The organism is Pseudarthrobacter sp. WHRI 8279 (assembly GCF_040224115.2).
GTDB lineage: Bacteria > Actinomycetota > Actinomycetes > Actinomycetales > Micrococcaceae > Arthrobacter.
The window spans coordinates 2,001,883-2,056,449 of record NZ_CP168162.1; the positions used below are offsets into that span (position 1 = coordinate 2,001,883).

A 54,567-nucleotide genomic window follows, 5' to 3' on the forward strand; every position below is an offset into this window, starting at 1 on the left:
GCGGCCAGGGTTCCGCCTTCCACCGCGTCCCGGTCCTCGGATCCGCCCAGGCGTTGCAGCAGCGAGGCCAGTTCTCCGGCGTGGGGTGTGAGGACCACGTGCGGGCCAAGGATTTCGGGAAGCGCGGGAAGGGCACCGGCGTCCGCCACGACGGGCAGGCCGGAGTCCACGGCGTCATGGGCGCGCTGAAGCTGGTCATGGTGTTCGGGACCCATGCCGGAGCCCACCAGCCAGGCCTGCACACGGTTGTCCGCGACGGCGCCGGTGCTGCAAACAACCTCAGGGCACGCCTGCCTCACCAGGTCCGCGACTTCGGGCGGGCCGAGGTAGCGGACCATCCCCACGCCCGCGGCCAGGGCACCGCGGCAGGCCAGAACGGCTGCGCCCGGATAGTCCACGGAGCCAGCAACAACTCCGAGTACTCCGCGGGAGTACTTGTGGGCGCGCCGGGCAGGGTGCGGCAGCAGCCGCGCCAGGTCCCCGTCCTCGAGCCGGCGGAGCGAAGGCTGCGGCAGGTGCTCCTCGATGCCGATGGGCACCACCAGCACCTGGCCGGCGTAGTCGGCGCCGGGGTCAACCAGCAATCCGCTTTTGGCACCGCCGAAGGTGACGGTCAGGTGCGCCGGGAGCACCGGCCGGAAAACCTCGCCGGTATCAGCGTCAAGGCCGCTGGGAAGGTCGCAGGCAACCATCAAGGCATGTCCGTCCCGGCCTGCCGTCAGCTCGGCGACGGCTTCAACCAGCGCGGCAGCACTCCCCCGCAGCCCGCCGTTGGCGCCTGTGCCCAGCACGGCATCGATGACGACGTCGGCGCTTGCCGCTTCTTTGGCGAGTTCGGCGGGTGCCGCCCCGGCAAGACGGCGCACCCGGCCGCCGGTGCGCTCAAAAGCAGCCAGCGCCTGGGGGTGGGCGGTGTCTCCGGTGAGCACCGCCGTCGTGCGCATTCCCCGCGCGGCAAGGAAGGACGCGGCGTACAGGCCGTCCCCGCCATTGTTGCCCTTGCCCGTGAGGACGCAGACGCTGGCGCCGTAGATGGACAGGCCGCGGGACCGGCGTTCCCTGATGACGGCGTTGGCCAGGCCGTAGGCGGCACGCTGCATGAGGACGTCGCCCAGTCCGGAGGAGAGGAGCGGTTCCTCAGCCTGCCGGACCTGAGTTCCGGTGTAGGCGCTGATCACGGTGCCAGTTCCTGCGGGGGCCTGAGCGCGGTCAGCCTTCGGCCAGGACGGTGGCCGTGGCGATCCCGCCGTCGTGGCTCATGGAGAGGTGCCAGCGCTTGACGCCCTTGGCCTCGGCAACAGCCAGCACGGTGCCCTTGACCTGCACGGTGGGTCCGTTCTGGTCCAGGCCGATCCAGCAGTCCTGCCAGTTCATGCCGGCAGGCGCACCGAGGACTTTGGCAACAGCTTCCTTGGCGGCAAACCGGGCAGCCAGTGACCGGGTGTTCAACTCGCGCTCGGCGGGAACGAACAGCCGGTCCCGGAGGCCCGGGGTGCGTTCAAGCTGGCGGCCGAACCGCTCGATGTCTACAACGTCTACGCCAATGCCAACAATCATGGCACTACTCTACGTGGACGGCCTTGGCCCGCCGAGCGCAGCGCGCCTGACCACGCTCCGGATACGAAGGAAGCCCCAGGCTCTGCGCCCGGGGCTTCCCTGTTGAATCAGTACCGGAATCCGGCCCGACGCTACTCGACGGTGACGCTCTTGGCGAGGTTGCGGGGCTGGTCCACGTCGTAGCCCTTGGCCTGGGCCAGTTCCGCGGCGAAGATCTGCAGCGGAACGGTGGTCAGCAGGGGCATAAGCAGGGTGGGGGTTTCGGGGACGTAGAAGACGTACTCGGCGTAGGCCTTCACGGCCTCGTCGCCTTCCTCGGCGATGACCAGGGTGCGCGCGCCGCGGGCACGGACTTCCTGGATGTTGGAGACCACCTTGGCGTGCAGGGAATCGCGGCCGCGCGGGGACGGGACCACCACGAACACCGGCTGGCCTTCATCGATCAGGGCGATCGGCCCGTGCTTGAGCTCGCCGGCGGCGAAGCCCTCGGCGTGGATGTAGGCGATTTCCTTCAGCTTCAGCGCACCCTCAAGCGCCACCGGGTAACCGACGTGGCGGCCCAGGAAGAGCACCGACTTCTCATTCGCCATGCTGCGGGCCAGTTCACGCAAGGGCCCGGCGTTGTCCAGGATCTTCTGGATCTTCGCCGGGATCTTGTTCAGGTCCGCCAGGACGTCCTTGATCTGGCCTGAGAAGATGTTTCCGCGCAGCTGTGCCAAATACAGGCCCAGCAGGTACGCGGCGGTGATCTGGGCAAGGAACGCCTTGGTGGAGGCCACCGCGATCTCCGGACCCGCGTGCGTGTACAGCACGGCGTCGGACTCACGCGGGATGGTGGAGCCATTGGTGTTGCAGATGGAAATGGTCTTCGCGCCCTGCTCCCGGGCATAGCGCACGGCCATCAGCGTGTCCATGGTCTCCCCGGACTGGCTGATGGACACCACCAGGGTGTTCGCGTCCAGGATCGGGTCCCGGTAGCGGAACTCGTGCGCGAGCTCCACCTCGGTGGGGATCCGGCACCAGTTCTCGATCGCGTACTTCGCCACCATGCCCGCGTACGCGGCGGTCCCGCAGGCCAGCACAATAATCTTGTTCACCTGCTTCAGCAGCTCCGGATCGATCCGGAGCTCATCCAGGGTCAGCTTGCCGTTGATGTCCGAGCGGCCCAGCAGGGTCTGCGCCACGGCGTCGGGCTGGTCATGGATTTCCTTCTCCATGAACGAGCTGAAGCCGCCCTTTTCGGCCGAGGCCGGGTCCCAGTCCACATGGTATTCCTTGCCCGCGGCCGGGTTGCCGAAGAAATCGGTGATCTCCACGGTGTCCGCGGTGATGGTGACGATCTGATCCTGCCCCAGCTCCACGGCCCGTCGGGTGTAGTCGATGAACCCGGACACGTCCGAGCCCAGGAAGTTCTCGCCCTCGCCCAGGCCCACCACCAGGGGTGAGTTGCGGCGGGCGGCCACCACGACGTCGGGCTGGTCGGCATGGACAGCCAGGAGCGTGAAAGCGCCCTCCAGCCGCTGGCAGGCCAGTTCCATGGCGCGGGTCAGGCGCCCCTCGGCGGTGTCCCCGGCGAGCTTGTTCCGGTAAATATCGGCCAGCAGGGCCGCGGCAACCTCGGTATCCGTCTCGGACAGGAAGGTCACGCCCTTGTCCAGCAGCTCGAGCTTGAGCTCAGCGAAGTTTTCAATGATGCCGTTATGGATCACGGCGAGCTTGCCGCCGTCGGCCAGGTGCGGGTGCGCGTTACGGTCCGTCGGCCCGCCATGCGTAGCCCACCGGGTATGCCCGATCCCCGTTACCGTCTCCGGCAAAGGATTAGCCTCCAGCTCGGCAATCAGGTTGCTCAGCTTCCCCGACTTCTTCCGCGACTCGATCGCGCCCTGGGACACCACGGCCACCCCGGCGGAGTCGTAGCCCCGGTACTCCAGGCGGCGCAGTCCCTCAAGAACAACATCCAGCGCGCTGTGACCGGCAATTCCGCCGTCAACTGAACGGCCCACATATCCCACGATTCCACACATAGGCTCAAGACTATCGGCAGGGGCGCCCCAGATCTAAACCGGCTGCCGTTCCTTGCAGAGGCGGAATGTTGCGGTTGCCGCCGCGCGCAGGCCGGGCCGCATTTCGCTATGTGCCGGGCGAGGGGCAGAATCTCTAACGTGACTTTGCAACGCAACGAGGCGAACGGGGAGGGTGTCTCCCCGTTCGTCGAGCTGGACCGGCAGACCTGGTCCCGGCTCGCAGACGAGATGGAACAGCCTCTTAACCAAGAGGACATCGTCCGTCTCCGTGGCCTCGGGGACCCCCTGGACATGAAGGAGATCCGCGAGGTCTACCTTCCGCTCTCCAGGCTCCTGCACCTGTATGTGGAGGCCGCCGGGCAGCTGCACGCCGCCACCACCACCTTCCTGGGTGAGCACACCCAGCGCACGCCGTTTGTGATCGGCGTGGCGGGGTCCGTAGCGGTGGGCAAGTCCACCATTGCCCGGGTGCTCCGTGAAATGCTCAGGCGCTGGCCCGGCACCCCCAACGTGGAACTGATCACCACGGACGGCTTCCTCTATCCTTTGGCTGAGCTCAAGCGGCGCCAGCTGCTGGAACGCAAGGGCTTCCCGGAGTCCTATGACCGCCGGGCGCTGCTCCGTTTTGTGAGCGAAATCAAAAGCGGAGCGGAGGAAGTGCGCGCGCCCTGGTACTCGCATGTCACGTACGACATCGTTCCGGGCAAGGAAGTGGTGGTCCGCCGGCCCGACGTTTTGATCGTCGAGGGGCTGAACGTGCTGGCTCCGGCGCGTCCGAGGCACGACGGCCGGCAGGGCCTGGCGCTGAGTGACTTTTTCGACTTCTCCATCTACGTGGATGCCAAGACGTCCTACATCGAGGAATGGTACGTGGACCGCTTCCGCAAGCTGCGCAGCACCGCGTTCGCGCAGCCGGAATCCTACTTCCACCGGTACGCCACCTTGTCCGACGACGAGGCGGAGACCACGGCGCGGGACATCTGGAAGCGCATCAACGAGCCCAACCTGGAGGAGAACGTCCTTCCCACCCGGGGGCGGGCGCAGCTGGTTCTGACCAAGGACGCGGACCACTCGATCCGCCGCATGCTCCTCCGCAAGGTTTAACACACGTGTGCCACGACTGCTCCCCCTCCTCCGGGCAGGCGGCGAGCCGGCGCAGCTTTACGCGCTTCCTCGCGGCGGGCGCCGGACTCACTGTGCTGGCAGCCTGCACACCGCAGGCACCCAGCGCCGTGCCGCCGTCGTCGGCTTCTCCTGCCCCTTCCCCATCTGCTTCCCCTGTTGCGGAAAGCGCGACGGCGGCGCCCGCCACCGAAGTTGCCGCGCCTGCTCCCCCGGTCCCCACGCCGTCGCCCTCGGCCGCGCTGCCGCGCCAGTTTTCCCTCACGGACCCGGCAAGTCCCTGGCTGATCGTGAACAAGCACCGACCGGTGGTACCGGCGGAGTTCGTCCCGGCTGACCTCGTGCGTCCCGCCGTCGCCATGACCGCTTCCGGCGAGGCGGCGCTGCTGAACAGGACGACGGCGGCTGCTGCGGAGGCGATGTTCGCGGCGGCCGCGCTGGAGGGCGTGTCGATGGTCCTGGCCAGCGGCTACCGCTCTTACAACACGCAAGTGGCCACCTACAACGGCTATGTGGCCGCCCGTGGCCAGGCCGATGCGGACACGGCCAGCGCCAGGCCCGGCTATTCGGAGCACCAGACGGGCTGGGCTTTCGACATTGCCGACGGCAACGGCGTGTGCGGGTTCCAGCCGTGCTTTGCGGACCAGCCCTCGGCCGTCTGGGCCAAGGCGAACGGGCACCGGTTCGGGTTCGTGGTGCGCTACCCGTGGATGTTCCACCCCATCACGGGGTACTACTACGAACCGTGGCACCTGCGGTACATCGGCGTGGAGGCAGCCACGGACATGGCTGCGCGCGGGATTTTCACGCTGGAGGAGTACTTCGGCGTGGAGGCGGCTCCGGCGTATCCCTAGGGATGTGAGCTAGTTTGGTTCCTATGCTTACTGGATTCAAGAATTTCATTATGAAGGGCAACGTCGTTGACCTTGCCGTCGCCGTGGTGATCGGTACCGCCTTCGGAGCGGTGGTGACAGCGATGGTGAACAAGGTGCTTATGCCGTTCATTGCGGGCCTGGTGGGGTCACCCAACTTCGACAGCTTCGGCAAGGTGGACTTCAACGGCAACGCCATCGAATTTGGTGTTCTGTTGACCGCGATCGTCAATTTCCTGTTGATCTCCGCGGCCATTTACTTCGTGGTGGTGATGCCCATGAACCTCATGATCGAACGCCGGAACCGCAGGCTGGGGATCGGCCAGGACGTGAAGGAGGAGTCCGCTGAGGACCCGCAGATCGCCCTTTTGACCGAGATCCGGGACGCGCTGAAGAGCCGGGCTTCCTAGCTTCCTCTCCCAATAAAGAGAGGCCCGTTTCCTTCCGGAAACGGGCCTCTCTTTATTGCGTCGGACGTGCCACACATTGACATCTATGCCACCTACGCAAAATGATGACCCAATGGGGGAATCAACGACTGCTCAGGGTGTCCAAACACGTCGAAGAGAATGGGATCTTCCTCTACCTGTTGTCCTGAGTGCTGTCATCATGGCTGCAACAGCGCGATTGGCGCTCATGCCATACATCAGCGAGGACTCGACGTATTTCCTAATCCCGTGGATGCAGGAGTTTCGCGAGCACGGCGCAGCTGCTCTGAGCGGAGAGTTCTCCAACTACAACTTTCCTTATTTGTTCTTGATGTTCCTTGCAGGCCTTTTGCCGGTTGAGCCACTGATCGCGATCAAGGTTGCCTCCCTCCTTGGGGACGGCTTGCTCGCAGTGTCTGTTTACGCACTTGCAGCGAACTATCGAACTATCGGAGTTTCGCCCAAGCTGGCAGCACTGATTGCACTCTTCTTACCCACTGTCCTGGTCAACGCAAGTATGTGGGGACAGTGCGACGCAATCTATACGGCATTCTTGGTGCTCTCGCTTAGGAGCCTTCTCAGAAACGACGGACGCAGTGCATGGCTTCTCTGGGGCGTTGCTTTTGCGTTCAAGCTTCAGTCTGTTTTCTTTCTGCCGGCTTTGCTACTCATCTCCCTGCGCAACAGATACACCCTGACGTTTCCCCTTATGGCCTTTGGAGTCTGGGCAATGCTGAGCCTGCCACCTGTCTTTTTTGGCCGGTCCCTGGCGAGCACGTTCAGCGTCTATATCAATCAGACCCAGGAATACCGACTGGTTGCGGGAGCAGCAAACATTTACGCCTGGTTCCCTACGGCAACTGCCGAACAGGGAAGAATTCCTGCCCTAGTAGTCTGCGGAACTGCTCTCCTGTTGACCGCGGCTGCTTACTGGCGCGGGCCGGATACCACTGAACGACGCGTCCTTTTTACAATTACAGTTCTCGCCGTCTGTCCGCTTCTACTGCCTCAAATGCACGACAGATACTTCTTTGCAGCGGAGGTAATGGCACTTCTTCTTCTGCGACACAAGAAACTGTTCCTCACGCCTTGGCTCCTTGCTACGACGGGAGTCTTTGTCTACATTCTCTACTTTGTCAGCAACCAGTACGCACTACCTCTGATGCTGGGGTCTGTCGTTCAATGTCTTACAGTCTGGCTCCTCTTTCGTGCATTATGGCGGAGACATAACTGGGCACCAGGAACTGAGTCTGACTATTAACATCAGTCGGTAACCAATTCCAGGGCGAGCTCGGCACGGACCACCTGGGCCAGATGCTCGGCGATGGAATGGGCAGTTTCTTCGTCCGCGGCCTCCACCATGACGCGCACCACGGGTTCCGTACCGGAGGGACGGAGCAGGACACGGCCGGTTTCGCCCAGCGCGGCTTCCGCTGCCGCCACGGCCTGGGCGAGGACGTCGTTGCTGCCCACCCTGGTGCGGTCCACGCCCTTGACGTTGATGAGGACCTGGGGAAGCTTGGTCATCACCGTGGCGAGTTCCTTGAGCGGCTTCCCTGTCATGGCGATCTGGGCCGCGAGCTGCAGACCGGTGAGGACGCCGTCGCCGGTGGTGGCGTAGTCTGCGAAGATCACGTGCCCGGACTGTTCCCCGCCAAGGTTGAAGCCGCCGTCGCGCATTTCTTCCAGGACGTAGCGGTCCCCCACTGCCGTTTCGCGGATGCTGATGCCGGCCTGGCGGAGGGCGATCTTCAGGCCGAGGTTGCTCATGACCGTGGCCACCAGGACGTCGTCCTTGAGCTTCCCGGCCTCTTTGAGCGCCACGGCGAGGATGGCCATGATCTGGTCGCCGTCCACCTCGGTGCCCTCGTGGTCCACGGCGAGGCAGCGGTCGGCGTCGCCGTCGTGGGCAATTCCCAGGTTGGCGCCGTACTTCAGCACCGCTTCTTTGAGCGGGCCGAGGTGGGTGGAGCCGACGCCGTCGTTGATGTTGTGGCCGTCCGGGTCCGCGCCGATGACGATCACATCCGCGCCGGCGTCCTTGAACACCTGGGGCGAGCAGCCGCTGGCGGCGCCGTGGGCGCAGTCCAGGACCACCCTGATGCCCTCCAGGTTGTGCGGGAGAGTGCCCAGGAGGTGGACGATGTATCGGTCCTCGGCGTCGGAGAAGCGCTGGATGCGGCCCACGTCCGCGCCGACCGGGCGCACTGCCTCCTTGGACATCTGGGCTTCGATGGCGTCCTCGACGTCGTCCGGGAGCTTCTGGCCGCCCCGGGCGAAGAACTTGATGCCGTTGTCCGGCGCAGGGTTATGGGAGGCGGAGATCATCACGCCGAAGTCCGCGTCCAGGTCAGCAACCAGGTAGGCGGCCGCGGGCGTGGGGAGGACGCCAGCGTCGTAGACGTCCACGCCTGAGCTGGAGAGCCCGGCCTCCACCGCGGCCGCGATGAACTCTCCGCTGGCGCGCGGGTCGCGGGCCACCACGGCGCGCGGCCGCGTCCCGTTCGAGTTGCGGTCGTGGCCGAGTACGACGGCGGCCGCCTGGGCCAGCTGCATCGCCAGCTCCGCAGTCAACAGACCGTTCGCCAGGCCCCGGACACCATCAGTTCCAAATAATCTAGACACCGGTCAAGTCTAGAGGATGGGCAGCGTGGCTCCTGCGTAGCCCGCATGTCCCCGCCGCTTCTACTTGTTCAGTACCTGCGTTCCAGCGAGGGCGATTACTGGGACTACTTGGTTCTTTTCATTCTTACCTGTCTTTCTCCAAAAGCCTCGCCACGGCTATTTGGGCGCCCCTACGATCCATGCATGACACCTAGCTATGGGGGCTTGGCGCTCGAAATTGTTGTACCGGTCTTTAATGAGGAAGCGGTACTCGAAAACAGCATCACAAGGCTCGCCCAATACTTGACGCACGAAATGCCGTCGACGTGGAAAATAACCATCGCCGATAATGCAAGCACCGATCGGACTCCGGTGATTGCCGCTCGACTCAGCGAGCACATGCCGAATGTTGAGTATCGCCGCCTTGACGTCAAAGGACGGGGATACGCCCTGAGGGATGCCTGGGGCGCTTCGCATGCGAAGGTCCTTGCTTATCTGGACGTGGACCTTTCCACGGATCTGGCTGCGCTGCTGCCTTTGGTCGCTCCATTGTTGTCCGGCCATTCCGACATCTCCATTGGCACCCGTCTCGGCCAAAGTTCACGTGTCAGCAGGGGGCCCAAACGCGAATTCATTTCAAGGGCCTACAACTTCCTGCTCCGGCGGACGATGCAGGTGCGTTTTTCGGACGCCCAGTGCGGTTTCAAAGCCATTCGCGCTGACGTTGCGAAGCGCCTGCTCCCCCATGTGGAGGACAACGGGTGGTTTTTCGACACGGAGCTCCTGATTATCGCTGAGCGATCTGGACTGCGTATTCACGAGATTCCCGTCGATTGGGTGGATGATCCGGACAGCCGGGTCGACATCAAGCAGACTGCTCTCGACGACCTGCGGGGCATGGTCCGCGTGGCCGGTTCTCTGGTGAAAGGGGTAATTCCTGTAGCGGCGATATATGCAGAGTTGGGACGTCGGCCCATCGTCCCGTCGGGCCGGCCCAGCTTCTTTGGCCAGGTTCTCCGCTTTGGACTGGTCGGGGCCGTCTCCACGCTTGCCTTCGCCCTGCTTTACCTCATTTTCCAAGGCCCATTCGGGGCGCAGGAGGCCAACTTCCTGGCCCTCCTTCTGACGGCTGTCGGCAATACTGCCGCTAACCGCAGGTTCACCTTCGGGATCAGTGGCCCGGCGAAATTATTCACACACCAGTTCCAAGGTTTGGTTGTATTTCTGCTGGCTTGGACCATAACGTCCTCGTCGTTGCTGATCCTGCACACAGCCAGCCCTGACGCGGCCCCAAACCTGGAGCTCCTGACGCTGACAGCGGCTAATATCTTTGCCACTTTGATGCGGTTTGTCCTCCTCCGGCTCTGGGTGTTCCGGATTAGGCGCAGCGATAAGCGGGCTGCCGTCCTGACCGCTCTTGCTCCGAGCGGACGCGCCCTGTGAGCCGCTTCATTGACGCTCGAGAATTCCGGCGAAAGATTCGGGTGGCTAGTCGATGATGAGCTCTTCGCTGTCAACAGAATCCGGAAACGGTGTCCCTAGTCAAAAGGACCGGCTTTGGGGGGGCACCCATCTTCTCAAGAAGCTATGGCGCGGACGTCCTGAAGATCCGAGCTGGGAACGACCTTCTTTACTAACAATTTTGGCCGCAAATGCAATGCTCTACAGCTGGAATTTAGGCATCAACGGCTGGGCAAACTACTTCTACAGCGCCGCTGTTCAAGCCGGCACGATGGATTGGAAGGCGTTTTTTTTCGGTTCATCAGACTGGGGGAATTCAATCACTGTCGACAAGCCGCCTTTGAGCTTGTGGATCATGGGACTGTCTGTCAGGCTATTCGGCCTCAGTCCCGTGGCCATGCTGCTTCCCCAAGTAGTCATGGGAGTAGGGACCACCCTCCTGGTATACCTAATTTTGAGGCGCTGCGTCTCGAGCACGGCCGCTCTATTTGGAGCCTCTGTGTTTTTCACGACCCCAATAATCACGCTCATGTCCCGCTACAACAATCCAGATCCTCTGATGCTGCTGCTGATGGTAGGTGCTGCGTATCTTGTTCTGCTCAGCATTGAAACGGGCCGGGGACGTCCGTTCATCGTTGCTGGCGCCCTATTGGGCTTGGCGTTCATGACCAAACAGTTACAGGGGCTCGTTAGCGTGCCCGCACTCGGTCTTGTTTTTGTAATGTTTAGTCCGCTGCAATGGCTGAGGCGGCTGACCACTGTGGCTGCCGGCGTGATCGCTATGTCGATCACGGGTGGGCTATGGATGGCGCTCGTAGACTTGATTCCCAGCGATCAGAGGCCTTACGTTGGCGGCTCACCGTCCAACAGCGTCCTAGAACTGACATTTGCTTACAACGGTGTTGATCGAATTATCAGCAGCGACGCGATGCCGGCGGCTACGCAGGTCCCGGCCCAATTCCGCCCCGTGGACAGCGACGCAGGGCTCCTAAGGCTGCTGAACGCAAACTACAATCAGGAGGCATCTTGGCTCTTAATTAGCGCACTACTCGCCGTTGGCCTACTGGCGATTCATTGGAAGTACCTCTCCCGAAACGTGCCTGTTCGTCCCCTGGTACTGCTCTCGGGGGTTTGGCTTTACACAGCCTTTCTCCTGCTGAGTTTCATGGGGGATCAAATCCACACCTACTACACAGCTATGTTGGGGCCACCGCTAGCATTGGTGCTGGGGCTTACTCTGGACACCCTCATTGCCCACCGGGATTCGTTGGCAACCCGTGTTGGAGGGGCTGCCATCGCTATGGTTGCCCTTCTAACTGCATGGCTCGTGCTGGGAAGCGCAGAGTGGCCAAACTGGCTGCCATCACTTGTTCTCGGCCTCGGAATCGCTGCACTCACGGGTCTGGTCATCAGACCGCCCTCACTCTTCATGGAGCGCGGCGCGACCGCACTGCTTGGCGCTGCGCTGTTAGTTGGCCCCATTACTACGTCAGTTACCAACGTAACCGTCGGATTCAATGGGTCCAATCCACTGTCGGGCGTTCTCTCCAAGAATCCCGCAAGCATCAGCCATCTGATGAAGTCTCTACGCGAAGGAGAACTCCCATGGGCCCACGACATCGCTTTCGGCCGCGTTCCAGAAGGGATCGTCGTTGAGAGGTTAGCAGGCGCCCGCGGCTGCAGATGGGTTGCAGCGAGTTACGCCAGCCAAACGGCAGCCAGACTTCAACTGGAGTCCGGTCGCCCCGTCATGCCCCTGGGCGGGTTTTCCGGGAGTGACCCCTCCCCCACCTTGGAAAATTTCAAAGAGAAGGTGGATGCCGGCGAGATCTGTTATTTCGTTCAGCAGGAGGCTTTCCTCGCCGTACAAGAACCCGATAAGGAGTCCACAGCCATCTCACGCTGGGTACAGGAAACCTTTTCATCAGAGCTCATGGGCAACACAACGGTGTATCGGCTAACAAAATACTGATTTGAGCCAGACGTGAGAAGCCCGCCCCGCCAGTGGCGGGACGGGCTTCTGCGCAAGCGGATTTAGCGCTTGGAGTACTGCTGGGCCTTGCGGGCCTTCTTGAGACCGGCCTTCTTACGCTCGATGACGCGGGCGTCGCGAGACAGGTAACCGGCCTTCTTCAGGGTGGCGCGGTTGTTCTCGACGTCGATCTCGTTCAGCGAACGGGCGATGCCGAGGCGCAGTGCGCCGGCCTGGCCGGAGATGCCGCCGCCGTGGATGCGGGCGATGACGTCGTAGGCGCCTTCGAGATCAAGGATCTTGAAGGGCTCGTTGACGTCCTGCTGGTGCAACTTGTTCGGGAAGTAGTTGTCCAGCGCGCGGCCGTTGATGGTCCACTTGCCGGAGCCGGGGACAACGCGAACGCGTGCAACGGCTTCCTTGCGGCGGCCAACAGCTGCGCCGGCAACGGTCAGGGCCGGGCGCTCCTTCTTCGGCGCAGCCGCGTCAGCAGCTGAGCTTTCAGAGGTGTAGCTGGTCAGGGTTTCCTCAGCCTCAACGGCTTCGGTGGTCTCTTCGTTCTGAGCCACGATTCTCCTTGTATAGATAAGTTGTTTGGTGGCCAGGACTACTGGGCGACCTGGGTGATTTCGAAAGTCTTGGGCTGCTGGGCGGCGTGCGGGTGCTCAGCACCGCGGTAGACCTTCAGCTTGCCCAGCTGCTGGGCAGCGAGGGAGTTCTTGGGGAGCATGCCCTTGATGGCCTTCTCCACGGCGCGGACCGGGTTGGATTCCAGGAGCTCCGCGTAGTTGACGGAGGTCAGGCCGCCCGGGTAACCGGAGTGGCGGTATGCGCGCTTCTGCTCCAGCTTGGCGCCGGTGAGGGCAACCTTTTCAGCGTTGATGATGATGACGAAGTCGCCCATGTCCATGTGGGACGCAAAGGTGGCCTTGTGCTTGCCGCGCAGCAGGATTGCGGTCTGGCTCGCGAGACGACCAAGGACAACGTCTGTGGCGTCAATGACGTGCCACTGGCGGTTGATATCGCCGGGCTTCGGGGTGTACGTACGCACGGTGTTTGCCTCGTTCTTGTTCTGGCGTTCTTGTTTAGGTGTCACTAGCTCGTGCACCTACTATCTGCGCGCTACCGGAACAGAGGTGAGGGCTCTATGTAACCAGTCATCCTGTGGTTCCGAATGTGCACGTTGAGTAGTTATCCTGCAACCGGATTCTCAAGCGGGCACGCACCATCGGAATAGGACACGCACAACGACTCCCAAGATTAGCGCGTTAAGGGGTTCAGGGTCAAAATGGGGTAGCCGGAGGTTGCCCAAGGACCTGCCGGCCTGACGGACGCAGGGGGTCGCGTGGTTGCATCGGGTACAGATGGTTCCTTCGTGTGGCTGCTGGTGACCGCAGCCGCCCTCTTAGGGATAGTCCTCTCCCCCCTCGCCGAGACCCTCATTGCCAAGCGCCTTCCCCGCATGGGCGGCCTTCCTGCTGTCCCTGTCAGAATTACGACGGCGGCTATTACCGCCGTTCTTTGCGTCGCCTTTAGTTTGCGGTTCGGCTTGGGATTGGCCCTGCCGGCTTTCCTGTTCCTGGCAATTCTCGGCGTGCAGCTGTCCCGGATCGACATCGCCCTGCATTTGCTGCCCAACCCGCTCGTGCTCTTACTGCTTGCCGGCGGATTCCTGCTATTGCTAATGCCAGGATTTCTTAATATGCAGGCCGGTGATCTGCTTCGCGCGGCACTCGGAGCCTTGATTCTCTTCGCTGGCTACCTCAGCTTGGGCCTTATTTCCCCGGGCGCCATCGGAATGGGCGATGTAAAGCTCGCCGCACCTGTCGGTCTCTACCTCGGGTACCTAGGTTGGAGCCAACTGCTGTACGGCGGCCTCCTGGGCTTCATCCTCAACGGCGTTGTCACAGTAATGATTCTTAGCAGAAAAGACCGGAGCAAAGCCTCAGAAGTGGCTCATGGGCCGTCCATGCTCGGTGCTCTCGCAGGGGCCAGCCTCTTCATTCTGTAGTCCTATTTCTAGCGCGAGTCCAGGCGCTCCCTATGCCTGGGCGCCTCCTTCCAAGTAGCGGGCCACTGTACTCGCCTGCCTACCTGAGTACCGCCCCCATCTTTCGAGTACGTACTTTTGACACCCCTTCAAAAAGTCGAGTACCACTACGCATTGTTGCCCCCACCGCCCAAATGACAATCTCTTCTTAGCGAAGTCCAGCCGCTAAGGATTTATGGGGGCAGCTGGAAATTCGTTGAAATCACATAAACCCATTTCACCGAATTAAAGGAAACTACAATGACTTCTCTCATGGTCTCAATGACTGCTTTCATCGCTGGCATCAAGGAGCGCTTCGAGTCGGAAAAGGGAGCAACAGCGACAGAGTACTCCCTGCTTGTCGGGCTGATCGCTCTGGTCCTCGTAGTAGGTGTCGGCGCTTTTGGCGGAGCACTTAACACCTGGTTCAGCACCTTGGGTACCACAGTCACTGGCTGGTAGCACAGTCTCATTCGGTGTGCCGCGCCGCCAGCGCGGCACACCGAACCAATTTCTCACGCTGCAACCGTCCAGGGGGACACGTTGAAACGCAGTCAAAAAAACGCGCAGCACAACGAGCGTGGCGCAGTTGCGGTCGAGTTCGCCCTAGTCGCCCCGATTCTGGTCGCGATCATTATCGCAATCATCGAGTTTTCAAACGCCTACAACGTTCAGGTCTCTGTCACTCAGGCCTCGCGGGAAGCAGCCAGGACCATGGCCATCACAAAGGACGTGGCGAAGGCGACTGCCGCGGGTCAAGCGGGGGCACCCTCAATCAATCCAGCCTTACTTGCTTTCGACTATTCGGCAGCAACGTGTCCCGCAGCGACGCCGGCATCGACCGCCCTTGTGACCGTCACCTACAACGGATCGACGCTCACGGGCTTCTTCGGCTCGGGTCTTTCACTAACGGGCAAAGGAGCCATGCAATGCGGCGGCTAAACAGAAAAGCACGAGCTGTAGCTTCAAATGAACGCGGCGCAGCCGGCGTCACCGTCGCCGTGATGATGCTGGTCCTCATTGGGGCAGGCGCGATGGCCGTAGACGTAGGGCAGATATACGCCGAGCGGGCACAGCTTCAAAACGGCGCCGACGCAGGAGCGATGGCCGTAGCCCTCAGCTGCAAAAATGGCCCCTGCACTACAGCCCTGGCAGACGGGCTTGCCAATACCAATTCCAACGACACCGCCAGCAAAGCCGTGGTTGATCTCAGCGTCCCCGGACAGGTCACGGTCACGACGTCAACAATCAACGGTTCGTCCAGTTTTCTGACGAACCTTTTTGCAAATGCACTGAATGCAGGCTCGGTGACAGTCGGTGCACAGGCAACTGCCGGCATTCAACCTCCGGGGGGTGGCTCGGGATTTCCTCTGGTGCTGTCGGAGGACTGCTACAACCTGACTTCCGCAAGCCCCACCGCAGGAGTCCAGAAAATTTCGTACAAGCCCGGTGCCACATGCACTGGTCCGTCAGGGACAGAAATTCCTGGCGGTTGGGGGTGGGTCGATGAGTCTTCGCCGTGCAACGCCGTTACCACAGTTGGAACAACAGGCATGGCCTCAGACCCGGGTAACAATCCGCCTAGCGGCTGTTCCGCAATCCTCACTGGCTGGAAGGACACGATTTTGGCCGGCGGGGAGGTCAAGGTCCAATTCCCGGTTTTTGATACATCATCAGGCACCGGCAACACGGGAAGCTTCAACATCATTGGCTACGCAACGTTCAAGATCTGGGGCTGGAAGTTCGGCAACAACCACGAATACGAGTTCCGCAACACTGCCAGTGATCCTGGAATGACCAGTGCCCTCGCCTGTAGTGCAGGGCAAGACCGCTGCATCATCGGTCAGTTCATCGAATACATCACCATCGGCTCCGGTAGCAGCGTTCCCGGCGGGACGGACCTGGGCACGTCGGAAATACGACTTATCAAGTAGTTCCACCAAAGGGGAAAGTAATGAAAGCACGCCTACTGGGAGGCATTGCCGCATTGGTTGTCGCAATCATAGGCACCGTCCTACTCTTCAACTATGTGCAGGGCGCGGATCGCAGGGCCCTCGCAAACACGGAAACGGAAGACGTCCTTGTGGTCAAGCAGGAGGTTGCCGCGGGGACGCCGGCCAGCCAACTGAGCCAATATGTCACCACGAAGACGGTTCCTCGAATAGCAGTGGCCGAAGGAGTCGTCGACGACCTTGAATCCCTCGGTTCGAAGGTAACGGCCGTCGGACTAAAGCCTGGAGAGCAATTGCTCACCAGCCGCCTGGTTGACGCGAATGCGTTTCTGGGTCCCGCGAGGGTCGAGGTTCCCGAAGGTCTCCAGGAAATCACCGTACGTCTCAGCATCGACCGCGTTGTCGGCGGCAAGATAGAGGCCGGAGATACGGTGGGCGTATTCATTTCACTCGGCGATGGCGCTTCTTCGGCCGACGATGAGGGTGGCAGCGGGACACAGCTGACTTTCCACAAAGTCCTCGTGACAGCGGTCCAGTTCAGCTCAGGCCAGGCAGCGCAGACGCAGGGCGAGGCAACCCAGGCCAGTTCGCAGGGTGCCCTCAATGCAAACAACCAGGACAAGCAGACGTCCAGCGACTCCTACCTCATCACATTCGCCAGGAACGCCGTTGATGCCGAGAAGCTGGTGTACGCAGCAGAATTCGGGAAGATCTATCTCTCGAAGGAGCCTGCGAGCGCCACCGAGGGCACCAGCGGAGTCGTCAACCAGACAAAGGTATTCCGATGAGCCGCTTCATTCTGATCTCACCCTCCGTAGATTATGAACGCAAAGTACGGGCATCCGTAGCCCCCTTGAGCGGATCGCTCCAGTACTTCCAGGCGGCATACCTGCCCGAATCTCCGGAGGACATCCTTCGGCAGCAAGCCGGCGAACCGCCCGAGGTCCTGATCCTTGGCCCCGGCCTGCCCCAGGATGAGGCACTAAAGTTCGCAGCCATCATGGACCTGCAGTACCCCGAGATCAGCATTGTTTTGGCTGGGGACGACGACGGCGAGCTGGCACTGAACGCCATGCGTTCAGGCATCCGGGATCTCCTTCCGCCCTCGGCCGACATGGACCAGGTGCGGGCTTTGGTGGAACGCGCAAGCCTTGCTGCGGCGGGACGTCGACGCGGACTGGGTCCCAACACGGCGGAACGCCCCACTACCGAGGGAGGCCGGGTAATCGCCGTCATGTCGCCCAAGGGTGGCGTTGGCAAAACAACGATTGCCAGCAACCTCGCCATCGGTCTGGGACAAATCGCTCCGATGAGCGTTGTTGTGGTGGATCTGGATCTCCAGTTCGGTGACATCGGCAGCGGTCTTATGCTGGAGCCCGACTTCACCATCACGGACGCAGTTGTTGGTGCGGCGAGCCAGGATGCCATGGTCCTCAAGACGTACTTGACACTGCACGCCGGCAACATCTACGTCCTCTGTGCCCCCCGCAACCCTATTGATATGGACAGGATTAGCGGCGAACACATCAGCCACCTCTTGCGCCAGCTCCGCACCGAATTCCAATACGTAGTGGTGGATACGGCTCCTGGGCTTGGTGAACACGTCCTCGCAACCCTGGAACAAGCCACAGATGCTGTTTGGGTTTGCGGCATGGACATCCCGAGCATTCGGGGTTTGCGAACCGGGTTCCAGATTCTTTCGGAGCTTGACCTGCTCCCAGATCATCGACACGTGGTCCTCAACATGGCCGACCGCAAGACCGGCCTCACGGTTCAGGACGTAGAAGCGACGATCGGTGCTCCGGTAGACATAGTCCTTCCCCGTTCCAGGAATGTCCCCTTCTCGACTAATAAAGGCGTTCCCCTACTGCAAGACGGGAGTAGGGACCCGGCAGCGAAAGGCCTCAGGCAGCTGGTGGAGCGCTTCAAACCCAACTGGGAGGCTCCACGCAAGAAGCTGCACAGAAGGGCGGTAGTCCAGTGACTCTCTCACACCGATTCGCGAAGTTGCGCGGCGACGAAGTCAGCGGCCTTGAGGTGCCGGCGTCTTCCACCTCACAGCAACAGCCAGCTACCCTAGGCGCCATCCAGCAGGCCCAGGCGACGCAACAAGCTCAGGCCCCCGCTGCGATGGAGGTGACCACCGGAAACGCAAGCGAAGCCTTGTCGGGTCTGAAAGAGCGCGCCAGCCAGGCCCTTTATGAGCGTCTTGGTTCTCGGATTACAGATTCCTCCTTGGAGGAATCTGAGCTACATCAGTTCGTCAAGGACGAGCTCAAGGCGGTCGTCGATGAAGAACAGGTCCCCCTGTCACAGGGAGAGCGCCAGCGGCTAACCCGGGAAATAATCGACGATGTATTGGGCCATGGGCCGATGCAGCGCTACTTGGACGACCCTACGGTCACTGAAATCATGGTCAATCGGGCTGACCAGATCTATGTGGAGCGTAACGGCCACCTGTTCCTCACGGATACTAAGTTCAGCTCAGAAGAGGCGCTTCGCCGAGTGATTGAGCGCATCGTGACGCGCATCGGCCGGAGGATCGACGAGTCTTCACCCCTCGTGGATGCCCGCCTGCCAGATGGTTCACGTGTGAACGCCATCATTCCCCCGCTCGCCGTCAATGGGGCGTCCCTGACCATCCGAAAGTTCGGCAGGGAGGCCCTTACGGTTCAGAAGCTCATCGGCTTTGGAAGCCTCTCCCCCGAGATGGCCGAGCTCCTCCAGGCATGCGTTCTCGCCAAGATGAACATCATCGTCTCCGGCGGTACCGGCACCGGAAAGACGACCATGCTGAATGTTCTGTCGTCGTTCATCCCAGCCACGGACCGCATCGTGACTATTGAGGACGCGGTCGAGCTGCAACTCCAGCAAGACCACGTGGTGAGGCTGGAAAGCCGACCTGCCAATATCGAGGGTAAGGGTGAAGTTTCAATCCGCGACCTGGTGCGAAACTCGCTTCGCATGAGGCCAGACCGGATTGTTGTTGGTGAAGTCCGCGGGGGTGAGTCCCTAGACATGCTCCAGGCAATGAACACGGGGCACGACGGCTCGATCTCAACGGTCCACGCAAACTCCCCCAGGGATGCAGTCGCCCGTCTTGAGACCCTGGTCCTCATGGCCGGGATGGATCTACCGCTTAGAGCTATCCGAGAGCAGATCGCTTCAGCCGTAAACCTCATTGTGCATATTTCACGGCTTCGTGACGGATCCCGGCGGGTAACGCACATTACGGAGGTCCAGGGAATGGAAGGAGACATCGTCACGCTTCAGGACGCCTTTGTCTTCGACTACTCGGCAGGCATAGATGCCAACGGGCGTTTCCTGGGGAAGCCGATTCCCACAGGGGTACGGCCACGCTTCACAGACCGTTTCGAGGAGCTGGGCATCAAGATCTCTCCAGTCGTATTCGGCGCGCAAGCGGTCAGGGGACGGTGATGGAGACTCCAGAAGCCCCAATGCTGATGTTGGTGGCGGGCGTGCTAATGATCTTCACTGCGATGATCGTTCTGTTCGTCGTCGTCCTCAAGCCCGGAAGCGCGATCCCCCTCTCGCGGCGACGGCCGGATGTCGCCTCTGCTAGCTCAAGGCTGACAGTCTTGACCGATTCGGCGGTGGGGGCTATTAACAAGCAGCTGAAGGGAAAGAACGACTTCCTGGTCAGCCGGGAGAAACTCGAACGGGCAGGCCTAAAAACACAACCCGCCGACTTCCTGCTCATGATGGGCGCAGGCACAGTCGCTGGCACCGTCTTCGGATTCCTCTTGGGCGGGCTGTTCTTCGCGATTCTTATGCTCGCCGTCGTACCCGCCGGCATGATGGCTTACCTTTCCCTGTTGACCTCGCGCCGCAAGAGCAAGTTCGACGAGCAGCTCCCGGACACACTGCAAATGCTGACGGGGAGCATGCGGGCAGGGCACAGCCTGATGCGCGCAATTGATGCTTCTGCTCGGGAGACGGATGCTCCAATGTCCGAGGAGCTGAGCCGAATCGTCAATGAAACCAGGATTGGCCGGGACCTTGGGGAGTCCATGATCGACGTCTCCGCACGCACCGGCAGTGAAGACTTTGCGTGGATCTCGCAGGCCATCGATATACACCGGGAAGTCGGCGGCGACCTTGCTGAGGTGCTTGACCACGTGGGTGAGACCATCCGAGATAGGAATCAGATCAGACGCCAGGTCAAGGCCCTCAGTGCAGAAGGAAAGATGTCAGCGGCGGTTCTCATGGGACTCCCGGTGGTGCTTTTCTTTGCTTTGATCCTGATCAACGCGCAGTACGCCAAGACGTTCACCAGCACTGTTCCAGGATTCCTCATGCTTGGGGCCGCAGCTGTAATGCTCACAGCCGGCGGCTTCTGGCTCAGCCGCTTGATCAAACCGAAGTACTAGGAGGGTCGACATGTCACCCATGGCATTTGGGGCAATACTGGCCATAATTCTGCCCATCACGTACTTGGTATGGTCCGTCGCGGCGACGGACAGGGTTGCCTTAAGGAACATCCAAGCCAATCTTGGTCAGCGCGCAAGGATTGCGGCGCCGCAGAACCTCGCGGCAGAGTTCGGCGACATTGCACTCAAAGTCACGCCAGGAGGCTACGTTGCCTGGCTGGACAAGCAACTGGCGGCCGTGGGCCGACCGAAAGAATGGCCCCTGGAGCGGCTACTGATCGTAAAGCCGATGCTGGCGCTCGGCGCGGGCGTCCTTGGGCTTTTCAACTTCCTCGCCTCGCCGGCTCCCGCACGCTTTGCCATTCTTGTCGCAGCACTGGCATTCGGGTACTTCGCACCGGACCTACTGGTACGCACCAATGCTGAGAAGCGGAGGGCCAAAATCCGCCAGGAGCTGCCTAGCACCTTGGACCAGATGCTGATCTCGGTGCAGGCTGGCCTGGGATTCGAAGCCGCGATGGCCCGTACTGCGCAAAATGGCAGCGGACCGCTGGCAGATGAGATGACCCGCACTCTGCAGGATATGCAGGTGGGACGCTCTCGCAAGGAGGCCTACCTGGCAATGTCTGACCGCGTCGACGTACCCGACCTCCGCTCATTCATTCGGGCCATTGTCCAAGCCGATGCGTACGGCATTGCCATCGCAAAGGTACTGAAGGTTCAGGCCCATGAGATGCGGCTCAAGCGCCGCCAGCGGGCGGAGGAACACGCGATGAAGATTCCAGTGAAGATCCTCTTTCCTCTCATCTTCTTTATTTTTCCGACCCTCTTCATCATCCTGCTGGGGCCGGCCCTCATGAACATCGTCGCCGCCTTTTCCTAGGATGAATTATGAATCGACTGACTAGGATCGTGCACTACGTAGCCGCGTTCTTCACCGGCCTGGGCGACCAAGAACGCGGCGCCACCGCCACGGAGTACAGCATCCTCACTGGGTTCATAGCCATGGTGATTGTCGCCGGTGTGGGCCTGTTCGGGACCTCACTCAATTTGTTTTTCGGTTTCCTCACCACTGGCGTGAAGACTGCTCTAGGAATCCCGTAGTCTCCCCGCTACAGCGCCGCCAGGCGCCCCATATACCGGACCCCCTCGGCACCCAGAACCGAGGGGGTCCGCTTGTGTGCCCACTGCCTTGCGAAATCCAGCGTTAGCGCAGCGAGAACCCAGCAAAAGCGCAGGAGAAATACACCGCGTAAAGCCTTTGCGCAGGATGCTCCAAGATCCGGGATTGGAGGCAAATCTGCTTGCTACCTTCGTTTTAGTGCTGGTGCAGGGCCAGCCATCCGTCTCGCTCAGGAGTACAAATGCTTTCTCTCATCGCTACACTTCAGACCCTCGGCTTCAACCTCAAGAACCGACTCAACGAAGAGAAGGGTGCTACCGCCGTTGAATACGGCATCATGGTGGGCCTCATCGCCGTCGTCATCATCGTTGCTGTCAACACCCTGGGCGGCACCCTCGACGGATTCTTCGACTCCGTCAACAACGAGCTCGCGCCCACCACCCCTTAGTCAGCTCGGTTCCGGCCCCCCATATCGGAACCGCACCGCCTCAAAGAAGCAGGCACAGAACACGAGTCATCCAAGAGGAGGTGCAGCAGGTGTCACACGATTCGGAACGCGGTGCAGCCGCCGTCGAGTTCGCGATCCTGCTGCCCCTCCTCTTGATGCTTGTCCTCGGAACCATCGAGTTCGGCCGCGCCTACAACGCCCAGATCACCCTCACCAACGCAGCCCGCGACGGCGTCCGGGTAATGGCCATCGGCAACGATCCCGCCGGTGCAAAGACAGCAGCCCAGAACGCCGCAGCATCCGTCAGCACCAGCATCCCCGCCACGGACATCACGCTCAGCACCAACGCGTGCAGCACAGGCGCCCAAGTGACCCTCACCATCAAGTACAACCTGTCCACCATCACCGGCATTGCCGGACCCTTCCCGATGACCGGCAAGGGGGTCATGCTGTGCGGCGGCTGACCGAGGACAAAGCACAAAACGAACGCGGTGCCATCAGCGTCATCGTGGCCATCCTCCTGGTGACCCTCCTCGGGTTCGTGGCGATCTCCGTTGACGTCGGGGTGATCTACTCGGAACGCGCACAGCTGCAGAACGGCGCCGACGCCTCCGCCATTGCCCTGGCGCAGAAGTGCGCACGGGACGATGCGGATCCGGTGTGTTCCACGACGTCCACCCTCGCGGCGAGCCTCGCCAACCAGAACGCCCTGGACGGCATGAGCAAGGTGCACACCATCGAGCTCGACAAAACCGCCCGGAAAGTCAGTGTCACCACCTCCGCGAAAGAGGCCGGCGGCACGGACAATTCCGTCTCCCTCTTCTTCGCGGACGTCCTCGGCGTTCCCACCAAAGAGGTGGGTGCCCGGGGATCGGCCGTCTGGGGCAGCCCCCGGGCCGGCCTCACCGCATTCCCCCTGGCGTTCTCCATCTGCCAGGTCAAGGACAAGATCGGCACGGGGCTCCAGCTCCTCCAGGAACACGGAAAGAACGCCAACGCCGACTGCAACTACGGCCCGTCCGGAGCGGCAGTGCAGGGCGGCTTCGGCTGGCTGGTCCAGGACGCCGGTGCGTGCGGCGGCACCATCGACCTAGCCGTCAGCGAAGGCGGCAGCGACCCCGGCAACAACGCCCCTGGCAACTGCTCCACCGAACTGAACCGCTGGGCCAGCGACATCACCGCCGGCCGCGACGTCATCGTCCTCCTCCCGGTGTTCAACAAAGTCACCGGAACCGGCGCCGGCGCCGTCTACGGGCTTGTCTCCTTCGCGGCTTTCAAGGTCACCGGCTGGAAGTTCAGCGGAGACTCGTCCCTCCCCTACACCTTCCAAAACAGGGCGTCGACGACGACGGGCGTCACCTCCGCCACGGAATGCCGCGGCGAGTGCCGCGGCGTCATCGGCAGCTTCGTCAAATACGTTTCCCTCGCCGACGGCTACACCCTCGGGCCCGTTGACGAATACGGCGCCGTCATCGCCCGCCCCACCCTCTAGCCACCACCCCAGATATTCAGGAGCTGAAAGTGAAGTCTCGCCTGCTCGCCGGAACGGCCGCGGTTGCCCTGGCGCTCGTGGGAGCCCTCCTCATCATCTTCTACGCCAATGGCGCGGACCGGCGGGCCCTCGCCTCCACCGAACCCGTGGACGTCCTGGTGGTCAAGACCGCCATCCCCGCAGGCACTCCGGTCAACGACATGGCTGCCTCCCTGGTTGTCGAGAAGGTCCCGGCAGCAGGCAAGTCAGACAGCGCCCTCAGCACCCTTGAAGGCAAGGCCAACACCGTCAGCGCCGTGGACTTGGTTCCAGGGGAACAGCTCCTGGCCGAGCGGCTCGTCGCGCCCGCCGATGTCAAGGAACACGGCGCCGTCGAGGTTCCCGCCGGCCTCCAGGAAGTTTCCTTCCAGCTGGAGCCGCAGCGGGTCGTCGGCGGCCGGGTCAATGTCGGAGACCACGTTGGCATCTCGCTGAACTTCGAAAACGGCGCCTACAAGGCTAGAGCAGAGGACGCCACCACCCAGCTCACCCTCCGCAAGGTTCTCGTCACCGGAGTCCAAGGGGCTGCGAGCGCCGAGACCGCCGAGACCGAAGAGAACACTGCTCTCCCCGAAGGATCCCTCATGCTGACCGTGGCCGTCAGCGACGTTGACGCCAGCAAGATCATCTTCACGTCAATCAACGGCAGCCTCTGGCTCACCAAGGAACCCCTCGACGCCCAGGACAACGGACCCCGGATCGAACGCAAGGAAGTGGTCTACAAGTGAGCCGGTTCGTCCTCCTCTCCCCCAGCGGCGAGTTCGACCAGAAGCTGCGCGCCGCCGTCGCCCACGGCCTCCGCGGCTCCGTCCAGACCATCGCCTCGGACATCCTCCCCGCGGGCCCCGCCGAGCTGTTCGCCCTCCTCAATCAGGAGCAGCCCGAAGTCCTCATCATCGGCCCGGACGTCCCCTACGAGGAGGCGCTGCGGTTCGCCAAGGTCTTCGACGTCCAGCTCCCGGGCCTCAGCCTGGTGCTGGTCAGCGACATCGAGCCGTCCTTCCTGGTCCACGCCATGCGCGCCGGTATCCGGGACATCCTCAGCCCGCAGGCCGACGCCGCCGAGATCCGCGTGCTGCTGGAGCGTGCCTGCCAGTCCTTCGCCACCCGCCACCGGAGCCCCGAGACGCAAGCGGCGGACAACGGCGGCAAGGGCCTGGTGATCGGCGTGTTCTCCCCCAAGGGCGGCGTCGGCAAGACCACCCTGGCAACCAATATCGCCATCGGCCTGGGCCAGATCGCGCCCATGAGCGTGGTCATCGTGGACCTTGACCTGCAATTCGGCGACGTCGCCTCCGGCCTCTACCTCAACCCCGAGCACACGGTCACGGACGCCGTCACCCCCGCCGCAGCCCAGGACTCCCTGGTCCTCAAGGCATTCCTCACGGTCCACCCGGCCGGGATCTACGCACTGTGCGCCCCGCCGAACCCGGTGGACGCGGACCACATCACGCCGGACCAGATCACCCACCTGCTGGAGCAGCTGTCCCAGGAATTCCAGTACGTGGTCCTGGACACCGCCCCCGGCATGCCCGAAATCGGCCTCGCCGCCATGGAGCAGTGCACCGACGTTGTCTGGGTCAGCGCCATGGACATCCCCAGCCTCCGCGGCCTCCGCTCAGGCCTGGAGGTGCTCCGCCAGCTGGAGATCATGCCCGAATCCCGGCACGTGGTCCTGAACATGGCCGACGCCAAAGCCGGCCTCAATGTCCGCGACGTCGAGTCCACCATCGGCGCCCCGGTGGACGTCAGCGTTCCCCGGTCCCGCGCCGTGGCCCTGTCCACCAACCGCGGCATCCCCGTCCTCCAGGAATCCAAAAAGGACCCGGCCGTCAAGAGCCTCCGCCAGCTGGTGGAGCGCTTCAACCCGGCCTGGCGTACCCAGACCCAGCGGAAGCTGCACCGAAGGGTGGTCATCTGATGAAACTCTCCGAACGGATCAGCGCGGTCCAGGACCGTAACCAGTCCGCCGGCAGCAGCGTTGCCGTGCTCGAATCCCCGCGTCCGGCGGCCGCACCGGCCAGGACCCGGGAGGGCGAGTCGCGGCACCTTCCCGCCGCTCCCGAGGTCGTCATTCCAACGTCCGACGCCGGTGCCTCCGCCGTGCCTTCAGCTCCCTCGGTGCCCAAGGCACAGTCCGTGGACGTCTTCGCCGCCATGAAGCACCGCGCGGCCACCGCGCTTTTCGAGCGGATGGGCGCGCGCTTCAACGACGCGACGGCCACCGAGCAGGAGCTGCGGAGCACGGCCAAGGAGGAGTTGACGCGGATCATCGACGCCGAGCAGGTTCCGCTGACGCCTGAGGAACGGACCCGGCTTGTCCAGGACATTTCCGACGACGTCCTGGGCTTCGGCCCACTCCAGCGACTGCTGGACGATCCCGCCGTCACCGAAATCATGGTCAACCGGATGGACCAGATCTATGTGGAACGCAAGGGCAAACTGACGCTGACCGAGTCCCGCTTCAGCTCCGAGGAACACCTGCGGAAGGTCATCGAGCGGATCGTGTCCAAGGTGGGCCGCCGCATTGACGAGTCCTCACCACTGGTGGACGCCCGCCTCGAGGACGGCTCCCGTGTCAACGCCGTGATCCCGCCGCTGGCCGTGGGCGGATCCTCGCTGACCATCCGTAAGTTCAGCAAGGTCCCGCTGACCGTCCGCAACCTCATCGATTTCGGCACGCTCACGCCCGAAATGGCCGAGCTGCTCAACGCCTGCGTTAAAGCGAAGCTGAACATCATCGTCTCCGGCGGTACCGGCACCGGCAAGACCACCCTCCTGAACGTCCTGTCCTCCTTCCTGCCCGCGGACGAACGGATCGTCACCATCGAGGACGCCGTGGAGCTCCAGATCCAGCAGCAGCACGTGGTCCGGCTCGAAAGCCGCCCGCCGAACACCGAGGGCAAGGGCGAGGTGACCATCCGCGAACTGCTCCGGAACTCGCTGCGTATGCGCCCGGACCGGATCGTGGTGGGCGAGGTCCGCGGCGGGGAATCACTGGACATGCTCCAGGCCATGAACACCGGCCACGACGGCTCCCTTTCAACGGTCCACTCCAACTCCCCCCGGGACGCGGTGGCCAGGCTCGAAACCCTGGTGCTGATGGCCGGCATGGACCTGCCGCTGCGCGCCATCCGCGAACAGATCGCCTCCGCCGTCAACCTCATTGTGCAGATCTCCCGGCTCCGTGACGGCTCCCGCCGCATCACTCACGTCACCGAAGTCCAGGGGATGGAAGGGGACATCGTGACCCTCCAGGACGCCTTCGTCTTTGACTACTCCGCCGGAGTGGACGCGCAGGGCCGCTTCCTGGGCAAACCCGTGGCCACCGGAATCCGGCCCCGGTTCATCGACCGGTTCGAAGACCTGGGCATCCACGTCTCCCCCGGCGTTTTCGCCGGACCCCAGGCGGTGGCGGGCCAGCCCACCGCCGGCCAGAACCACGGCGGACGGTGACGGCCGCCATGATCCTTGCTGCCGGAACCGCCATCCTGCTGATAGCCGTAGCCCTGTTCGGTGCCGCTATCCTTCTGCCCAGCGCGCCGGACGTGCCGCTGGACCGCCGTCGTCCTTTTGATCCCGACCCTCAGTCCTCCCTTACGCGCGTGGCGCTCTCCGCCGTCCGTTCCTTTGAGCGGCTCCTCGCCGGCCGGAGCATCTCCCTCTTTACCCGGCCCGAGCTCGAGAACGCCGGGCTCCGGCTCAGCCAGGCCGAGTTCTTCCTGCTGGTGGGAATCGGCGCCGGCGTGGGGATGCTGGTAGGCACGGTCACGGTCGGCCCTTTGGTGGGGCTGCTCCTGGCGCTGCTGGCGCCCTTCATTGGGAAACTCGTCCTGGGATTCCTGGCCGGTAAACGGCGGGCCACCTTCGACAGCCAGCTGGGAGACACCCTCCAGCTCCTCTCCGGCGGCCTCCGCGCCGGGCACAGCATCCTGCGCGCCATTGATGCTGCGGCAGCGGAGTCGCAGAAGCCGACGTCGGAGGAGATGCGGCGCGTGATCACGGAGACCAGCCTGGGCCGCGACCTGCTGGCCGCCCTCAACGACACCGCCGACCGGATGAAGAACGAGGATTTCATCTGGATCTCCCAAGCCATCCAAATCAACCGCGAGGTGGGCGGCAACCTGGCCGACGTCCTGGACCAGGTTAACGAAACCATCCGCGAGCGCGCCGAAATCAAAGGCCACATCAAGGCCCTGGCCGCCGAAGGCAAGTTCTCCGCCTACATCCTCATCGCCATGCCGTTCGGAATTGTGGCCATGCTGCTCGCTGTCAGTCCCAACTACATGAACTCCATGTTCACCCATCCCCTGGGCTGGGCCATGATCGGGGCCTCGTTTGTCCTCATGACCATCGGCGCCCTGTGGATGCGCAAGATCATCGACCTGAAGTTCTGAGGAAGCCATGAACCTGACAGTTCTCCTCTCCATCCTGATGGTCTGCGTCCCCCTGGCCGGGATGGCGTGGTCCGTCCTGACGGTGGACAAGCAGGGCCGCGTCGCCGTCAACGACCTCCTGTCCCGCGGTGCCGCACCCGTGGCGGTTGCCGCCGCCGGCAAACCAGGGATGCTTGAAGGCATCGGCCGGCGCCTGACGCCTCCTGCCTATGTCGCCTTCCTTGACCGGCTGCTGGCCCTCGCCGGCCGGCCCGCCTCGATGCCGCTGGGCAAGGTCCTCGGCTCCAAGCTGGCGATAGGCCTGGCGGGCATCACGGTAGGCATCTACCTGACGGCCATCGGAAGCACTCCGCTGATGAAGCTCGCAGGCCTGTTCCTGCTGTTCCTGGGCTACTTCATCCCGGACCTCCTGCTCTACAGCAAGGGGCAGGAACGCCAGAAGATCATGCAGCTGGAACTGGCCAACACCCTCGACCAGATGCTGATTTCCGTGGAAGCGGGGCTCGGCTTTGAAGGCGCCATGGCCCGCGCAGGGGAAAACGGCAAGGGCCCGCTGGCGGAAGAACTGGTAAGGACCCTGCAGGACATGCAGGTGGGCCGCAGTAGGCGTGAGTCCTATACGGCGTTGGCGGAACGGACCAATATTCCGGAGCTGCGCAGCTTTGTGCAGGCCGTGGTCCAGGCGGACACGTACGGTATTGCCATCAGCCGCGTGCTGCGGGTCCAGGCCAAGGTGATGCGGGTCAAGCGGCGCCAGCGGGCCGAGGAAAAGGCGATGAAACTCCCGGTAATGATCCTCTTTCCGCTGCTCTTCTTTATATTCCCGGTTCTCTTTATTGCCATTCTTGGGCCAGCCGTCATCAACACCGTGGTTACCTTCAGCGGACAGTAAGCCAGCGCAGTCCGGGCCGAAATATGGCTCAAGGTTTCCACAGGATCACCCGAAATAGGACAACGGAAGAATTTCAGGAAGTAGCCTTGAACAATGCACAGTCAAGATCCCGGCACCAGCCGCGAGGCCGCCGCTGCGGGCTCTCTGCAGCCAGGGATCGCTTCAGCTGCCGGAGCCGCGCTGCCACAGGAAGCGGCCGGTCTCTTGCCGCTCGTTGACGCCGCCGTCCTCGAGGAGCTGGACGACGAACTGGCCGGCTCCGGCCTCGCCCAGCGCTTCGCCCGCGACTATGCGGCCATGTGGGACCAGCGCTACACCCGGCTCGCAGCAGCCGTGGAGAACCAGGACAGCGACTCAGCCCTGGACGCCGTCATCAGCCTGAAGATCACGTCCGCCATGGTGGGCGGCCTCCGCCTGGCGAAACTCGCCGAACTGCTGGAGTCCGTGATCCGCCTGGGCGACTTCGGCCAGGGCCAGGCGCTCATGAAGCGCGTGGCGGCGGACGGCGGGCAGACCGTCTCCGAACTCCAGGCCACCTACATCCTGGAAAACGACTGATTCCCGCCTACTCTTCGAACGGCCTCTTCGGAGCCAGCCGGTAACCCACGCCGCGGACCGTTTGCAGCCAGCGGGGCGAGAGCTGGTCCTCCTTGAGCTTGCGCCGCAGGTTGCCCACATGGACTTCGACGGCGCGTTCGTCCGCTTCGCTGATGTACGTGTCCTCGTCATAGAACTCGCCGCGCACGGCCCGTACGAGGTCAGCCCGGGTGCACACCGCGCCGCCGCCTCGGAGCAGCACATGGAGCAGGTCGAATTCACTGCGGGTGAGCCCGAGTGGCTCGCCTTTGACCTCCACCGTCCGCGTGCGGTGGTTGAGGGTCAGGCCGTTGTGCTGCAAAACGGCGGAGTCGTGGGTGCCAGGCGCGGCAGCCGGGGTGGCAGGTGCTCCCCACGCCGGCGCTGGCCTCTGACCGTTGACCTCATGCCGGGGCCGGCGCATCATGGCCGCCACCCGTGCCCGGAGCTCCCTGGGCCGGAAGGGTTTGGCAATGTAGTCATCCGCTCCGGCGTTGAGGGCGGACAACAGGTCCGGCTCCTCAGTCCGGCCGGTCAGCATCACCACGTAGGCATTGCTGAAATGGCGGATCCGCCGCAATACTTCGAACCCGTCGATGTCCGGCAGCCCGATATCCAGCGTGACAACATTGGCCTGTTTGCTGCGGACCACTTCCACACCGGCTCGTCCGTCCACCGCTGTATGCACTTCAAATCCTGCCTGGGTCAGCACGCCCTCAAGGAGGTTGCGCACATCGGCATCGTCTTCAATTACTACAGCCACACCAAGTTCGTCCATTGATATCCCTGAGCCAGGCGGACATGGCCCCCCATCAGCCCAGCGCCAATGCCATACCCGCTCCAACCATTTATACGCTACTAGTAAGCCATGCTGATCACATCCCTTTCCGCATTGATTTCGGAAAGTCAATTACTATGACAAGACGTGTGGATTATGAACTGAGAGGATACTCCGGAGTGAGCCGCAGCAATTCCAGTGCCCCTACGGACCTGTCATCCGGTCCAGCCAGCGGGGCCTGAAACCCTTTTATGGCTGAGCACCTGTTCCAGCGCGGACCTTCCCGCTTCTTCCGTGGCCTCGGACCTAGGGCGCAGGTGGCCCTGTGCCAGCTGCCGCTGACACTGATCGTGGCGGCATTGGCTGTGGCCACTCCCTTCGCTTGGCCAACACTGGTCCACAGCCCCCTCTACCTGTCCGGCATCCTCCTTCACGGTGCCCTCTTCCTCGGCTGCCTCCTGGTGCCCTGGGAGCGCCTGGCCCACCGGCCCTACCTGCTGATCCCGGTCCTGGATTTCCTGGCCATCGGGCTGCTCCGGAACGGCGCCGCTCCCCTGCTCCCTGGCTTGGCGGTCCTGGCGGTCTTCCCGGTGATCTGGCTCTCTGCCTCGGGCATGCTGGCCCGCAGCAGCCTGGTCCTGAGCTTTTTCGGCACCATGCTCATCATGGTCCCGTCCCTGGCCGGGCGTTTCCCCAATCTGACTGCCTCGGACGTCACCACAACGCTCCTCTTTCCCCTCATGATGCTCTCGGTCTCCCTCGCCATCCGCTTCGCCAGCGTGCACCTCCGGCTCCAGCAGCAGGAACTGGCGCAGAAGGACAGGGAGCTGCGGAAACTGCTGCACGAAAGCCGGGAACGGGAGAAGCTGCTCCAGACGGTCCTTGACGCCACAGACGTAGGAATTGCGGCCGTCGACCGTTACGGGCATTTCCTGGTGTCCAATATTCAGCAGCGGCATTTCCGCAAGTCCACCAGGGCGGACGGCGCCGTGCCCGGACAGGGGCACCAGCTGATCTTCGGGCAGGACCGGCGGACCCTGCTGCCGCCGGAGAAACGTCCCATCAGCCGCGCCATCGCAGGAGAATCCTTCGCGGACTACCTGGTGTGGGCCGGAGAGGGCGCGGAACAGCGCGCGGTGTCGACGGCGGCCAGGCCTTTGGTGGACGAGGACGGCGGCTTCAACGGCGCCGTGGTGGTGTACACGGACGTCACCGGCTGGGTGGAGGCGCTGGCCGCGAACCAGGAGCTCGTCTCCAACGTGTCCCACGAGTTCAAGACGCCCCTGAACTCCATCATCGGCAACATAGACCTGGCGCTGGACGACGCCGCCGGCCTGCCGCCGCAGCTTGCCCACCGTTTGCGGGTGGTCCAGCGCAACGCGGAGCGGCTGCTGGCGCTGGTTGCGGACCTGTCGGCATCGGCGTCGGCTGCCTTGAACGTGCACCCGAAAAGGACGGACCTCGCCAGCCTGGTGGAAACCACCCTGGGGTCGGCGCAGGCCCTGGCCGAGCGGGCCCATATCCAGCTCACTGCGGACGTTCCCTCGCCGCTGTGGGCCTACGCGGATCCGCTCCGGATCGGCCAGGCCCTGGACAACCTGGTTTCCAACGCCATTAAGTACTCTCCCGACGGCGGCACGGTCAGCATCAGCGCCCGTGCCGGTGGGGACTGGGTCCAACTCAGCGTCAGCGATACCGGAATGGGGATCTCCCTGGAGGACAGCGCCAGGGTCTTCAAACGGTTCTTCCGCACTGAAGCAGCGCAGAAAGCCTCCATCTCGGGGGCGGGGCTGGGCCTGTCCATTACCAAGATGATCGTGGAGGGCCACGGCGGCACCATCAGCTGCGAGAGCGGCCAGGGGAAGGGCAGCACCTTCACCGTGACCCTGCCTGCGGACGGGCCGCCGCCGTCGTTCTGAAGGCTGGGCCCACGCCCGCAGGGTTCCCTGGCCGAGCTTGCGAGGCTAGGGTGCGGGTGGGGATTAGTGCTCGCGCAGCGCCCTGGTCAGCTCCGCCCGGGCCAGCAGCTCGTCGTTCGAGGGATAGGCGACCTCTTCCAGCACGAGGGGATGCGGCGCGGCCAGCACCGATTTCGCGTCCCGCTTCTTCGCCAGGAGCCGCTCATGCAGCCAGCCGGGTCCCTCCACGCCCTCCCCCACGTAAAGGGCAGAACCGATCAGGGCGCGCACCATGTTGTGGCAGAACGCATCGGCCTGCACCGTGGCCACAATGACGCCGTCCTCCCCCCGCGCGAACTCGAAGCGCTGGAGCTCACGGATGGTGGTGGCGCCTTCGCGGGGTTTGCAGAAGGACAGGAAGTTCTGGAGCCCCAGCAGCTTTGACGCGCCCTCGTTCAGCAGCACCACATCCAGCGGGTTCTTGTGCCACAGGGTGAAGTAGCGTTCCAGCGGGTCCCAGAGGGCCGGGCCGTCCGCGATCCGGTAGCTGTACCGCCGCCAGAGGGCTGAGAAGCGGGCGTCGAAGCCCTCCGGCGCCAGCGAGATGCTGTGCACCTCCACGGCGCCTGTCAAGTCCCCCAGGATCCGGCTCAGCGCGCCCCGGATGCGGCGCAGCATGGCGACGGCGGGATCGAGTTCGTGCCCCCGCGGCAGTCCCTGCCACTCGGCTTCCGTCAGGTCCAGGTGGACCACCTGACCGCGGGCATGCACCCCGGCGTCTGTGCGGCCGGCGACCGTCACGCGGATGGGCCGGCGGACCAGCAGGTGCAGGGCTTCCTCAAGGACGCCCTGCACGGTCTTCCGGCCCGGCTGAAGCGCCCACCCGCTGAAGGGGCCGCCGTCGTAGGACACATCAAGCCGGACACGCAAAAACCCGCCGCCCCCCAATACGGGGGCCGCGGGTTTTTGGTCGTTCATAGACTCAAGTCTATGCGAAGAAAATCAGCGAATTACTTCGCGTCCTTTTCCTCGGCTGCGGGAGCCTCGGGTGCTTCCTCAGCGGCCGGGGCCTCTTCGGTTGCAGCTTCTTCAGCAGCAGGTGCCTCAGCAGCTTCGTCAGCTGCGGGGGCCTCGGCGGCCTCAGCCTCGGGAGCCTCTTCTGCAACCGGGGCAGCAGCGGCTTCCTTCTTGTCGGCGTCGCGCTTGGCGGCGGAAGTAGCCTCGGCTACAACGGCCTGCTTGGCGGAAACCGGCTCAAGCACCAGTTCGATGACGGCCATGGGAGCGTTGTCGCCCTTGCGGTTGCCGATCTTGGTGATGCGGGTGTAGCCGCCGTCGCGGTTCTCCACAGCCTGGGCGATGTCAGTGAACAGCTCGTGGACGACGCCCTTGTTGCTGATCAGGCCGAGGACCCGGCGGCGGGAAGCGAGGTCGCCACGCTTGGCGAAGGTCACCAGGCGCTCTGCGTACGGCTTCAGGCGCTTGGCCTTGGTCACCGTGGTGGTGATCCGCTTGTGCTCGAACAGGGATGCTGCCAGGTTCGCGAGCATGAGGCGCTCGTGAGCCGGGCCGCCTCCGAGGCGCGGACCCTTAGTGGGGGTAGGCATAGTTGTTTCTCCTCAAATGGAAGCCGTGGGCTGCACACCGTGGTGCGGCCCGCCGGCCAAGGTCTGGTTTAGAGTTCGTCGTCGCCGAAGGCGGCGTCGTCCTCTTCGATTGCTGCGGCGCGTGCTGCGAGGTCAAAACCGGGAGGCGAGTCCTTGAGGGACAGGCCCAGTTCAACCAGCTTTGCCTTGACCTCGTCAATGGACTTGGCACCGAAGTTGCGGATGTCCATCAGGTCAGCCTCGGAGCGGGCAACGAGTTCACCCACGGTGTGGATGCCCTCACGCTTGAGGCAGTTGTAGGAACGGACGGTGAGGTCCAGATCCTCGATCGGCAGTGCCATGTCGGCTGCCAGGGCAGCGTCGGTGGGCGACGGGCCGATCTCGATACCTTCAGCTGCGGTGTTCAGCTCACGTGCCAGACCGAAGAGCTCCACCAGGGTGGTGCCTGCGGAAGCGACGGCATCGCGCGGGGCGATGGCCTGCTTGGTCTCGACGTCGACAATCAGCTTGTCGAAGTCGGTGCGCTGCTCAACACGGGTTGCTTCCACGCGGAAAGTAACCTTCAGCACCGGCGAGTAGATGGAGTCGACCGGGATACGGCCGATCTCTGCGTCGCCGGACTTGTTCTGAGCTGCCGAAACGTAGCCGCGGCCGCGCTCGATGGTCAGTTCGAGTTCGAACTTGCCCTTCGAGTTCAGCGTGGCGATGTGCAGATCCGGGTTGTGGAATTCGACGCCGGCCGGCGGAGCGATGTCCGCGGCGGTGACGACTCCGGGGCCCTGCTTGCGCAGGTAGGCAACAACCGGCTCATCGTGCTCGGAGGAAACCGAGAGGCTCTTGATGTTCAGGATGATCTCAGTGACATCTTCCTTGACACCCGGAACCGTGGTGAACTCGTGCAGCACGCCATCGATCCGGATGCTGGTTACGGCAGCACCGGGGATGGAGGAGAGCAGGGTACGGCGGAGGGAGTTTCCGAGGGTGTAGCCGAAGCCCGGTTCCAGCGGTTCAATGATGAAACGCGAACGGTTTTCGGAGACTACCTCTTCGGAGAGGGTGGGGCGCTGTGCAATGAGCACTTAGGTTTCCTTTCGGCGAGCATCCGCTATATGACGCAACACAGGTGGTGGAAATTCGGTCTGAAGACTTAACGTGCTGGGCTTGCCCGGACCGTCAGCGGTCCGGGCAAGCTCATGCGGCGTTGGCAGCCTTAGACGCGGCGGCGCTTCGGCGGGCGGCAGCCGTTGTGCGCAGCGGGGGTGACGTCCTGGATGGAGCCAACCTCGAGGCCTGCGGCCTGCAGCGAACGGATCGCGGTCTCGCGTCCGGAACCCGGTCCCTTGACGAAAACGTCAACCTTGCGCATGCCGTGCTCCTGGGCACGCTTGGCAGCAGCTTCGGCAGCCATCTGGGCTGCGAACGGGGTGGACTTACGCGAGCCCTTGAAGCCAACCTCACCTGAGGAAGCCCAAGAGATAACAGCGCCGCTCGGATCCGTGATGGAAACGATGGTGTTGTTAAAGGTGCTCTTGATGTGCGCCTGGCCCAGCGCGATATTCTTTTTGTCCTTCTTACGCGGCTTGCGAACCGCGCCACGAGTCTTCGGGGGCATTATTTCTCCTACAGAAAGTTATTGGGGGAAAGTCCGTTAATCCCGGCGGGGATTTTAACGGGCCTTCTTCTTGCCGGCGACGGTGCGCTTCGGGCCCTTGCGGGTACGGGCGTTGGTCTTCGTACGCTGTCCGCGTACGGGCAGGCCCTTGCGGTGGCGCAGGCCTTCGTAGCTGCCGATTTCAACCTTGCGGCGGATATCTGCTGCTACTTCGCGGCGAAGGTCACCCTCAACCTTGTAGTTGCCTTCAATGTAGTCACGCAGCTCAACCAGCTGTGCATCAGTCAGGTCCTTGACGCGAACGTCGGCGCTGATGCCAGTGGCAGCCAGGGTTTCGTGTGCACGGGTCTTGCCCACGCCGTAGATGTAAGTAAGCGCAATTTCCAGCCGCTTTTCGCGGGGAATGTCTACGCCAGCGAGACGAGCCATAGTGGCAGTACTCCTTGATAAACCGGAGGTCGTAGGCAGTACACCCGCACGTGCTGTACGGCCCCAGCCTCCGACCGGGGGTTAGCTGCCCGGGCTCCATACGTCCCAGATCAGCTTGTGCTGCCTTTTATTTACTTGCGTGGGTTAGCAACCCAGGATTTCCCGATGAAGGGAATTAGCCCTGGCGCTGCTTGTGGCGCGGGTTCTCGCAGATCACCATGACCCGGCCATTACGGCGGATCACTTTGCACTTTTCGCAGATCTGCTTGACGCTCGGCTTGACCTTCATGGCATTCCTTTGCGTGTAACAGTTGGTCAACTGGAGCGGCAGTCAGTTCGCACTGAAGCCGCCCAGCAATTTACTTGTAGCGGTAGACGATACGACCACGGGTGAGGTCGTACGGGCTCAGCTCCACCACTACGCGGTCCTCAGGGAGGATTCGGATGTAGTGCTGACGCATCTTTCCAGAGATGTGTGCCAGAACGATGTGCTTGTTGGTGAGCTCAACGCGAAACATCGCGTTAGGCAGCGCCTCGGTCACAACGCCTTCGATCTCAATGACCCCGTCCTTCTTGGCCATACCCTCCGCTAACTGTTGTTGCCGCAGCCCCGCCGGATTGCACCGGACATGGCCACGAACGTTTTGGTTGGATCGATTGCCGGCTCCAGACCCAAAAGGGCGTGGCAGTCCAGACAACCAACAAACAACACTACTCGGTATCACCGGAAAAGTTAAATCGGCAATGGTAACCTACCGGGCGCCGTACACACCATAATCACCGGCGGGAGTGCTCACGGCCTCCGCGCTGGCTACGCCATCCAGGATGGCCAAACGTACGACGTCGGCTGCCGCGCTCTGCAGCGTTATGAGGCTGAGCTGGCGGGCAGCTTCGTCCGAACGGTCCAGTGCCACGGCCTGGGTAGCCAGGCAGAAAACAGTGTCGCCGTCGGCGAGCGTATGCGACGGATTCAGGGCCCTCGCAATCCCGGCATGGGAGGCAGCCGCAGTCCGCTTGCACTCGGCCACATCCAGAATGGCGTTGGTAGCTACCACAACAAGGGTGGTATTGAACGGCGCGTCTAAGGTGGGCCCACGCGAGCCGGGTTCCCTGACCGAGCTTGCGAGGTTAGGGGGCTCGTGGGGCGGCACGACCGAGCGCGCGGAGGGTTCGCGATTCCCCGACGGAGTTACTGGAAGGCCAAGGGCGTTAACAACAGCAATTGCACCCACCACCACCCCGTCCTCAAGCGTCACAGAGGCAGTCCCCACGCCGCCCTTGTACGTGCGGGCCATGACTGCCCCGGTGCCGGCACCCACATTGCCGCGTCCGACGCCGTGCCTTTCTGCCTGTGCCGCAGCGGCGACGGCGGCCGCGTAGCCCATGTCCGCCGTCGGACGCGCGGAAAAATTCCCGCCCCTGCCCAGGTCGAAGATCGCGGCTGCCGGCACGATAGGGACTACTCCCCCGGGCACCGCAAAACCGCGGCCGTTCTCCTCGCACCACCGCTGGGCGCCGGCGGCGGAGGCGAGGCCGTAGGCGCTGCCCCCGGTGAGGACAACGGCGTCCACCGTGCTGACGAGTGTGGTGGGATCCAGGGCATCAGTTTCATGGGTGGCAGGTCCGCCGCCCTGCACGTCCACCGACCCGCAGGTGCCCGGCGGCGGCAGGACCACCGTGACACCAGTCAGCCAACCGTCGTCGGACTTCTGCTGGTGCCCCACCCGCAGGCCGGGTACGTCAGTGATTGCTCCCATGGCACCCATTCTCCCCTTTTGGCCATCAAACGGATGAATACGGGCGGGTCCCTGCCTTTCAACCAAACTTTGTGCAAGACTGCATCCAACACAGCGTTAACGGGCAACGAAGCCTCGTCTAACAGTCCTCTGACGAGGGCAAATGCGGCTTTCTGCCTGCTGACCTTGTGGTGAAGTAATGGCTAGACTTCCCCGACCACGGCCAGCCACGAGCAGGCACGAATCCCGTGAGAGACCGCATGACACGTCAACTCGCACCCCATCCTTCCACCAAGCCCACCAAGCCCGGGCCGGCAGCCATCCCCCGACGCCGGCGCTGGACGCAGAGAACCCGGCGTGACTTCTTCGTGTTCCTCGCCCTCGCCTTACCGAACCTGGTGCTGATCGCCGTCTTCACGTACCGGCCACTGATCAGCAACATCTACTACTCAACGCTGGACTGGACCCTTGGGTCGCCATCCGCCACGGTGGTCGGCATCAACAACTACGTCACCTTCTTCACCAGCGACGACGCCTCCAAAGTCCTGGGCACCACGGCAATCTTCACGGTGGTGACCGTGGGCGGATCCATGATCCTCGGACTGCTCATCGCCCTGGCACTGAATGCGAAAGTCCGGGGAACCACATTCGCCCGCTCCGCGGTGTTCGCTCCCTATGTCTTGTCCGGCGTCGGCGTGGGACTGGTGTGGCTCTTCATTTTCGATCCCGGCTACGGCGTGCTCGCCTGGCTGCTCCGGGGCATCGGCCAGCAGAGCCCGCAGTGGATTAACGACCCCCAGCTTTCCCTGGTCATGGTCATCCTGGTCTACGTCTGGAAAAACCTCGGATACTGCGCGGTGGTGTACCTGGCAGGACTGCAGTCCCTGCCGCAGGATGTCATGGAGGCAGCATCACTCGACGGCGCCAACGGGTTCCGGCGCTTCATCACCATGTCGCTGCCGCTCCTGTCCCCCACCACATTCTTCCTGCTGATCACCAGCATGCTCAGTTCGCTGCAGGCCTTTGACCTGATCAGGATCATGACGCCGCTGGGAACCGGCACCAGCACCCTCATCTACGAGGCCTACCTCCAGGCGTTCGGCGCCTTCAACCGGGCGGGCTACTCCGCGGCCATCTCGGTGATCCTCTTCGCGATCCTCCTGGTGATCACCGTGTTCCAACTGCGCTTCGTGGAACGGAAGGTGCACTACTCGTGAGCTCCCTGTCACCGGTCAATCCGGACCCCACAGCCCGGCCCGCGCAGGCGGCAGAACAGGCCATTGCCCGGGACCGGCCCTTCTCCCGGCGCAACCTGGTGCAGGCCGTCCTGGGCGGGTACGTCCCGCTGATCCTGGCCACCCTGGTGGTTTTCCTGCCGCTGCTGTGGATGGTGCTCAGCTCGTTCAAGCAGCCCGGTGAAATCATCACCATGGATCTTGAGATCCTGCCTGAAGGCCTCAACCTGCAGAACTACCAGATCGCCATGACCACTGTGCCGTTCGGCCAGTTCTTCCTCAACAGCGCCATCGTCACGGCGGCGGGCGCCAGCGTCAAGGTGGTCCTGGCCATCCTCACCGCCTACGCACTGGTGTTCGTGCGCTTCCCGTTCAAGAACGCCATTTTCATGCTCATCCTGGTTGCGCTGATGGTGCCGCCCCAGGTGTCCATCCTGCCCAACTACATCCTGATCTCGGGCATGGGCGGAAAGAACACCCTGTGGGGCATCATCCTGCCGGGCCTCGGCACCGCCTTCGGCACCTTCCTCCTCCGGCAGCACTTCCTCACCCTGCCCAACTCCATCCTTGAGTCGGCTGAAATCGACGGGGCGGGCCACTGGCGCCGCCTGTGGCGGATTGTGGTGCCCATCTCCGTTCCCTCCATCGCCACGGTGGCGCTGGTGACCATCGTCAGCGAATGGAACGAATACATCTGGCCGCTGATCATCACAGACCGCCCGGACACCATGACCCTGCCGGTGGGCCTGACGCTGCTCCAGAACTCAGAGAGCAATGCCTCCGGATGGGGCATCCTCATGGCCGGAGCCGTCCTGGTGATCGTCCCCATCCTTATTGTCTTCGCAGCCCTCCAGCGTTACATCGTGGCGGGGCTCACCCAGGGCAGCGTCACCGGGTAAGCCCGTGCCGCCGTCGTCCATCACAGAAGAAGCACCCAACTCCTCAATGTGGCACCCAACGAAAGGACCTGCAATGACACAGCACCTCGATCGGAGGCACTTCCTGGGACTCGCCGGGGTCACGGCGTCCGCCGCTGCCCTGGCAGCCTGCGGCGGCCCGTCCACCAGCGGCACCCCCGTGGCCAGCGAAGCCGCCGACCTCGACTTCAGCGGAGTGAAGCCGGCCGCGAAAATCGACTTCTGGTCCAACCACCCCGGCAAGTCGCAGGACGTCGAAAAGGCCATTATTGAGAAGTTCCATGCCAAGTACCCGGACATCCGGGTCAACCTGGTCACGGCCGGAGCGAACTACGAGGAAATCGCGCAGAAGTTCCAGACCTCCCAGGCGGCAAAATCGGGCCTCCCGGGCGTCGTGGTCCTCTCCGATGTGTGGTGGTTCCGGTACTTCACCAACGGCAGCATCATCCCGGTGGATGCCCTCGTCAAGCAGCTGGACATCAAGCTGGACGATTTCCGCCAGTCGCTCGTGGACGACTACAAGTACAACGACAAGCAGTGGGCCCTCCCCTATGGCCGCTCGACTCCCCTGTTCTACTACAACAAGGACCACTTCCAGGCCGCCGGCCTGCCGGACAGGGCACCCAAAACCTGGCAGGAATTCGGTGAGTGGGCACCTAAGCTCAAGGCCAGCTCCGGAGCGCAGTACGCCTACATCTACCCGGCGTTGGCCGGATACGCGGGCTGGACGCTGCAGAACAACCTGTGGGGGTGGGGCGGCTCCTGGTCCAAGGAATGGGAAATCACCTGCGATTCGCCCGAAGCGGTCGAAGCGCTGCAGTGGGCCCAGGACTCCATCTACAAGAACGGCTGGGCCGGCGTCTCCTCCAAGGAAGCTGCGGACGACTTCTCCGCCGGTCTGACCTCGTCCACGATCTCCTCCACCGGGTCCCTCCTTGGCGTCCTGAAGTCGGCACCGTTCAATGTGGGCGTGGGCTTCCTTCCCGGCGGACCGAAGGCTGAGACCAACGTCTGCCCCACCGGCGGCGCCGGCCTGGGCATCCCGAGCGGCATCAGCAAGGAAGAGCAGCTGGCTGCCGGAACCTTCCTGAAGTTCATGACCGAACCGGAAAACAGCGCAGCTTTCTCGGCGGCCACCGGCTACATGCCCACCCGAGAGTCGGCGGACATGAAGGCGGTCCTGGCCCAGACGCCGCAGATCCAGACCGCCGTGGACCAGCTGGCTGTCACCCGGGTCCAGGACAATGCCCGGGTGTTCCTCCCGGGCGCCGACCAGGAACTGGCCAAGGCGGCAGCTGCCATCCTCACCCAGCAGGCGGACGTGAAGGCCACCATGGCCAGCCTGAAGAAGACGCTGGAAGGCATCTACGAGAAGGACGTCAAGCCGAAGCTGGGGTAGCTTTCCCGAATGCAAGAAGCGCCAGGTGTTGTTGTGGGATCACAACGGCACCTGGCGCTTCTGTTGGGGCTGCTTGGGGCTGAGCCGTGGGCCCTGGGCCTGCCGCCCTGGGCCTACGGGATGGGCACCGGGGTGACGCCGAGCGGGACAAGGTGCTCCGCACCGCCGTCGGGCGCTGACAGCACCCAGATGCCCTTCTCATGGACCGCCACGGAGTGCTCCCACTGGCACGACCGCTTGCCGTCCGTGGTGACAACTGTCCAGTCGTCCTCCAGGACCGCGGTTTCAATGCCGCCGCGCACCAGCATGGGCTCGATCGCCAGGCAAAGACCTGGCTTGATCTTGGGACCGCGGTGCGTGGTGCGGTAGTTCAGCACGTCGGGAGCCATGTGCATTTCCGAACCGATGCCGTGTCCCACATAGTCCTCGAGGATCCCCAGCGGTTTGCCGGGAACGGACGAAACGTAATCGTCGATCGCGGCCCCGATATCGCCGACGTGCTTTCCGGTGGCCAACGCTGCAATGCCGTGCCACATTGCTGCCCGGGTCACGTCCGAGAGGCGCTGGTCCTCCGGGTCAGCCGTGCCCACGATGACGGTCCTGGCCGAGTCGGAGTGCCAGCCGTCCACGATCGCGCCGCCGTCGATCGAGATGATGTCCCCGTCATTGAGGATCCGGCTGCCCGGGATACCGTGGACCACTTCTTCGTTGACCGAGGTGCAGATCGTGGCCGGAAAGCCGTGGTAGCCAAGGAAGTTGGACTTTGCGCCCGCTTCGTTCAGGACAGCGGCGAAGACGTCGTCGAGGTGCTTGGTGGTGGCACCGGGCACTGCTGCGGCAACGGCTGCGTCCAGTGCACGGCTCAGGACAAGGCCTGCCTCGTGCATGGTGCGCATCTGGGCGTTGGTCTTGTATTCGATGCGGGGCTGGCCAAAGGCCATGGTGTTCCTTCTTTCAAATGGCTGAGGCTCCTCCCGGTTGCCGGGAGGAGCCTCGGAATACGTTCGCCTGGATCAGGCTGCCTGTGCCGCCTTGATGGCCTGCATGACGCGGTCGGTGACTTCGTCGATGCCGCCGATGCCGTCCACCTGGGTCAGGATGCCGCGCTCGGCATACTTCGCCACCACGGCTTCGGTCTGCTCGTGGTAGAGGTCAAGGCGGTGGCGGATGACGGCTTCGTTGTCGTCGCTCCGGCCCGTTTCCTTGGCCCGGCCCAGGAGGCGGTGGACCAGTTCCTCATCGTCGGCAGTCAGCTGCAGGACGACGTCGAGCTTTTCCTCACCCTTGGCAAGGATCTCGTCCAGGTAGTCCACCTGGGCCGTGGTGCGGGGGTAGCCGTCCAGCAGGAAGCCGTTTTCGACGTCGGACTCGCTGAGCCGGTCCCGGACCATTTTGTTGGTGACGCTGTCAGGGACGAAGTCGCCGTTGTCCATGTACTTCTTGGCTTCGATGCCAAGCGGCGTTTCGCCCTTCACGTTGGCGCGGAAGATGTCGCCGGTGGAGATGGCCACAACGCCGAGGCGCTCTGAAATCCGCTCCGCCTGCGTTCCTTTTCCGGAACCTGGAGGTCCAATAATCAGCATTCTCGTCATCGCAAAAGCCCTTCGTAGTGACGTTGTTGTAGCTGCGCATCAATCTGCTTGACGGTCTCCAAACCAACGCCCACCATGATCAAGATCGAGGTGCCACCGAACGGGAAGTTCTGGTTTGCGTTGATCAGCACCAGTGCCACCAGCGGGATCAGCGCTACGAAGCCCAGGTACAGGGCTCCGGGCAGGGTGATCCTGGAGAGCACGTACTGCAGATAGTCAGCGGTCGGCTTCCCCGCGCGGATACCCGGGATGAAGCCGCCGTACTTCTTCATGTTGTCCGAGACCTCTTCAGGGTTGAAGGTGATCGCGACATAGAAGTAGGTAAAGAACACGATCATGGCGAAGTACAGCACCATATAGATCGGCTGGTCGCCGCGGACCAGGTTGTTGTTGATCCATTCGACCCACGGCTGGAGCTGCTCGCCCTGCGCAGGCTGGTTGAACTGGGCAATCAGGCCCGGCAGGTAGAGCATCGAGGAGGCGAAGATCACCGGGATAACACCGGCCATGTTCACCTTGATGGGGATGTAGGTGCTGGTGCCGCCCACGGTGCGGCGGCCAATCATCCGCTTGGCGTACTGCACCGGTACCCTGCGCTGCGACTGCTCAACAAAGACAACCAGTGCCACTGTCAGCAGGCCGACCGCGAGGACAATGAAGAAGGTTCCGGGGCCCTGCGAGCTCCAGATGGCGCCCAGGGACGTGGGGAACGTCGCGGCGATGGACGTGAAGATGAGCAGGGACATGCCGTTGCCCACGCCCTTCTCGGTCACGAGCTCGCCCATCCACATGATCAGGCCGGTGCCGGCCGTCAGGGTGATGATGAGCAGGATGGTGGTGATGACGCTGCTGTCAGGAATGATCGGCAGGTTGCAGCCCGGAAGCAGCTGCCCCGAACGTGCAAGGGATACCAGCGTGGTGGCGTTGAGGAGGCCCAGCGCGATGGTGAGGTACCGGGTGTACTGGGTCAGTTTGGACTGGCCCGAAGCACCCTCTTCGTAGAGCTGCTGGAACCGGGGAATGACCACCCGGAGCAGCTGGACGATGATGCTGGCCGTGATGTACGGCATGATGCCCAGCGCGAAGATGGACACCTGGAGCAACGCGCCGCCGCTGAACAGGTTAACGAGCTGGTACAGCCCCTCTGCCGTCTGACCGTTCTGCAAGCATTGCTGGACATTCTGGTAGTTCACACCAGGCGAGGGAATGAAGGCACCCAAGCGGAAGATGGTGATGATTCCCAGCGTGAACAACAACTTGCGTCGCAGATCAGGCGTGCGAAAGGCCCGGCCAAATGCGCTAAGCAAGCGTCCTCCTGTGGTGTGAATAAGAGTGGTGTGATGGGGATCTATAAATCCCGACAACCGAGTCTAACGGGTGGATGCGCCCTGCGAACAATCCGCCCGGGCGCCGCTGCGCCGGATGGCATCGAAAAAACGCCGGGCGGATGGAAAAACTCCCGGCCCCGGGGCGGTAGCCCCAGGACCGGGAGTTCAACAACGGGCTTGGCGCCCACCGGCTCTAGAGAGCGGTGGTGCTTCCGCCTGCTGCGGCAATCTTCTCAGCGGCGCTGGCCGAGAATGCGTGGGCGGTGACGTCCACCTTGACGGTGATGTCGCCGGTGCCCAGCACCTTGACGGGCTGGTTCTTGCGAACGGCGCCCTTTTCGACCAGGTTCTCCACGGTGACTGCGCCACCTTCGGGGAACAGCTCGTTGAGCTTGTCCAGGTTTACAACCTGGAACTCAACCCGGAACGGGTTCTTGAAGCCGCGCAGCTTCGGCAGGCGCATGTGCAGCGGCAGCTGGCCGCCGGCAAAGCCAGCCTTGATCTGGTAGCGGGCTGCAGTACCCTTCGTGCCACGTCCAGCGGTCTTACCCTTGGATGCTTCACCACGACCAACACGGGTCTTGGCGGTCTTGGCACCCGGGGCGGGACGCAGGTGGTGAACCTTCAGGGCGTTCTGCTTCTCAGCAGCCTGTGCCTTGTCAGCAGTGTTCTTCTCTGCCATTTACTTCGCCTCCTCTACCTTTACCAGGTGCGGAACCGTGTTGAGCATTCCAACGGTCACGGCATCGGCGGTGCGGACAACGGTCTGTCCGATACGCTTCAGGCCGAGGGACCGGAGGGTGTCGCGCTGGTTCTGCTTGCCGCCAATGGCGGACTTGATCTGAGTGATCTCCAACTGAGCGTCGGAGGGAACCAGGTTCTTAGCCATAACTAGGCACCTGCCTTCGGGTTCAGGAGTGCCTTCACCAGGGCCGCCGGAGCGATCTCGTCGAGGGGCAGGCCGCGGCGTGCTGCCACTGCTGCCGGCTCTTCGAGGCGCTTCAGGGCATCAACGGTCGCGTGAACGATGTTGATGGCGTTGGAGGAACCGAGCGACTTGGAGAGGATGTCGTGGATACCCACGCACTCCAGTACTGCACGGACCGGGCCACCGGCGATAACACCGGTACCGGCGGAAGCCGGACGCAGCATTACGACGCCGGCCGCAGCCTCACCCTGAACGCGGTGCGGGATGGTGCTGCCAACGCGGGGAACGCGGAAGAAGGACTTCTTAGCTTCTTCAACGCCCTTCGCGATTGCGGCAGGAACTTCCTTAGCCTTGCCGTAGCCAACGCCGACCATGCCGTTGCCGTCACCGACGACGACCAGGGCGGTGAAGCTGAAGCGACGACCACCCTTGACCACCTTGGAAACGCGGTTGATGGTAACGACGCGCTCTACGAACTGGCTCTTCTCGGCTTCACGGCCGCCGTCGCGGCCGCCTCGGCCACCACGGTCGCCGCGGCCCTGGCCACGGTCGCCACGCTCGCCGCGACGAGCGCCGCCACGGCGGTCGTCGGCAGCTGCGGGGGCAGTGGTCTCAGCGGCAGCTGTGGCTTCAGTAGCCTTCTGATCTGCAGACACAGTGTCCTTTTCCTTGTTTGCTTCCGTCACAGTGACAGCCCACCTTCACGTGCACCGTCAGCGACGGCGGCGATCCGGCCGTGGTACTTGTTACCACCGCGGTCGAAGACAACAGCTTCGATACCGGCAGCCTTGGCACGCTCGGCAACCAGTTCGCCAACGCGCTTGGCCTTGGCGGTCTTGTCGCCGTCGAATGCACGAAGGTCGGCTTCCAGAGTGGAGGCGCTCGCTACGGTCAGGCCCTTGGTGTCATCGACAACCTGGACGAATACGTGGCGTGCGGAACGGTTGACGACCAGACGCGGACGTACAGCCGTACCGGAGATGCGCTTACGGATACGAAGCTGGCGGCGGCTGCGCGAAGCAGACTTGCTCTTGTTCGTACGCTTCTTGTTAATTGAGATGGCCATGGTTACTTACCAGCCTTTCCGACCTTGCGGCGGATGACTTCGCCGGCGTAACGGATGCCCTTGCCCTTGTAGGGGTCCGGCTTCCGCAGCTTGCGAATGTTGGCAGCAACCTCGCCGACCTGCTGCTTGTTGATACCTGAAACAGAGAGCTTGGTCGGGGTCTCAACTGCAAAGGTGATGCCGTCCGGTGCGGTGACGTTGACCGGGTGGCTGTAACCAAGAGCGAACTCCAGGTCGGATCCCTTGGCCTGAACGCGGTAACCGGTACCGACGATTTCAAGCTTCTTCTCGTAGCCCTTGGTAACGCCCTCGATCATGTTGGAGATCAGGGTGCGGGTCAGGCCGTGGAGTGAACGGGAGGCGCGCTCGTCGTTCGGGCGGGCGACGGTCAGGGTGTCTGCATCCAGGGTGACCTCGATCGGGCTGGCCACAGTGTGGTTCAGCTCGCCCTTGGTGCCCTTGACGCTGACGACAGAGCCGTCAACCTTGACCTCAACGCCGGCAGGAACGGTGATGGGGAGACGTCCAATACGTGACATTATTCTCTTCCTTTCCCGTTACCAGACGTACGCGAGGACTTCGCCGCCCACGCCCTTCTTGCCGGCCTGCTTGTCAGTCAGGAGGCCGGAAGAGGTGGACAGGATTGCGACACCCAGGCCACCGAGCACGTGCGGCAGGTTGGTGGACTTTGCGTAAACACGCAGGCCCGGCTTGGAGATACGGCGAACGCCAGCGATTGAACGCTCGCGGTTCGGTCCGAACTTGAGCTCGATGGTCAGCTTCTTGCCAACCTCCGCGTCCTCTTCCTTCCAGCCGGCAATGAAGCCTTCAGCCTTGAGGATGTCAGCAACGCGTGCCTTGAGCTTGCTGTACGGCATGGTCACGGTGTCGTGGTATGCCGAGTTTGCATTGCGCAGACGCGTGAGCATGTCTGCGACAGGATCTGTCATTGTCATGGTGGGCTCGTGCCCTTCCTCGTAACGGTTTCCGCGGTGCTGCCAGCTGACCGGAGTCAGAAGCCATGCCGCCGGACCTTTTACGTAGTTAGATTAGTCTTCGGCCTTGAACGGGAAACCAAGCGCCTTGAGCAGCGCGCGGCCTTCGTCATCGGTCTTGGCAGTGGTAACAACCGTGATGTCCATACCGCGGACGCGGTCGATCTTGTCCTGGTCGATTTCGTGGAACATAACCTGCTCGGTCAGACCGAAGGTGTAGTTGCCGTTGCCATCGAACTGCTTGCCGGAGAGACCGCGGAAGTCCCTGATTCGGGGCAGCGCCAGGGTGACAAGACGATCCAGGAATTCCCACATGCGGTCGCCACGCAGGGTAGCGTGTGCACCGATGGGCATGCCTTCGCGCAGCTTGAACTGTGCGATCGACTTGCGGGCCTTGGTTACCTGCGGCTTCTGGCCGGTGATCTGGGTGAGGTCGCGGACGGCGCCGTCGATCAGCTTGGAGTCCTTGGCGGCATCTCCAACACCCATGTTCACAACGACCTTCACGAGGCGGGGAACCTGGTTGACGTTCTGGTACTTGAATTCCTCAATGAGCGTGCTCTTGATGGATTCTGCGTACTTGGTCTTCAGACGAGGAACGATCTTCGTTGCCGGAGTCTCGAGAGTCTCAGTCATTAGATGTCCTTCCCTGAGCTCTTGGCCACGCGGATGCGGACTTCGCGCTTCTTGCCGTTACGCTCAACGGTTTCAGTGCGGAAGCCAACGCGGGTGGGCTTCTTGGTGGACGGGTCAACCAGAGCCACGTTGGAGATGTGGATCGGGGCTTCAACAACCTCGATGCCACCGGTCTTGGTGCCGCGCTGCGACTGGCCGACCTTGGTGTGCTTGGTTACGCGGTTGATGCCTTCAACCAACACGCGGTTGGTGTCGGTGAAGACGCGCAGGACCTTGCCCTGCTTGCCGCGGTCGCCGCCGCGCTCAGCCTTGGCGCCAGTGATGACCTGAACCAGGTCACCCTTCTTGATCTTTGCAGCCATGGACTAGAGCACCTCCGGAGCCAGAGAAACGATCTTCATGAACTTCTTGTCACGGAGTTCACGACCAACCGGTCCGAAGATACGGGTACCGCGGGGGTCACCGTCGCCCTTCAGGATCACAGCTGCGTTCTCGTCAAACTTGATGTAGGAACCATCCGCACGGCGGCGTTCCTTCTTGGTACGGACGATGACTGCCTTGACAACATCGCCCTTCTTTACGTTGCCGCCCGGGATTGCATCCTTGACGGTGGCGACAATGACGTCACCGATGCCTGCGTAGCGACGGCCAGATCCACCGAGAACGCGAATGGTAAGGATTTCCTTAGCACCCGTGTTGTCGGCGACCTTGAGTCGCGACTCCTGCTGAATCACTATTTACTCCTTGCGTCGCGCCGGTTCTCAGACCGAAAATCTTCCTACGGAATGAGCCTTGCGGAACGGTTGATCGGGGTGTCTCTTGACCTGCCTGGATTTTGCCAGACCAGGCCTAAACTCCCGTGCCAGAAGCAGTTGCTCCCATCCGGTCCAGGACAGGTCCTGGGCGCAAGGGGGCACTATGCCGTGGCACGCTTGTTTACGAGGTTGATGACGGCGCACGAACGGCGCCATACAAACTCAATATCCTAGCACAGTTCCGGTCAGTCCCAATATCACCCGGCGCCGCTCCCCGCAAGACGGACGACAGCGTCACGCACGGCATCCGTCCCGCGTCTGCTGCCGCTCCCCCGGAAGCCGCCCCACCGCCGTCGGACGCTCTCTCACTTGATGCGTGTTTTCTGGCGACGCTCTCTCACTTTCGGCGGCGAGGTGAGAGAGCGTCCGCCGAAAACCGACATCAAGTGAGAGAGCGTCGGGGAGGGGAACGACGGCGTCACGTACGACAGCCTTCTGGCCCACTTTTGGTGCCACTTCCCCGCGAAACCGCGGCGCCGCCGTCGTGCAAGCCCCAAAAACCGGGCCAGTGTGACGGCAGGCCGCCCTTTAACGCGAGGAAACCCCCGCTCCCGAAAGGAGCAGGGGTTTCCGGATACCAAAGCAGCAGGTGCTACTTGGCCTTCTCGAGGATTTCCACGAGCCGCCAGTTTTTGGTGGCGGACAGCGGACGGGTCTCGGCGATGACAACGAGGTCGCCGATGCCGGCGGTGTTGTTCTCATCGTGTGCCTTGACCTTGGAGGTACGGCGGATGACCTTGCCGTACAGGGCGTGCTTCACGCGGTCCTCAACCTGGACAACGATGGTCTTTTCCATCTTGTCAGAGACCACGTAGCCGCGACGCGTCTTGCGGTAACCGCGCTGCTCAGCCGTGGCTGCGGTAGCAGTTTCCGTCACGTTCTCGTCCTTTTCACTCACTTGGCATCCTCCTCGGTCTCAACCGTTTCAGCCTTGGGGGCCTTCTTGGTTGCTGCCTTCTTGGACTTCTTTTCTTCCTTGGCTTCCACAACCGGTGCGGCAACCTCGGCACGAATGCCCAGCTCGCGCTCGCGGAGAACGGTGTAGATGCGGGCGATGTCCTTCTTTACCGCGCGCAGACGACCGTGGTTCTCCAGCTGACCGGTGGCGGACTGGAAACGCAGGTTGAACAGCTCTTCCTTGGCCTTGCGGAGTTCTTCAACGAGACGCTCGTTGTCGAAACCGTCCAGCTGTGCGGGAGCCAGATCCTTGGATCCTACTGCCATTTCTATTCACCACCTTCGCGACGCAGAATGCGTGCCTTCAACGGGAGCTTGTGGATTGCCAGGCGCAGTGCCTCGCGGGCTACCGATTCCTCGACACCGGAGATCTCGAAGAGAACCCGGCCCGGCTTGACGTTTGCGACCCACCATTCCGGTGAACCCTTACCGGAACCCATGCGGGTTTCGGCAGGCTTCTTGGTCAGGGGACGGTCCGGGTAGATGTTGATCCAGACCTTGCCGCCACGCTTGATGTGGCGGGTCATCGCAATACGGGCAGACTCGATCTGACGGTTGGTGACGTATGCCGGGCTCAGGGCCTGGATGCCGTACTCACCGAAGGAGACCTTGGTACCGCCCGTAGCAGCGCCGGAACGACCCGGGTGGTGCTGCTTACGGTGCTTGACTCGACGTGGGATAAGCATTTAAGCCTGTCCTCCTTCTGCAGCAGCAGGTGCTGCCTCAACTGCCGGTGCTTCGGCAGCAGGAGCTGCGTCAGCGGCCGGGCGGTCGTTGCGACGGCGGCGGTCACCACGGTCAGCGCCACCCGGGCGGCCCGGACGGTCGCCGGAGCGTCCGCGGGACGGGGCGGAAGCGGCCTGCTGGGCCAGTTCCTTGGCGGTGACGTCACCCTTGTAGATCCAGACCTTCACGCCGATGCGGCCGAAGGTGGTCTTGGCTTCGTAGAAGCCGTAGTCGATGTTCGCGCGGAGGGTGTGCAGGGGCACACGGCCTTCGCGGTAGAACTCCGAGCGGGACATTTCAGCGCCACCCAGTCGACCGGAGCAGGCGATACGGATGCCCTTGGCACCTGCACGCTGCGCGGACTGCATGGCCTTCTTCATGGCGCGGCGGAATGCCACACGTGAAGTCAGCTGCTCAGCAACGCCCTGGGCAACAAGCTGTGCTTCCATCTCGGGGTTCTTGACCTCGAGGATGTTCAGCTGGACCTGCTTGCCGGTGAGCTTTTCGAGCTCGCCGCGGATGCGGTCTGCTTCTGCTCCACGGCGGCCAATGACGATGCCGGGACGGGCCGTGTGGATATCCACGCGGACGCGGTCACGGGTGCGCTCGATCTCAACCTTGGCGATACCGGCGCGCTCCATGCCCGTGGACATGAGCTGGCGGATGCGGATGTCTTCGCGAACGAAGTCCTTGTACCGCTGGCCGGCCTTGGTGCTGTCAGCGAACCAGTGCGATACGTGATCGGTGGTGATGCCGAGTCGGAACCCGTGCGGGTTTACTTTCTGTCCCACTTAGCGAGCCTCCTCTTTCTCCGGGGTAGCGACTACCACGGTGATGTGGCTCGTGCGCTTCTTGATCTGAAATGCGCGACCCTGGGCACGCGGCTGGAACCGCTTCATGGTCGGGCCTTCATCAACAAACGCTTCGCTGATGATGAGGTCACCTTCGTCAAACGCCACGCCGTCGCGGTCCGCGAGGACCCGGGCGTTGGAGATTGCCGACTGTACTACCTTGAATACCGGCTCTGAAGCTGCCTGGGGGGCAAACTTCAGAATTGCCAGAGCCTCATTCGCTTGCAATCCACGAACAAGGTTGACGACGCGCCGGGCCTTCATAGGCGTTACGCGGATGTGGCGCGCAATTGCCTTGGCTTCCATTGCTTTCCTTCTCTCGTCTTTGACGTAAGTGCAGGCGCCTAGCGGCGCTTGCCCTTACGGTCGTCCTTGACATGGCCGCGGAATGTCCGCGTGGGAGCGAATTCGCCGAGCTTGTGCCCGACCATCGACTCAGTGACAAACACCGGGATGTGCTTGCGTCCGTCGTGTACGGCGATCGTGTGTCCGAGCATGTCGGGGATGATCATCGAACGGCGGGACCAGGTCTTGATGACGTTCTTGGTGCCCTTTTCGTTTTCCCTGGCTACCTTCACAAAGAGGTGCTGGTCGACGAAAGGACCTTTTTTCAGGCTGCGTGGCATGTGTCCAGGCTCCTATCGCTTGTTCTTGCCAGTACGACGGCGACGAACAATAAGCTTGTCGCTCTCTTTGTTGGGGCGGCGGGTGCGGCCTTCCCGCTGACCGTTGGGGTTGACGGGGTTACGTCCACCGGACGTCTTACCCTCACCACCACCGTGCGGGTGGTCAACCGGGTTCATGGCGACACCACGGACGGTCGGGCGGACGCCCTTCCAGCGCATGCGGCCGGCCTTGCCCCAGTTGATGTTCGACTGCTCGGCGTTGCCGACCTCGCCGACGGTTGCGCGGCAGCGCACGTCAACGTTGCGGATTTCGCCGGAAGGCAGGCGCAGCTGGGCGAAACGGCCTTCCTTTGCAACGAGCTGGATCGATGCGCCGGCGGAGCGGCCCATCTTGGCGCCGCCACCCGGACGCAGTTCAACTGCGTGGATAACGGTACCCACCGGGATGTTGCGCAGGGGCAGGTTGTTGCCAGGCTTGATGTCAGCGTTGGCGCCGGCCTCTACGAAGTCACCCTGGGACAGCTTGTTCGGGGCGATGATGTAACGCTTGGTGCCATCAACGTAGTGCAGGAGGGCGATGCGAGCCGTACGGTTCGGATCGTACTCAATTTCAGCAACGCGGGCGTCCACGCCGTCCTTGTCGTGACGACGGAAGTCGATCAGACGGTACTGGCGCTTGTGTCCGCCACCCTTGTGACGGGTGGTGATCTTACCGGTGTTGTTACGGCCGCCCTTTTTGGGCAGCGGACGTACCAACGACTTTTCCGGCGTCGACCGCGTGATTTCGGTGAAGTCCGCTACGCTCGAGCCACGACGGCCCGGGGTAGTCGGCTTGTATTTACGGATTCCCATAATTTATTTCCTCGTTAAAGTGGTCTCCGCTACGAGAGCGGACCGCCGAAGATGTCGATGGTGCCTTCTTTGAGGGTGACAATCGCACGCTTGGTGTTCTTGCGGGTACCCCATCCGAATTTGGTGCGCTTGCGCTTACCGGCACGGTTGATGGTGTTGATCGAGTCGACCTTGACGGAGAAGATTTTCTCCACGGCCAGCTTGATCTCGGTCTTGTTCGAACGGGGGTCCACCAGGAAGGTGTACTTGCCCTCGTCGATCAGGCCGTAGCTCTTTTCCGACACGACGGGTGCAAGCACGACGTCGCGGGGATCCTTGATGGTGGCTGCACTCACTTGGCATCCTCCTCATTCTTTGCCACTGCCTTGCCGGCAACGAATGCGTCGTAGGCAGCCTTGGTGAAGACAACGTCATCAGAGACGAGAACGTCGTAGGTGTTCAGCTGGTCTGCGTACAGAACGTGAACTCCGGCGAGGTTGCGCACGGACAGTGCAGCAACATCGTTGGCGCGCTCGATGACGACCAGCAGGTTCTTGCGGTCGGAAACACCGCGCAGTGCTGCGAGTGCAGCCTTGGCGGAGGGCTTGGTGCCTTCAACCAGCTCTGCGACGACGTGGATACGGCCGTTGCGTGCCCGGTCAGACAGAGCGCCGCGAAGTGCAGCAGCAATCATCTTCTTGGGGGTGCGCTGGCTGTAGTCACGCGGGGTGGGACCGTGGACAACGCCACCGCCGGTCATGTGAGGAGCACGGATGGAACCCTGACGGGCGCGGCCGGTGCCCTTCTGCTTGAACGGCTTGCGTCCTGCACCGGAAACTTCGGCGCGGGTCTTGGTCTTGTGGGTACCCTGGCGAGCAGCAGCGAGCTGGGCAACGACAACCTGGTGCAGCAGCGGCACGTTGGTCTGAACGTCGAAGATCTCTGCAGGCAGGTCAACCTGGACAGTGTTAGCCATTGGACTAGGCTCCCTTCACGGCGGTGCGTACGAGGACGACCTGGCCGCGGGCGCCGGGGACGGCACCCTTGATAAGGAGCAGCGACTTCTCGACGTCAACCGCGTGGACCGTGAGGTTCAGCGTGGTGTGACGAACGGCGCCCATGCGGCCGGCCATTTTCATGCCCTTGAAGACGCGGCTCGGGGTGGATGCGCCACCGATTGAACCGGGCTTACGGTGGTTCTTGTGGGCACCGTGGGAAGCTCCAACGCCGTGGAAGCCGTGACGCTTCATAACACCGGCGAAGCCCTTACCCTTGGTGGTGCCGATGACGTCGATCTTCTGGCCGGCTTCGAAGACCTCTACGGAGAGCTCCTGGCCCAGCTCGTACTCAGCAGCATCTGCGGTACGGAGTTCGACGACGTGGCGGCGAGGCGTGACGCCTGCCTTTTCAAAGTGACCAGCCAGCGGCTTGGTGACCTTGCGGGGATCGATCTGGCCGTAGCCGATCTGAACGGCGACGTAGCCATCAGCTTCTGCGTTGCGCAGCTGGGTGATGACGTTCGAATCTGCCTGGACCACAGTGACGGGGATGAGCTTGTTGTTCTCGTCCCAGACCTGGGTCATGCCGAGCTTCGTGCCCAGCAGGCCCTTTACGTTACGGGTTGCGGTCATAGTCTCTCAGCACCTCCCTACAGCTTGATTTCGATGTTCACGTCAGCCGGCAGGTCGAGACGCATAAGCGAGTCAACAGCCTTCGGCGTGGGATCGATGATGTCGATAAGACGCTTGTGCGTGCGCATTTCAAAGTGCTCGCGGCTGTCCTTGTACTTGTGCGGAGAGCGGATGACGCAGTACACGTTCTTCTCCGTAGGCAGCGGCACGGGGCCCACTACCGTTGCGCCTGCGCGCGTGACCGTCTCAACGATCTTCCGTGCTGAAACGTCAATGACCTCGTGGTCGTATGACTTCAGCCGGATGCGGATTTTTTGTCCCGCCATGTCGCCTGACTCTCTTTCAGTAAATGCTGCTCTGTTTACTTACGTGTTGTATGGCTGCCGAAGCATTTGAAGTCGTAACTACCACCCGCCGCACAAACTGAATCCGGATGAATCCGGGTTCCTCACCTTGCCGGCGCAACCGACCCCCGCGGTCGGGCGTGTCGCGCTTGGCACGCATACACATCCGCTATTCCATGGGGAGTGGGTTATGTTTGGTCTTCCACTTGGACCCTGACACCCGGCATTATCCGGATCGGGACACGAAGAAG

Annotated in this window: 67 protein-coding genes (1 of these 67 only partly in view); 29 read left to right on the plus strand and 38 right to left on the minus strand. The window is 62.6% G+C overall.

Translation table 11 applies throughout. The features are described 5' to 3' along the window. The 3 genes from ABRP28_RS09055 to glmS form a co-directional block, all read right to left on the minus strand. Positions 1–1,178: the 5' portion of an NAD(P)H-hydrate dehydratase gene (locus ABRP28_RS09055; protein ID WP_350002009.1), read on the minus strand. The gene continues 418 nt to the left of window position 1, outside the view; the window shows 1,178 of its 1,596 coding nt (coding positions 1–1,178); it begins with the start codon at positions 1,176–1,178; its stop codon lies beyond the left edge, outside the window. Between the two features lie 31 nt (positions 1,179–1,209). Beyond that, positions 1,210–1,557 carry a holo-ACP synthase gene (locus ABRP28_RS09060; RefSeq protein ID WP_066277757.1) on the minus strand — a complete coding sequence of 116 codons (348 nt, stop codon included), beginning with the start codon at positions 1,555–1,557 and terminating at the stop codon, positions 1,210–1,212. A gap of 131 nt (positions 1,558–1,688) precedes the next feature. After that, a complete protein-coding gene (gene glmS, locus ABRP28_RS09065; protein ID WP_350002010.1) occupies positions 1,689–3,581 on the minus strand; it encodes a glutamine--fructose-6-phosphate transaminase (isomerizing) in 1,893 nt (630 codons plus the stop codon). Positions 3,582–3,689: 108 nt separating this feature from the next. Here glmS and coaA point away from each other — a divergent pair, with 108 nt between their 5' ends. The 4 genes from coaA (at position 3,690) to ABRP28_RS09085 (ending at position 7,264) form a co-directional block, all read left to right on the plus strand. Further along, the gene (gene coaA, locus ABRP28_RS09070; protein ID WP_350002012.1) at positions 3,690–4,685 is read left to right on the plus strand and encodes a type I pantothenate kinase; all 996 of its coding nucleotides are present in this window, start codon (positions 3,690–3,692) and stop codon (positions 4,683–4,685) included. Between the two features lie 5 nt (positions 4,686–4,690). Continuing rightward, entirely contained in the window at positions 4,691–5,557 is an 867-nt protein-coding gene (locus ABRP28_RS09075) for a M15 family metallopeptidase (protein WP_350002014.1), read from the plus strand. A gap of 23 nt (positions 5,558–5,580) precedes the next feature. After that, positions 5,581–5,985, plus strand: coding sequence for a large conductance mechanosensitive channel protein MscL (gene mscL / locus ABRP28_RS09080; RefSeq protein WP_350002016.1), 405 nt, complete (start codon positions 5,581–5,583; stop codon positions 5,983–5,985). Positions 5,986–6,097: 112 nt separating this feature from the next. Next, positions 6,098–7,264 (plus strand): hypothetical protein, encoded by a 1,167-nt coding sequence (locus ABRP28_RS09085; protein ID WP_374152960.1) that lies wholly within the window; start codon positions 6,098–6,100, stop codon positions 7,262–7,264. A 2-nt stretch (positions 7,265–7,266) separates the two neighbouring features. Here ABRP28_RS09085 and glmM read toward each other — a convergent pair whose 3' ends face one another. Then, positions 7,267–8,628, minus strand: coding sequence for a phosphoglucosamine mutase (gene glmM, locus ABRP28_RS09090; protein WP_350002020.1), 1,362 nt, complete (start codon positions 8,626–8,628; stop codon positions 7,267–7,269). Between the two features lie 183 nt (positions 8,629–8,811). Here glmM and ABRP28_RS09095 point away from each other — a divergent pair, with 183 nt between their 5' ends. Together ABRP28_RS09095 and ABRP28_RS09100 are read left to right on the plus strand one after the other, a co-directional pair. Next, entirely contained in the window at positions 8,812–10,050 is a 1,239-nt protein-coding gene (locus ABRP28_RS09095; RefSeq protein WP_350002022.1) for a glycosyltransferase, read from the plus strand. 199 nt (positions 10,051–10,249) lie between these two features. Next, on the plus strand, positions 10,250–12,040 hold the full coding sequence (locus tag ABRP28_RS09100) for a glycosyltransferase family 39 protein (RefSeq protein ID WP_350002024.1): 1,791 nt from the start codon (positions 10,250–10,252) through the stop codon (positions 12,038–12,040). A 62-nt stretch (positions 12,041–12,102) separates the two neighbouring features. On the opposite strand, the gene rpsI is transcribed toward ABRP28_RS09100, so the two are convergent. Next, on the minus strand, positions 12,103–12,609 hold the full coding sequence (rpsI, locus tag ABRP28_RS09105) for a 30S ribosomal protein S9 (RefSeq protein WP_050684362.1): 507 nt from the start codon (positions 12,607–12,609) through the stop codon (positions 12,103–12,105). Between the two features lie 38 nt (positions 12,610–12,647). Next, on the minus strand, positions 12,648–13,091 hold the full coding sequence (gene rplM, locus ABRP28_RS09110; RefSeq protein ID WP_015937805.1) for a 50S ribosomal protein L13: 444 nt from the start codon (positions 13,089–13,091) through the stop codon (positions 12,648–12,650). Between the two features lie 294 nt (positions 13,092–13,385). Between rplM and ABRP28_RS09115 the strand changes: the two genes are divergently transcribed. From ABRP28_RS09115 to ABRP28_RS09205, 19 genes are all read left to right on the plus strand, one after another. Further along, on the plus strand, positions 13,386–14,051 hold the full coding sequence (locus ABRP28_RS09115) for a prepilin peptidase (RefSeq protein WP_374152961.1): 666 nt from the start codon (positions 13,386–13,388) through the stop codon (positions 14,049–14,051). Between the two features lie 279 nt (positions 14,052–14,330). Further along, entirely contained in the window at positions 14,331–14,531 is a 201-nt protein-coding gene (locus ABRP28_RS09120; RefSeq protein ID WP_374152962.1) for a Flp family type IVb pilin, read from the plus strand. A gap of 81 nt (positions 14,532–14,612) precedes the next feature. Then, positions 14,613–15,011, plus strand: a complete 399-nt coding sequence (locus ABRP28_RS09125) for a TadE family protein (RefSeq protein ID WP_350002027.1) — start codon at positions 14,613–14,615, stop codon at positions 15,009–15,011. Continuing rightward, complete coding sequence (locus ABRP28_RS09130) at positions 14,999–16,003, plus strand: TadE/TadG family type IV pilus assembly protein (protein ID WP_350002030.1); 1,005 nt, start codon at positions 14,999–15,001, stop codon at positions 16,001–16,003. The genes ABRP28_RS09125 and ABRP28_RS09130 overlap by 13 nt, the downstream gene beginning before the upstream one ends. Before the next feature lie 20 nt (positions 16,004–16,023). Then, a complete protein-coding gene (locus tag ABRP28_RS09135) occupies positions 16,024–16,809 on the plus strand; it encodes an RcpC/CpaB family pilus assembly protein (protein WP_350002031.1) in 786 nt (261 codons plus the stop codon). Beyond that, positions 16,806–18,005, plus strand: a complete 1,200-nt coding sequence (locus tag ABRP28_RS09140; protein WP_350002033.1) for an AAA family ATPase — start codon at positions 16,806–16,808, stop codon at positions 18,003–18,005. The genes ABRP28_RS09135 and ABRP28_RS09140 overlap by 4 nt, the downstream gene beginning before the upstream one ends. Continuing rightward, positions 18,002–19,459, plus strand: a complete 1,458-nt coding sequence (locus tag ABRP28_RS09145; RefSeq protein ID WP_350002034.1) for a CpaF family protein — start codon at positions 18,002–18,004, stop codon at positions 19,457–19,459. Before ABRP28_RS09140 ends, ABRP28_RS09145 begins: the two co-directional genes overlap by 4 nt. Continuing rightward, positions 19,459–20,412 carry a type II secretion system F family protein gene (locus ABRP28_RS09150; protein WP_350002036.1) on the plus strand — a complete coding sequence of 318 codons (954 nt, stop codon included), beginning with the start codon at positions 19,459–19,461 and terminating at the stop codon, positions 20,410–20,412. Before ABRP28_RS09145 ends, ABRP28_RS09150 begins: the two co-directional genes overlap by 1 nt. Positions 20,413–20,422: 10 nt before the next feature. Beyond that, positions 20,423–21,295, plus strand: coding sequence for a type II secretion system F family protein (locus ABRP28_RS09155; protein WP_350002037.1), 873 nt, complete (start codon positions 20,423–20,425; stop codon positions 21,293–21,295). Positions 21,296–21,303: 8 nt separating this feature from the next. Next, positions 21,304–21,516 (plus strand): Flp family type IVb pilin, encoded by a 213-nt coding sequence (locus tag ABRP28_RS09160; protein WP_350002038.1) that lies wholly within the window; start codon positions 21,304–21,306, stop codon positions 21,514–21,516. Between the two features lie 260 nt (positions 21,517–21,776). Beyond that, on the plus strand, positions 21,777–21,983 hold the full coding sequence (locus ABRP28_RS09165; RefSeq protein WP_350002040.1) for a Flp family type IVb pilin: 207 nt from the start codon (positions 21,777–21,779) through the stop codon (positions 21,981–21,983). Positions 21,984–22,072: 89 nt separating this feature from the next. Then, a complete protein-coding gene (locus ABRP28_RS09170; protein WP_350002042.1) occupies positions 22,073–22,447 on the plus strand; it encodes a TadE family protein in 375 nt (124 codons plus the stop codon). Continuing rightward, a complete protein-coding gene (locus ABRP28_RS09175) occupies positions 22,435–23,475 on the plus strand; it encodes a TadE/TadG family type IV pilus assembly protein (protein ID WP_350002044.1) in 1,041 nt (346 codons plus the stop codon). The genes ABRP28_RS09170 and ABRP28_RS09175 overlap by 13 nt, the downstream gene beginning before the upstream one ends. Positions 23,476–23,504: 29 nt before the next feature. After that, positions 23,505–24,242 (plus strand): RcpC/CpaB family pilus assembly protein, encoded by a 738-nt coding sequence (locus ABRP28_RS09180; RefSeq protein ID WP_350002045.1) that lies wholly within the window; start codon positions 23,505–23,507, stop codon positions 24,240–24,242. Beyond that, positions 24,239–25,435, plus strand: coding sequence for an AAA family ATPase (locus ABRP28_RS09185; RefSeq protein WP_231454758.1), 1,197 nt, complete (start codon positions 24,239–24,241; stop codon positions 25,433–25,435). Before ABRP28_RS09180 ends, ABRP28_RS09185 begins: the two co-directional genes overlap by 4 nt. Further along, complete coding sequence (locus ABRP28_RS09190) at positions 25,435–26,970, plus strand: CpaF family protein (RefSeq protein ID WP_350002047.1); 1,536 nt, start codon at positions 25,435–25,437, stop codon at positions 26,968–26,970. The genes ABRP28_RS09185 and ABRP28_RS09190 overlap by 1 nt, the downstream gene beginning before the upstream one ends. 8 nt (positions 26,971–26,978) lie before the next feature. Continuing rightward, positions 26,979–27,911, plus strand: a complete 933-nt coding sequence (locus tag ABRP28_RS09195; protein WP_350002049.1) for a type II secretion system F family protein — start codon at positions 26,979–26,981, stop codon at positions 27,909–27,911. A 7-nt stretch (positions 27,912–27,918) separates the two neighbouring features. Continuing rightward, positions 27,919–28,803: a type II secretion system F family protein gene (locus tag ABRP28_RS09200; protein WP_350002051.1), complete on the plus strand. Its 885-nt coding sequence runs from the start codon at positions 27,919–27,921 to the stop codon at positions 28,801–28,803. A 93-nt stretch (positions 28,804–28,896) separates the two neighbouring features. Further along, the gene (locus tag ABRP28_RS09205; protein WP_350002053.1) at positions 28,897–29,361 is read left to right on the plus strand and encodes an Hpt domain-containing protein; all 465 of its coding nucleotides are present in this window, start codon (positions 28,897–28,899) and stop codon (positions 29,359–29,361) included. Between the two features lie 7 nt (positions 29,362–29,368). Here ABRP28_RS09205 and ABRP28_RS09210 read toward each other — a convergent pair whose 3' ends face one another. After that, positions 29,369–30,157, minus strand: coding sequence for a response regulator transcription factor (locus ABRP28_RS09210; protein WP_350002055.1), 789 nt, complete (start codon positions 30,155–30,157; stop codon positions 29,369–29,371). Positions 30,158–30,408: 251 nt separating this feature from the next. On the opposite strand from ABRP28_RS09210, the gene ABRP28_RS09215 reads away from it, so the two are divergent. Then, positions 30,409–32,076 carry an ATP-binding protein gene (locus ABRP28_RS09215; RefSeq protein ID WP_350002056.1) on the plus strand — a complete coding sequence of 556 codons (1,668 nt, stop codon included), beginning with the start codon at positions 30,409–30,411 and terminating at the stop codon, positions 32,074–32,076. A 63-nt stretch (positions 32,077–32,139) separates the two neighbouring features. Here the strand turns inward: ABRP28_RS09215 and ABRP28_RS09220 are convergent, their stop codons facing one another. The 8 genes from ABRP28_RS09220 to ABRP28_RS09255 all read right to left on the minus strand — a co-directional run bounded on the left by ABRP28_RS09220 (position 32,140) and on the right by ABRP28_RS09255 (position 37,460). Beyond that, a complete protein-coding gene (locus ABRP28_RS09220) occupies positions 32,140–33,033 on the minus strand; it encodes a tRNA pseudouridine synthase A (protein WP_350002058.1) in 894 nt (297 codons plus the stop codon). Positions 33,034–33,065: 32 nt separating this feature from the next. Then, positions 33,066–33,662, minus strand: a complete 597-nt coding sequence (gene rplQ / locus ABRP28_RS09225) for a 50S ribosomal protein L17 (protein WP_231454765.1) — start codon at positions 33,660–33,662, stop codon at positions 33,066–33,068. Positions 33,663–33,730: 68 nt separating this feature from the next. Continuing rightward, a complete protein-coding gene (locus ABRP28_RS09230) occupies positions 33,731–34,741 on the minus strand; it encodes a DNA-directed RNA polymerase subunit alpha (RefSeq protein WP_013601812.1) in 1,011 nt (336 codons plus the stop codon). Between the two features lie 131 nt (positions 34,742–34,872). Then, positions 34,873–35,274, minus strand: coding sequence for a 30S ribosomal protein S11 (gene rpsK / locus ABRP28_RS09235; protein WP_018760435.1), 402 nt, complete (start codon positions 35,272–35,274; stop codon positions 34,873–34,875). Between the two features lie 54 nt (positions 35,275–35,328). Beyond that, positions 35,329–35,703 carry a 30S ribosomal protein S13 gene (gene rpsM, locus ABRP28_RS09240; protein ID WP_003803743.1) on the minus strand — a complete coding sequence of 125 codons (375 nt, stop codon included), beginning with the start codon at positions 35,701–35,703 and terminating at the stop codon, positions 35,329–35,331. 175 nt (positions 35,704–35,878) lie between these two features. Beyond that, positions 35,879–35,992, minus strand: a complete 114-nt coding sequence (gene rpmJ, locus ABRP28_RS09245) for a 50S ribosomal protein L36 (RefSeq protein WP_009358722.1) — start codon at positions 35,990–35,992, stop codon at positions 35,879–35,881. Between the two features lie 70 nt (positions 35,993–36,062). Next, positions 36,063–36,284 (minus strand): translation initiation factor IF-1, encoded by a 222-nt coding sequence (gene infA / locus ABRP28_RS09250; RefSeq protein WP_009358723.1) that lies wholly within the window; start codon positions 36,282–36,284, stop codon positions 36,063–36,065. A gap of 171 nt (positions 36,285–36,455) precedes the next feature. Continuing rightward, a complete protein-coding gene (locus ABRP28_RS09255) occupies positions 36,456–37,460 on the minus strand; it encodes a P1 family peptidase (RefSeq protein ID WP_350002061.1) in 1,005 nt (334 codons plus the stop codon). Positions 37,461–37,699: 239 nt separating this feature from the next. Between ABRP28_RS09255 and ABRP28_RS09260 the strand changes: the two genes are divergently transcribed. From ABRP28_RS09260 to ABRP28_RS09270, 3 genes are all read left to right on the plus strand, one after another. Continuing rightward, complete coding sequence (locus ABRP28_RS09260) at positions 37,700–38,656, plus strand: sugar ABC transporter permease (RefSeq protein ID WP_350002062.1); 957 nt, start codon at positions 37,700–37,702, stop codon at positions 38,654–38,656. A 62-nt stretch (positions 38,657–38,718) separates the two neighbouring features. Further along, on the plus strand, positions 38,719–39,573 hold the full coding sequence (locus ABRP28_RS09265) for a carbohydrate ABC transporter permease (protein ID WP_350002142.1): 855 nt from the start codon (positions 38,719–38,721) through the stop codon (positions 39,571–39,573). 73 nt (positions 39,574–39,646) lie between these two features. Next, positions 39,647–40,990 (plus strand): ABC transporter substrate-binding protein, encoded by a 1,344-nt coding sequence (locus tag ABRP28_RS09270; protein WP_350002063.1) that lies wholly within the window; start codon positions 39,647–39,649, stop codon positions 40,988–40,990. Between the two features lie 113 nt (positions 40,991–41,103). On the opposite strand, the gene map is transcribed toward ABRP28_RS09270, so the two are convergent. The 23 genes from map to rpsJ all read right to left on the minus strand — a co-directional run bounded on the left by map (position 41,104) and on the right by rpsJ (position 54,298). Continuing rightward, entirely contained in the window at positions 41,104–41,931 is an 828-nt protein-coding gene (gene map / locus ABRP28_RS09275; RefSeq protein WP_350002065.1) for a type I methionyl aminopeptidase, read from the minus strand. A 72-nt stretch (positions 41,932–42,003) separates the two neighbouring features. Next, positions 42,004–42,573: an adenylate kinase gene (locus ABRP28_RS09280; RefSeq protein ID WP_350002143.1), complete on the minus strand. Its 570-nt coding sequence runs from the start codon at positions 42,571–42,573 to the stop codon at positions 42,004–42,006. Positions 42,574–42,578: 5 nt separating this feature from the next. After that, a complete protein-coding gene (secY, locus tag ABRP28_RS09285) occupies positions 42,579–43,889 on the minus strand; it encodes a preprotein translocase subunit SecY (protein ID WP_350002067.1) in 1,311 nt (436 codons plus the stop codon). A gap of 214 nt (positions 43,890–44,103) precedes the next feature. After that, positions 44,104–44,592: a 50S ribosomal protein L15 gene (gene rplO, locus ABRP28_RS09290; protein WP_231454772.1), complete on the minus strand. Its 489-nt coding sequence runs from the start codon at positions 44,590–44,592 to the stop codon at positions 44,104–44,106. After that, positions 44,593–44,799 (minus strand): 50S ribosomal protein L30, encoded by a 207-nt coding sequence (rpmD, locus tag ABRP28_RS09295; RefSeq protein WP_066277852.1) that lies wholly within the window; start codon positions 44,797–44,799, stop codon positions 44,593–44,595. A gap of 2 nt (positions 44,800–44,801) precedes the next feature. Then, entirely contained in the window at positions 44,802–45,524 is a 723-nt protein-coding gene (gene rpsE / locus ABRP28_RS09300; RefSeq protein WP_174176732.1) for a 30S ribosomal protein S5, read from the minus strand. After that, on the minus strand, positions 45,521–45,904 hold the full coding sequence (gene rplR / locus ABRP28_RS09305) for a 50S ribosomal protein L18 (protein WP_079596676.1): 384 nt from the start codon (positions 45,902–45,904) through the stop codon (positions 45,521–45,523). Before rplR ends, rpsE begins: the two co-directional genes overlap by 4 nt. A 2-nt stretch (positions 45,905–45,906) precedes the next feature. Beyond that, positions 45,907–46,443 carry a 50S ribosomal protein L6 gene (gene rplF / locus ABRP28_RS09310; RefSeq protein ID WP_102975104.1) on the minus strand — a complete coding sequence of 179 codons (537 nt, stop codon included), beginning with the start codon at positions 46,441–46,443 and terminating at the stop codon, positions 45,907–45,909. An 18-nt stretch (positions 46,444–46,461) separates the two neighbouring features. After that, positions 46,462–46,860 carry a 30S ribosomal protein S8 gene (gene rpsH / locus ABRP28_RS09315; RefSeq protein WP_041652213.1) on the minus strand — a complete coding sequence of 133 codons (399 nt, stop codon included), beginning with the start codon at positions 46,858–46,860 and terminating at the stop codon, positions 46,462–46,464. A gap of 93 nt (positions 46,861–46,953) precedes the next feature. Then, positions 46,954–47,535, minus strand: coding sequence for a 50S ribosomal protein L5 (gene rplE / locus ABRP28_RS09320; protein WP_102975105.1), 582 nt, complete (start codon positions 47,533–47,535; stop codon positions 46,954–46,956). Next, positions 47,535–47,897, minus strand: a complete 363-nt coding sequence (gene rplX, locus ABRP28_RS09325) for a 50S ribosomal protein L24 (RefSeq protein WP_188809610.1) — start codon at positions 47,895–47,897, stop codon at positions 47,535–47,537. Before rplX ends, rplE begins: the two co-directional genes overlap by 1 nt. Positions 47,898–47,900: 3 nt before the next feature. Further along, on the minus strand, positions 47,901–48,269 hold the full coding sequence (gene rplN, locus ABRP28_RS09330; RefSeq protein ID WP_009358299.1) for a 50S ribosomal protein L14: 369 nt from the start codon (positions 48,267–48,269) through the stop codon (positions 47,901–47,903). A 673-nt stretch (positions 48,270–48,942) separates the two neighbouring features. Next, complete coding sequence (rpsQ, locus tag ABRP28_RS09335; protein ID WP_013601827.1) at positions 48,943–49,248, minus strand: 30S ribosomal protein S17; 306 nt, start codon at positions 49,246–49,248, stop codon at positions 48,943–48,945. Further along, complete coding sequence (gene rpmC, locus ABRP28_RS09340; protein ID WP_102975107.1) at positions 49,245–49,574, minus strand: 50S ribosomal protein L29; 330 nt, start codon at positions 49,572–49,574, stop codon at positions 49,245–49,247. The genes rpsQ and rpmC overlap by 4 nt, the downstream gene beginning before the upstream one ends. A gap of 2 nt (positions 49,575–49,576) precedes the next feature. Further along, positions 49,577–49,993, minus strand: coding sequence for a 50S ribosomal protein L16 (gene rplP / locus ABRP28_RS09345; protein WP_013601829.1), 417 nt, complete (start codon positions 49,991–49,993; stop codon positions 49,577–49,579). Further along, entirely contained in the window at positions 49,994–50,824 is an 831-nt protein-coding gene (rpsC, locus tag ABRP28_RS09350; protein ID WP_079596673.1) for a 30S ribosomal protein S3, read from the minus strand. Further along, positions 50,825–51,190, minus strand: a complete 366-nt coding sequence (gene rplV / locus ABRP28_RS09355; protein ID WP_009358304.1) for a 50S ribosomal protein L22 — start codon at positions 51,188–51,190, stop codon at positions 50,825–50,827. Positions 51,191–51,228: 38 nt separating this feature from the next. Beyond that, complete coding sequence (gene rpsS, locus ABRP28_RS09360; RefSeq protein WP_003803803.1) at positions 51,229–51,510, minus strand: 30S ribosomal protein S19; 282 nt, start codon at positions 51,508–51,510, stop codon at positions 51,229–51,231. Positions 51,511–51,522: 12 nt separating this feature from the next. Then, positions 51,523–52,362, minus strand: coding sequence for a 50S ribosomal protein L2 (gene rplB, locus ABRP28_RS09365; RefSeq protein WP_066277871.1), 840 nt, complete (start codon positions 52,360–52,362; stop codon positions 51,523–51,525). Positions 52,363–52,391: 29 nt separating this feature from the next. Then, complete coding sequence (gene rplW / locus ABRP28_RS09370; RefSeq protein ID WP_102975110.1) at positions 52,392–52,697, minus strand: 50S ribosomal protein L23; 306 nt, start codon at positions 52,695–52,697, stop codon at positions 52,392–52,394. After that, entirely contained in the window at positions 52,694–53,317 is a 624-nt protein-coding gene (gene rplD / locus ABRP28_RS09375) for a 50S ribosomal protein L4 (RefSeq protein WP_066277873.1), read from the minus strand. Before rplD ends, rplW begins: the two co-directional genes overlap by 4 nt. Before the next feature lie 4 nt (positions 53,318–53,321). After that, positions 53,322–53,972 carry a 50S ribosomal protein L3 gene (rplC, locus tag ABRP28_RS09380; RefSeq protein WP_013601833.1) on the minus strand — a complete coding sequence of 217 codons (651 nt, stop codon included), beginning with the start codon at positions 53,970–53,972 and terminating at the stop codon, positions 53,322–53,324. 17 nt (positions 53,973–53,989) lie between these two features. Next, positions 53,990–54,298, minus strand: a complete 309-nt coding sequence (rpsJ, locus tag ABRP28_RS09385; protein WP_003803825.1) for a 30S ribosomal protein S10 — start codon at positions 54,296–54,298, stop codon at positions 53,990–53,992. Positions 54,299–54,567 lie beyond the last annotated feature (269 nt).

Excerpts from the sequence above, each read along its gene's own strand:
- ABRP28_RS09060 (WP_066277757.1), bottom strand. The coding sequence starts at position 1,557 with ATGATTGTTGGCATTGGCGTAGACGTTGTAGACATCGAGCGGTTCGGC.
- glmS (WP_350002010.1), bottom strand. The coding sequence starts at position 3,581 with ATGTGTGGAATCGTGGGATATGTGGGCCGTTCAGTTGACGGCGGAATT.
- coaA (WP_350002012.1), top strand. The coding sequence starts at position 3,690 with ATGTGCCGGGCGAGGGGCAGAATCTCTAACGTGACTTTGCAACGCAAC.
- mscL (WP_350002016.1), top strand. The coding sequence starts at position 5,581 with ATGCTTACTGGATTCAAGAATTTCATTATGAAGGGCAACGTCGTTGAC.
- ABRP28_RS09085 (WP_374152960.1), top strand. The coding sequence starts at position 6,098 with ATGGGGGAATCAACGACTGCTCAGGGTGTCCAAACACGTCGAAGAGAA.
- ABRP28_RS09095 (WP_350002022.1), top strand. The coding sequence starts at position 8,812 with ATGACACCTAGCTATGGGGGCTTGGCGCTCGAAATTGTTGTACCGGTC.
- ABRP28_RS09120 (WP_374152962.1), top strand. The coding sequence starts at position 14,331 with ATGACTTCTCTCATGGTCTCAATGACTGCTTTCATCGCTGGCATCAAG.
- ABRP28_RS09130 (WP_350002030.1), top strand. The coding sequence starts at position 14,999 with ATGCGGCGGCTAAACAGAAAAGCACGAGCTGTAGCTTCAAATGAACGC.
- ABRP28_RS09135 (WP_350002031.1), top strand. The coding sequence starts at position 16,024 with ATGAAAGCACGCCTACTGGGAGGCATTGCCGCATTGGTTGTCGCAATC.
- ABRP28_RS09140 (WP_350002033.1), top strand. The coding sequence starts at position 16,806 with ATGAGCCGCTTCATTCTGATCTCACCCTCCGTAGATTATGAACGCAAA.
- ABRP28_RS09150 (WP_350002036.1), top strand. The coding sequence starts at position 19,459 with ATGGAGACTCCAGAAGCCCCAATGCTGATGTTGGTGGCGGGCGTGCTA.
- ABRP28_RS09155 (WP_350002037.1), top strand. The coding sequence starts at position 20,423 with ATGTCACCCATGGCATTTGGGGCAATACTGGCCATAATTCTGCCCATC.
- ABRP28_RS09160 (WP_350002038.1), top strand. The coding sequence starts at position 21,304 with ATGAATCGACTGACTAGGATCGTGCACTACGTAGCCGCGTTCTTCACC.
- ABRP28_RS09165 (WP_350002040.1), top strand. The coding sequence starts at position 21,777 with ATGCTTTCTCTCATCGCTACACTTCAGACCCTCGGCTTCAACCTCAAG.
- ABRP28_RS09190 (WP_350002047.1), top strand. The coding sequence starts at position 25,435 with ATGAAACTCTCCGAACGGATCAGCGCGGTCCAGGACCGTAACCAGTCC.
- ABRP28_RS09195 (WP_350002049.1), top strand. The coding sequence starts at position 26,979 with ATGATCCTTGCTGCCGGAACCGCCATCCTGCTGATAGCCGTAGCCCTG.
- ABRP28_RS09200 (WP_350002051.1), top strand. The coding sequence starts at position 27,919 with ATGAACCTGACAGTTCTCCTCTCCATCCTGATGGTCTGCGTCCCCCTG.
- ABRP28_RS09205 (WP_350002053.1), top strand. The coding sequence starts at position 28,897 with ATGCACAGTCAAGATCCCGGCACCAGCCGCGAGGCCGCCGCTGCGGGC.
- ABRP28_RS09210 (WP_350002055.1), bottom strand. The coding sequence starts at position 30,157 with ATGGACGAACTTGGTGTGGCTGTAGTAATTGAAGACGATGCCGATGTG.
- ABRP28_RS09215 (WP_350002056.1), top strand. The coding sequence starts at position 30,409 with ATGGCTGAGCACCTGTTCCAGCGCGGACCTTCCCGCTTCTTCCGTGGC.
- ABRP28_RS09220 (WP_350002058.1), bottom strand. The coding sequence starts at position 33,033 with ATGAACGACCAAAAACCCGCGGCCCCCGTATTGGGGGGCGGCGGGTTT.
- rplQ (WP_231454765.1), bottom strand. The coding sequence starts at position 33,662 with ATGCCTACCCCCACTAAGGGTCCGCGCCTCGGAGGCGGCCCGGCTCAC.
- rpsK (WP_018760435.1), bottom strand. The coding sequence starts at position 35,274 with ATGCCCCCGAAGACTCGTGGCGCGGTTCGCAAGCCGCGTAAGAAGGAC.
- rpsM (WP_003803743.1), bottom strand. The coding sequence starts at position 35,703 with ATGGCTCGTCTCGCTGGCGTAGACATTCCCCGCGAAAAGCGGCTGGAA.
- rpmJ (WP_009358722.1), bottom strand. The coding sequence starts at position 35,992 with ATGAAGGTCAAGCCGAGCGTCAAGCAGATCTGCGAAAAGTGCAAAGTG.
- infA (WP_009358723.1), bottom strand. The coding sequence starts at position 36,284 with ATGGCCAAGAAGGACGGGGTCATTGAGATCGAAGGCGTTGTGACCGAG.
- ABRP28_RS09255 (WP_350002061.1), bottom strand. The coding sequence starts at position 37,460 with ATGGGAGCAATCACTGACGTACCCGGCCTGCGGGTGGGGCACCAGCAG.
- ABRP28_RS09260 (WP_350002062.1), top strand. The coding sequence starts at position 37,700 with ATGACACGTCAACTCGCACCCCATCCTTCCACCAAGCCCACCAAGCCC.
- ABRP28_RS09270 (WP_350002063.1), top strand. The coding sequence starts at position 39,647 with ATGACACAGCACCTCGATCGGAGGCACTTCCTGGGACTCGCCGGGGTC.
- map (WP_350002065.1), bottom strand. The coding sequence starts at position 41,931 with ATGGCCTTTGGCCAGCCCCGCATCGAATACAAGACCAACGCCCAGATG.
- ABRP28_RS09280 (WP_350002143.1), bottom strand. The coding sequence starts at position 42,573 with ATGCTGATTATTGGACCTCCAGGTTCCGGAAAAGGAACGCAGGCGGAG.
- rplO (WP_231454772.1), bottom strand. The coding sequence starts at position 44,592 with ATGGCAGAGAAGAACACTGCTGACAAGGCACAGGCTGCTGAGAAGCAG.
- rpmD (WP_066277852.1), bottom strand. The coding sequence starts at position 44,799 with ATGGCTAAGAACCTGGTTCCCTCCGACGCTCAGTTGGAGATCACTCAG.
- rplR (WP_079596676.1), bottom strand. The coding sequence starts at position 45,904 with ATGGCCATCTCAATTAACAAGAAGCGTACGAACAAGAGCAAGTCTGCT.
- rplF (WP_102975104.1), bottom strand. The coding sequence starts at position 46,443 with ATGTCACGTATTGGACGTCTCCCCATCACCGTTCCTGCCGGCGTTGAG.
- rpsH (WP_041652213.1), bottom strand. The coding sequence starts at position 46,860 with ATGACAATGACAGATCCTGTCGCAGACATGCTCACGCGTCTGCGCAAT.
- rplE (WP_102975105.1), bottom strand. The coding sequence starts at position 47,535 with ATGACTGAGACTCTCGAGACTCCGGCAACGAAGATCGTTCCTCGTCTG.
- rplX (WP_188809610.1), bottom strand. The coding sequence starts at position 47,897 with ATGGCTGCAAAGATCAAGAAGGGTGACCTGGTTCAGGTCATCACTGGC.
- rpmC (WP_102975107.1), bottom strand. The coding sequence starts at position 49,574 with ATGGCAGTAGGATCCAAGGATCTGGCTCCCGCACAGCTGGACGGTTTC.
- rplP (WP_013601829.1), bottom strand. The coding sequence starts at position 49,993 with ATGCTTATCCCACGTCGAGTCAAGCACCGTAAGCAGCACCACCCGGGT.
- rplV (WP_009358304.1), bottom strand. The coding sequence starts at position 51,190 with ATGGAAGCCAAGGCAATTGCGCGCCACATCCGCGTAACGCCTATGAAG.
- rpsS (WP_003803803.1), bottom strand. The coding sequence starts at position 51,510 with ATGCCACGCAGCCTGAAAAAAGGTCCTTTCGTCGACCAGCACCTCTTT.
- rplB (WP_066277871.1), bottom strand. The coding sequence starts at position 52,362 with ATGGGAATCCGTAAATACAAGCCGACTACCCCGGGCCGTCGTGGCTCG.
- rplD (WP_066277873.1), bottom strand. The coding sequence starts at position 53,317 with ATGGCTAACACTGTCCAGGTTGACCTGCCTGCAGAGATCTTCGACGTT.
- rplC (WP_013601833.1), bottom strand. The coding sequence starts at position 53,972 with ATGACCGCAACCCGTAACGTAAAGGGCCTGCTGGGCACGAAGCTCGGC.
- rpsJ (WP_003803825.1), bottom strand. The coding sequence starts at position 54,298 with ATGGCGGGACAAAAAATCCGCATCCGGCTGAAGTCATACGACCACGAG.